Raw genomic sequence first — 57,671 nt, 5'->3', positions numbered from 1 at the left:
TGAAGAGACAGAATGTGAATTTCTGGCTCTTTTTTTAACGTTTAAATATGTAAAGCAAGGATGAAACCATGGCTTAGCATTCATATTTTTGCCCTTGTCCTCATATGATGGGGACAAAGACGGCGGGAGGATGGAGCTGTGGGAAACCAATCCAAAAAGCTGGCGGCTGTTCTGGCGGGTGTGACTGCGGTCATATTGATCGGACAAGTTGGCAGTGTACGTACATACATTACGGAGATCCGTGATGGGCCAGGTACGCAAAATGCTTTTGACATGTTTAAGGAGGCAACTGGAGAAGATGCACTGTTGTCTGCGATTCGGGATAAAGCGGCTGAAACGAAAATTGCTCCGGTGAATGCCAGAGTGGATCGGGTATGGAAAGCGATTCCTGGTTATAATGGCATTGAGATTGATGTGGAAGCGACATACCGTAAGGCGCTGAGTGGAACGTTGAATACCAAAATAGCGTATGTCTACCGTCAGATTGAGCCGGAGATTCAGCTTAAAGATTTGGGTGCACATCCGATCTATCGGGGTAATGCAAACAAACCGATGGTTTCTTTTATGATTAATGTAGCCTGGGGGAACGAGTACATTAAACCGATGCTGGATACGCTTGATGCCGAGAAAGTGAAGGCTACTTTTTTTCTGGATGGAAGTTGGTTAAGCAAAAACGTTGAACTGGCCAAAGAAATTCAGAAACGTGGGCATGAGATGTCCAACCATGCATATTCTCACCCTAATATGAGTCGATTGAGCGCAGAACGGGCCAAGCTGGAAATTAGCAAAACCCAGGATCTGCTCCATAAAACACTGGGCGTAGAGAATCGTTGGTTTGCTCCGCCTTCCGGTGACTTTAATCAAAAGACCGTTGACATTGCTTCATCCATGGGACTGCAAACCGTGTTATGGACAGTAGATACTGTGGATTGGCGTAAGCCAAGCCCGGATGCCGTTGTTGCCAAAATTGCGAAAAATACCGAGGCAGGCACGTTAATTCTAATGCACCCTACAGCTGCTTCTTCGGGAGCTCTAAAGGGCATGATTCAATCCATACGGGCCAAAGGTTTGGTGCTCGGAACAGTAAGTGAGACGCTGTCTTCGGAACGTGTAAATACCTCTGCGGTTGAGTGAACGTTGTTTTTTTGTTAATATCAAACAGTTGGAACCAAATGTCGATTTCAATTTCAAGGTTGAGATCAAGGCAATTATAGAGATGTAGGAGGGCCACCATGAAAAAAATTCAGCTGGGCAATGGCCTCAGAGTTGTCATGGAACAGATACCGACCTGCCGTTCTGTGTCTTTCGGAATATGGGTCAAGACAGGTTCGCGCAATGAGCAACCTGCAAGTAACGGAGTATCACATTTTATTGAACACATGTTGTTCAAAGGAACAGATCGTTATGATGCCAAGGCGATTGCGGAGCAGTTCGATGCGATCGGTGGTAACGTGAACGCGTTCACTTCCAAAGAATACACGTGTTATTATGCTAAAGTGTTGGATGAACATTTGCCGATTGCGGTTGATGTATTGTCTGATATGTTTTTCCGCTCCAAAATGGATGATGGTGAATTGATCAAGGAGAAAAACGTCATTCTGGAAGAAATCTCGATGTATGAAGATACGCCTGATGATATGGTTCATGATCTGATGGCCTTGGCCGCCTATGGTGAGCATCCACTCGCATACCCAATCCTGGGTACGGAAGAACGTCTCAAAGCGATGGATTCCAGTCATCTGCGTGCATATATGAAGGAGCACTACACGATTGAGAACACAGTCATTAGTATCGCGGGTAATATTGATGACAGTGTAATCGATCTGATGGAGAAACATTTTGGTGCTTTTGATGTAAATGGAGTAACGGAAGCAGTCACGATGCCAGCCTTCCAAAGCGGACAGCTCTTTCACAAAAAGAAAACGGAACAGAATCATATCTGTATTTCGTTCCCGGGCTGTAAAATCGGAGATCCCCTGCAATTCGCTATGGTTGTTCTGAATAACGCCATTGGTGGAGGCATGAGCTCTAGACTGTTCCAAGAAATTCGTGAGAAACGGGGTCTTGCGTACTCCGTGTATTCCTATCATAGCTCTCATGCGGACAGCGGACTTTTCACGATATATGCGGGTACAGCACCGAAACAGACCAAAGAAGTGCTTGATCTGACCAAAGAGGTTCTGCGCGACCTGGCCGTAAACGGCTTGTCCGAAGATGAACTTCGTAAAGGAAAAGAACAGCTGAAAGGCAGCTTGATTCTGAGCTTGGAAAGCACAGGCAGTCGCATGAATCGTCTGGGTAAAAACGAACTCATGCTGGGCAGACACCATACGCTGGATGAGATGATCACCAAAATTGAGCAAGTTACCATGGACGATATTAACGCGGTACTTGATCTGATGTTTGCTGAACCTTTTGCACTTGCTATGGTTGGCGCTTCAGATAAGACGATCGCTGGATTAAGAAGGGATGATTTTGTTGCATTACGTTCAAATACAGAAACTGCCGGGCAATGAAGATATTAAACTGCCTCAAAAAATGTCGGAGCTGGCATCCGGCTTTGATGTAGTAGCTGCACTTCAGGAAGATGTTGTGTTGCAGCCGGGTCAGCGTACGCTGATTCCTACCGGACTTGCGATGGCAATGCCAGCTGGATTGGAAGCACAGATCCGTCCTCGGAGCGGACTGGCTTTCAAACATGGAATTACCTGCCTCAACACACCGGGGACCATTGATGCGGATTATCGCGGAGAAGTTAAAGTTCTGTTGATTAATCTGGGTCAGGAACCGTTCACGATTGTACGGGGAGAGCGCATCGCACAGATCGTCTTCCAGACCGTGCCTGCGGTTGAGTTGACGGAAGTGAATGAACTTTCGGAAACGGTACGCGGTGAAGGCGGATTCGGTCATACCGGGAAATAAGCAGCGTAAATATACCCATTCTTTAGAGTCGCCCCTGACAGGGGCGGCTCTTTTTTACATTCGAGAAACGGAAGGTGGAATGCAATTATTGTTTTCACCCCCCTGTGGGCCCCTGCATACGATAAGGCATACATGTGGTGAAAGGAGTGACGTCCCGATGCTGACCGGAGTCCGGATTGTAGTCCTGGGCGGAGATGCGCGGCAGCTTGAAGTCATTCAAAAGTGCGCTGAGCTGGATGCAACGGTAAGTGTGGTGGGTTTCGATAAAATAGAGCGTTCCATTCCAGGGATTGAGCACCAGGAACTGGAGGATGAAGTGTTTGCTTCCGCAGATGTACTGGTACTGCCTGTCGTCGGTTGCGATGACCTGGGAAAAGTAAGTACTTCATTCAGTGACACACCGATCTATTTGAAAAAGGAACATATTGCAGCATTACCTGAGCATTGTATTGTGTTCACAGGTATGGCAAAGCCGTTCTTGCGCGAACTTTGTCTTGAAAATGGGCTGCGACTTGTTGAAGTACTTGATCGTGATGATATTGCACTTTACAACTCTATTCCAACAGCTGAGGGAGCCATCGCCATAGCTATTCGGGAGACGGACTTCACAATCCATGGTTCGGAATGCATTGTGCTTGGCATTGGTCGAACAGGATTCACAATGGCCAAAACACTGCAGGGACTTGGAGCAAATGTACGGGTGGGAATCAGGCGGGAAGAGGATGCTGCCCGCGCTACAATAATGGGCTGGAAGCCTTTCATGACAACGGATTTGGCCGCTCAAACCGGGGAAGTTGACTTGCTTTTTAATACGATACCGACTATGATAATCACAGCACAAATCCTGTCCAGAATGCCGCAAAAGGCTGTCATTATCGACCTCGCATCCGCTCCTGGCGGCTGTGATTTCAGGTATGCCGACAAACGCGGTATCAAAGCGCTACTTGCGCCTGGCCTCCCCGGCATTGTTGCTCCCAAAACGGCTGGCGGCATTATTGCCGACGCGTTGATCCGTTTGCTTTTGGAAGAACAGAACGCACGGGAGGTTAAATCATGAACTGGCAGGGAAAAACGGTAGGTTATGCAATTACGGGTTCTCATTGTACGTTTGAAGAGGTTATGCCGGTAATTAGCCGCTTCGTAGCTGAAGGTGCCAACGTCATTCCGATTATTTCGAATTCGGTTCTGACGACGGATACACGCTTTGGTACGGCGCAAAATTGGCAAAAACAGTTGAAAGATATAACAGGTAATGATATCATTTCTACAATTGTTGAAGCGGAGCCATTAGGGCCTTCCAAGCTGCTTGATGTGCTGGTTATTGCTCCATGCACAGGGAATACAACAAGCAAGCTGGCTAATGCGATGACCGACAGTCCAGTGCTAATGGCAGCCAAAGCGCAGATGCGCAATCAGCGTCCGCTTGTGCTCGCGATTTCCACGAATGACGGTCTGGGCTTGAATGCTGCGAATATCGCCAAATTGCTCGTGGCTAAATACTTGTATTTTGTGCCATTTGGGCAAGACGATCCAGTGAAAAAACCAAACTCGTTAGTCGCCAAAATGGAATTGATTCCAGAGGCTTGCTGGAGTGCTCTTGAGGGCAAACAGTTGCAGCCGATGATTGTGGAGCGTTCTTCACAGGCTTGATGGAACAATGATTCGGTGACAACGTTTATGCGCTTGGAGAAATGAAGAAGGGTTCGAGAGACAAAGAAAATCATGGGGGACGATATGCTGGATTGAACAGCTACTATGTCCACGTTCCTGTCTATAAGGCATTCCTGCTTGCGGGCAGTACAGGTTAAGCAAGCGGGAGAGGTCTATTGTGAATGTATGCGTCATGACCTCGATAACAACCGCGACCTTTGATTTGCGATTGTCCCAGACAATTACAAAAAAAACAAGGAGCGGCATGGAATGCCGTATAAAATGCTGAAATTATCGCATCAGAACGCTCCCTAGAGTGATCCATTTGTTGATTTGACCCGTGTCCAGTCTTCTTGCGTACACAAATGGAGGAATAAAGATGCGTATCATGGTACAGAAATTCGGAGGCACGTCTCTCTCCACTGTTCAGGCGAGAGAGCATGTGCTCCGTCACGTTAAACGTGAACTTGAAGCAGGATTGAGTCTGGTCATCGTTGTGTCTGCGATGGGACGCCGCGGCGAGCCATATGCGACTGATACGTTGCTGGACTGGGCTGCACAGAACGGAAACGCACTATCCGCACGCGAAAAGGATTTACTGCTGTGCTGTGGTGAAATCATATCTGCGACAACGTTGAGCAGTTTACTCGAACATGAAGGCATTCCAACTACAGTGCTGACCGGTGCACAAGCAGGTTTTGTGACGGACGACAATTTCGGGAATGCCCGGATATTGGATGTCCGTCCTGTTCGTGTGTTGGAGCAGCTTCAGCTCGGCCGTGTCGTTGTTGTAACCGGATTCCAGGGGCAGACAGAGAACGGAGACTTCACGACACTGGGTCGTGGGGGAAGCGATACGTCTGCTACAGCTCTGGGTGCAGCATTACGTGCTGAAATGGTGGATATCTACACAGATGTGAACGGGATACTTACCGCTGATCCGCGAATTGTTGAGGATGCACGTCCACTGACTGTTGTGAGTTATGCAGAGATCTGTAACATGGCCCACCACGGGGCCAAGGTAATCCATCCACGTGCGGTTGAGATTGCGATGCAATCCCAGATTCCAGTACGGGTAAGATCTACTTTTGCAGACACGGAAGGAACGCTGGTTACGCATCCGGAAGGATTCCAGGATGTGCAGACAGGCATTGTTGACCGTTATGTAACAGGCATCGCCTACGTGAGCAATGTAACGCAAATTACGGTGGATGTGCCTGGTGGTGCAGATCGATTGCAACTAAAAGTGTTCAAAACCATGGCTGAGAATTCAATCAGCGTTGATTTTATTAATGTTACCCCCTCGGGAGTTGTCTATACGGTTTTTGACAGTGATTCCGAGAAAGCCATACAGGTATTGCAGGAGATAGGTCTCAAGCCACAAAGCCTGTCCGGTTGTGCCAAAGTGTCCGTCATTGGCGGAGGCATTAATGGTGTACCTGGAATCATGGCTCGAATCGTGGAGTCCTTGACACTGGCAGACATTCAGATCCTGCAATCGGCAGATTCGAATACAACGATCTGGGTACTCGTAAAAAAAGAAGATATGGTTCAGGCCCTGAGGGCACTTCACGCCTCATTCGAACTTCATTTGTAAATAACTGAAGTTAGAGGAGCCAAACCTGTTTTGAAGGAGGAATCGAATTGGACTTTGGAAGATTGATTACAGCAATGGTCACTCCGTTCAATGAACAAGGAGAGATTCATTGGGAGGAAACTGCACGTCTAATCGACTATCTAATTGTAGATCAAAAGTCGGAGACGCTTGTGGTTTCTGGAACAACAGGGGAGTCTCCAACACTTAGTGATACTGAGAAAGTTCAATTATTCGAATTTGCAGTGAAACATGCGGCCGGTCGGTGCAAAATTATAGCCGGAACGGGAAGCAATAACACGGCACATTCCATCCATTTGACACAGGAAGCTGAACGTGCCGGAGTGGATGGCATATTGTTGGTTGTTCCGTATTACAACAAACCCAGCCAAGAAGGTTTGTTCAAACATTTTGAAGCGATTGCAGGATCCACCAAACTGCCAATTATGCTCTACAACGTGCCTGGACGTACAGTAACCAGCCTGTCAGCAGCGACAACGCTTCGTCTTGCACAGATTCCTAACATCGTCGCTACGAAGGAATGTGCATCTATGGAGCAGGTTACGCTGATTGCAGCAAGTGCTCCAGAAAATTTCAGAGTTTATTCCGGTGATGATGCTTCAGGCTTACCAGCGATTGCGGTTGGAGCACATGGAATTGTCAGCGTGGCCAGTCATGTCGTAGGGGCAGAAATGAAGAAAATGATTGACGCCTTCTATGGCGGAGCACCTCTTCAGGCTGCTCAGATTCATCAGCAGTTGTTCCCAGTGTTCAAAGGCCTGTTTGAGTGTCCACAGCCTCTACCAAACCCGGTAGCGGTGAAATATGCGCTCACATTGCGTGGTCTAGACGTTGGTTCCGTTCGGTTGCCCCTTATTCCACCAACGGAAGAGGAGCAGGTTTATATCAAAGGTTTGCTTAATTTGTAATCATTTTGGTTGTATATGGACTATTTTATTAATCATGGGAATATCCTTTAGATCAGTAAAAGAACCGCTCCTCTTCGTAGAGGCTGCGGTTCTTTTTTTTACGAGTAATGTGAGGTTTCTTTTCCACTGCCAAGGGGAAACCTACAGGTTAACGAGAGAGTGACTTGTTTTTTTGTTTTTAATCATGTATAATGATGTCAAGTGACTGGGTGCGGTATTTTTTTGAAATTGAAAGCGACATCGTTTCGTGGTGTAGCTTTGCGGTGAAAAAGGAAGGAACGGCTAAGAGGGAATCTCAGATCCAACTTGTTGGTCAAAGGGAATAACTTCGAAGAACTTCTTCCAAATATCGTGAATAGAGGTGTTCTTTTACATTCATCCCGATAGGTGGGTATGTGATGTATGGACTACTTTTCTTAACTTACAATAAATAATAAGGTACGACGTCCAACTACCATAGGAGGTTTAGATTCATTTGTCTAAGAAAAATAATAACGATAAACTGATGATTTTTGCTTTGGGCGGCGTAGGCGAGATTGGTAAAAATATGTATGTCATCCAATACGCCAACGACATTGTAGTCGTAGATGCTGGTCTTAAATTCCCGGAAGAAGATATGCTGGGTATTGATATTGTCATCCCTGACATTTCTTACCTGACTGAGAACCGTGACAAAGTAAGAGGAATCATCCTTACTCACGGACATGAAGATCACATTGGTGGTCTGCCATATGTTCTCAAACATCTGAATGTTCCTGTATACGGAACAAGACTTACGCTTGGACTTGTAGAAAACAAGTTGAAAGAAGCGAATCTGCTGGGTGAAACAAAACGTATTCTGATTGATGCTGATTCCGAGATCCAACTTGGATCTGTTCTGAAAGCATCGTTCTTCGCTACTAACCATAGTATTCCGGATTCTGTTGGTGTATGTGTCGAAACACCGGAAGGTGCAGTTGTTCACACAGGTGACTTCAAATTCGACCATACTCCAGTCAATGGTCAATATGCAGATCTTCAGCGTATGGCACAGATCGGAACAAATGGCGTGTTAGCACTGTTGTCCGACAGTACGAACGCTGAGAAACCTGGATTCACACCATCGGAGAAAAATGTGGGTATCGTTCTGGAAGATATCTTCCGTAAAGCTAGTCAACGTGTTGTTGTAGCGACATTTGCTTCCAACGTACACCGTATCCAACAGGTGATCAATGCAGCAGAAGTGACTGGACGTAAAGTTGCAGTTATCGGACGGAGCATGGTGAATGTGGTTGGTATTGCTTCAGAACTGGGCTATCTTGAGATTCCGGATGGCATGATCATTGAACCTGAAGAAGTAGGCAAGATGGCTGCTGATCGTGTCGTGATTCTCTGCACAGGAAGTCAAGGAGAGCCAATGTCAGCACTGACACGTATGGCTCGTTCCACACACCGTAAAGTGGACATCCTGCCAGGTGACACTGTCATTATCGCAGCAACACCGGTTCCAGGTAATGAAAAATATGTAGGCCGTACGATTGATGAACTGTTCCGTCTGGGTGCTAACGTGCATTACAGCGGTGCTAACAGTGGTGTCCACGTATCTGGTCACGGTAGCCAGGAAGAGCTGAAACTGATGCTCAACCTGATGAAACCGAAATTCTTCTTGCCAATTCACGGTGAATTCCGTATGCAGCGTCGCCACGCGGTTCTTGCTGAATCTGTAGGGGTAGAACCTGAGAACATTTTCATCACGGATATCGGTGAAGTGATTGAAATTCAAGGTGGAGCAGCACGTAGAGCAGGTAAAGTTACTGCAGGTAATGTGTTGATTGACGGCTTGGGTGTAGGCGATGTGGGTAACATTGTACTTCGTGACCGCAAATTGTTGTCACAAGATGGTATCCTTGTTGTTGTGGTAACACTGAGCAAACAGGATGGAAAAATTGTTTCCGGTCCTGACATCATCTCTCGCGGATTTGTGTATGTACGTGAATCGGAAGGACTACTGGATGAGGCCAACCGGATCGTTAGCAGCACATTGCAGAAGTTGATGAGTGAGAACGTTAACGAGTGGGCTTCACTCAAAACAAATGTTAAAGATGCACTGGGACGCTTCCTGTATGAGCAAACTCGTCGTAGACCGATGATTTTGCCAATCATTATGGAAGTTTAAAATAGGCTAAACAAAAACATATATTCAGGCACACAGTCGCCCCTTCTCTACGAGTAATATTGGACGGTTCCTCGTAGAGAAGGGGCTTTTTTGCGTTTTCAGGAAGATCTGCAATAGGATCAATATGTGAAGCAATTTGAGGTAGCGGGTATAAGGCGGTTGGAAAAATCCCCATACTAAGGAAATACATTAAATGTTTCTGGAGAAGGGGATTATTGAAATGAATGAACGTATGAATGGCAAACAGGCGTCAAGATCCAATCAACCGGAAGTCGAAGCACCGGAGATTCCGATTCAGGAGGACAAGGCCATCTCTCCCGTGACAGAGACTATTCAGCAATTTGGGCAGACACAGTCGCCTGCAGGTGAATCGAATATTTTCTGTATGACCATTATTGGACAGGTCGAAGGGCATTTGATTTTGCCACCACAAAATAAAACAACAAAGTATGAGCATATCATTCCACAGCTGGTGGCCGCAGAACAGAATCAGCGTATTGAAGGTATATTGATCATTTTGAACACGGTAGGTGGAGATGTAGAGGCGGGTCTGGCCATTGCAGAGATGATTGCTTCTCTAAGCAAACCTACGGTTACTGTGGTCATTGGAGGCGGGCATAGCATTGGAGTACCGATTGCTGTAGCTTCAACGTATTCCCTGATTGCGGGAAGTGCAACGATGACGATCCATCCGATTCGGATGAACGGCCTAGTCATTGGTGTACCTCAAACGTTTGAGTATATGGAGAAAATGCAGGAGCGGGTTGTTCGGTTCGTGACTTCGCATTCGAATATCTCTGAAGAGATGTTCAAAGAACTGATGTTTAAGACCGGTGAGTTAAATCGGGATATTGGTACAGCTGTAGGAAGCGCAGATGCAGTGAAATATGGATTGATGGATGCAGTAGGCGGGATTGGGCAGGCTATTGCTCAGTTAAATCAGCTCATAGGAGACAAGAGACAGACCCTGCAGGCGGGAGGTTATACACAATGACATTATATACAGTGATGCCCCCGGAACAACTCTGGTCGGGAATGTGGAAAGAGGGCGAAGATACAAAGGAGATCAAGATGAATGGTTTATTGATGCAGGTGAGACCTGTTAATGACAATGAAGCCATCATTGTACGTTTGCTGGATTGTCCACTTGAAGCCTATCTCAATCCTGCTAATATGCCCGGTTCGACCATCCCGCTTTCGGGTAACTTGGGATCAGCATAACGCGACGAATTCAGACAAATTGAGCAGAAAAAGAACATATGTACGGATTATATTTGTATGGTATAATATTCTTCTGGGGGTGACCTGATTTTGGCCAGAAGAAAAAAGAGGAAAAAAAAGGGCGCTGGTTTTAGTGGCGTTTTAAAATATGAAATTTACGGGATTGTGCTTATTACTCTTGCTGTCATAGCATTATCGGGTGAAGCCACCGTTGGACGTTCGCTTTCCAAGATGTTCGGACTGATGCTTGGTAAGTTTTATTTTGCGATTCCACTTGTTGGTATTTATTATGGTCTCATGGTGATGATTCACCGGAAATGGCCGAGTGGCTGGACTACACGTAAAACAGGACTGGTATTGCTGGTCTTTGCTTTAACCCTGATGAGTACCGTCTCTGCAATGCACCAGAAACTCATTCCGGTTGGTGCGCTTGAGCCTGGTGCTGTGATTACGCAGGTACATAATGATATGCAAACCGAGTTGCTAACCCCTGCTGTGCCAGGGGAGAGGGACTCCATGCTTAACAAGGACATCAGCGGTGGTTATCTCGGAGCTGGGCAATTTGCTCTCTTCCTGTGGCTGTTCGGCAGCCTCGGGGCGAGACTCATCATGATTGTCATGTTTATCATCAGTTTTATGCTGATTACAAGTCTATCTTATGTGGATCTGATTCGAATATTCCGAACCAAGATCTGGGATGCCGGGAGTTCGATGTACAAAAAGCTGGAGTCGAGGCCTTCTGCACGTTCTGCTTCAGCATCTGATGGAAGGAAGAAAGGTAACGCTCGTAAAGTGGTGCCTGTTCCTGTTGAAGATGACGAAGACGAGTATGAGGATGAATTAGAGGAACAGCATCTGCCAAAACGAAAAGCGCCAATATTCTTCCAACTTTTCGGGAAATGGGGAGCTAATCGTGAACAGGCGACATCAGGACGTGAAATGGATGAGGTCGATTCGGCAGAAACAGAACAGATTGTGTACCGCGCCGAACAAGATCACAATGTAGAGGCGTGGCAGGATGCGACCGAAGACGTAGTGAACAAATCAGCTTCATCACGTGTTCCTGTTCAGGCTAAACCTAACTCAGCGCCGATCATTCGAGACTTTTTCGAGCACGTTAGAGCAGAAGAGGCAAGCATTGAAGATGATCTGGACGATGCTTATCCGTTCCCGGATGATCTGGCCGATCCAAACGTAGTACAACAGGGCGAGCATGCCATTAAAATAACGGATGAACTGGTTGAGACAGAGTGGTCTGCATCCGATACGGGTACGAACGGATTGAATGCTGTGGATGAGATTCAGAGTGGAGAAGAAGTACCTAATGATGCAATGCAGGGAACAGATACTCCTACTCCTGAAGGGCAGGACACACAACCGGTGAAACCACCACCGCCACCTCCTAAGCCGTACAAGCTGCCGTCATTCCGTCTCCTTGCCAAGCCAAACAATGGGGGCAAGGCGGGTGACCAGAAGGATTATATGCAGACAGCACGCAAGCTGGAAGCTACACTGGAGAGTTTTGGTGTTCGCGCCAAGGTGCTTGAAGTGGTCCGGGGCCCTGCCGTTACAAGGTATGAAATTCAGCCTGATATTGGTGTTAAGGTCAGCAGGATTGTCAGCCTAACTGATGATATCGCGTTGGCTCTGGCGGCAAAGGATATTCGGATGGAAGCACCGATTCCCGGAAAGTCTGCTATTGGTATCGAAGTACCTAATGGCGAGGTATCGGTTGTAACGATGCGTGAGGTAATGGAGACGGCGACGTTCCAGGATGCAGAATCCAAAGTGACCATTGCATTTGGCCGAGATATCTCGGGACAGACAATTATTGGTAACTTGGCTCGTATGCCCCATTTGCTGGTTGCGGGTGCTACAGGTTCCGGTAAGTCGGTGTGTATTAACGGTATTATTACCAGCATATTGTACAAAGCCAAGCCGGATGAAGTGAAGTTCCTGATGGTCGATCCCAAGATGGTTGAGTTGAACGTATATAACGGAATTCCACATCTGATGGCACCAGTAGTAACGGATCCTAAACGAGCGTCACTTGCTCTCAAAAAGATTGTGGTTGAGATGGAGAAACGATATGAACTGTTCTCCAAATCAGGCACGCGTAACGTCGAGGGTTACAATAATCTGATGAAAGATAATCCTGCGGCTGTTCTGCCTTATATCGTTGTCATTGTGGATGAGCTTGCAGATCTGATGATGGTTGCAGCCGGAGATGTGGAGGATGCCATTGCAAGACTCGCTCAAATGGCTCGTGCAGCTGGAATCCATCTGATTATTGCCACACAACGTCCATCTGTTGACGTTATTACCGGGGTAATCAAGGCTAACATTCCATCGCGGATTGCCTTCGGCGTATCCTCCCAAGTCGATTCCCGAACGATTCTGGATATGGGTGGGGCTGAGAAGCTGTTGGGTCGTGGAGACATGTTGTTCATGCCTATGGGCGCGTCAAAACCGGTTCGTGTACAAGGTGCATTTATGAGCGATGAAGAAGTCGAGAATATTGTAAACTACGTACGTGGTCAAGGTGAAGCGCAGTATGATGAATCCATTGTACCTGAAGTGGATGATTCCATTCAGGCAGCAGATGAAGTACAGGATGAGTTATATGAGCAAGCTGTACAGATTATTTTGGAGGCAAAACAAGCTTCAGTCTCCCTGTTGCAGCGTCGTATGCGGGTTGGTTACACACGTGCAGCGCGATTAATTGACTCCATGGAAGCCCGGGGTGTAATCGGTCCTTACGAGGGCAGCAAACCAAGGGAAGTACTGGTTTCACTTGAACAGTATCAGCAGAATAAAATAAGCTCGTAGTGTAACATGTAACATGGTTACAACGAATCGTTTAAGCCCTCAACCTTATTGGTTGAGGGCTTTTTGCTTGCTCAGCAGACTGAAGTATTGCCATCTACTCCAAAGATCGGATGATTTGGTGCATAGGAAACAAGCAGGCTTGTCATAATAACCTTAGCGATTCTGTTAATCCCACAAGAGAAAGGTAGAGCACAGTCGATGCGAAAAATGAACCTATGGCTTTTCACTGCTATTTTGCTGATATCCGCATTGGGAATTCGTTATTTGCTTCCTGGGAATACAGCAACTGAAAGTTCAGCCGAGCGTACACCGCAGGTAGAAGAAAAGGCCTTGCCTACGTTTAGCAGTAATACAGTGAAATATGGAAGTTACGGTCAGGATGTATATGAGCTTCAAGGGCGTCTGAAGTACCTGGGATTTTACAATGGTAAAATCGACAGTAATTTTGGCAGCAGCACGCTGAAATCCGTCAAATGGTTTCAATCCGAATTTGGCATGAAGGCAGATGGTGTGGTTGGAGCTGAGACCAAGCTCAAGCTGTACAATGCGTCAACCAAATGGTCGCCAACAGAGCCGCCGCTACACAAGGAATCCTCAGGTGGGGGTGGAGGCGGCAACAATACAGCAGATAAAGAGCAAGACAATATGGGATCTGCCAATGCACTTGGTCTCTCTGAGAATGAACTCAAGATTATGGCTAACGCAGTATATGGTGAAGCCCGAGGGGAACCGTTTGAAGGTCAAGTCGCAGTAGCAGCAGTAATTCTGAATCGCGTAAATTCACCAAGTTTTCCAAGTACGCCTTCTGGTGTGATTTTTCAACCAGGTGCATTTACGGCTGTAGCGGACGGACAGATCTATCTGGAACCGAACGCACAAGCCAAAAAGGCAGTTGAGCAGGCCCTGAATGGATGGGATCCGTCTGGTGGATGTCTCTATTATTTTAACCCGAAGACAGCAACATCCAAATGGATCTGGACCCGTCCACAAGTGAAAACAATCGGACAGCATATCTTTTGTATGTGATGATGTTGGAAGCAACCAGAAGGCGTGACTTCGGTTGCTTCTTGCCTTTTGAATGGGTTAAAATGGTTGTTACGTTTAGCTTAATACGATTGCATGATAAATGACGCCGTAAAGGGGTTTTGACATTTGAATACATCAGGATTCGAACGAGGTAGCAAGAGAGAGTTTCGTATACATGTGCTTCCGACTAAACGTTTCAAAACGTTTGCTATATCGTTATATGCAGGAGTTCCCTTACGGGAAGATACAGTAACCAAAGTAGCACTGACACCTTTTGTTCTGCGACGCGGCACGGAGTCCTATCCGGAAACAACGCAATTTCGTGAGCAACTGGAGCATCTGTATGGAGCAGGTTTTGGTTTTGACGTTTATAAACGCGGGGATTACCAGATTGTACAGTTCCGAATGGATACCATTAATGATTCCTTTGTTGGAGGGGATGAGCAGTTACTGGATCGTTCATTTTCCTTCCTTGGAGAGGTTCTTACACGACCTGCACAGGAGAATGGACATTTCAGGACGTCTTATGTACAAGCAGAGCGAGAGACTGTGCGGAAAAAGCTGGAGTCCATCGTAAATGATAAAATGCGCTATGCCGCTGAACGCAGTATCGAGGAAATGTGCAAGAACGAGCCGTACCGTCTTCATCCCCTGGGTGAGCGAAAGGATCTGCCCGGGATTGAGCCTGACACACTGACTGCGTCTTATCAGGAGTGGCTGCAACAGGCGAGTATGGATCTTTACGTGGTAGGGGATACGACACTGGAGGAAGTGGAGAACCTTGTTCAGCGTCATTTCAATGTAGATCGAACGTCCTCCTCCGATTACCAGACACAGGCAGCGGTTCGAGGAGATAAGGAAGCAGAGACCGTTATTGAGCGACTGAATGTGAGTCAGGGAAAACTCAATATGGGACTCCGTACATCGATCACTTATGGAGATCCTCAGTATGCAGCAGCACTAATGTACAACGGGATTCTCGGTGGTTATCCTCATTCCAAACTGTTTGTTAATGTTCGTGAAAAAGAAAGCCTGGCGTATTACGCTTCTTCGCGATATGACGGACATAAAGGCATTGCCACGATTCAATCCGGGATTGAAATCCCTAATTATGAGAAGGCCGTCACGATCATCAAGCAGCAGCTGGAAGAAATGAAAAGCGGTACAATCAGTGATCTGGAAATGTCCCAGACCAAAGCAATGATCCGTAACCTGCTTAAGGAAATGCAGGATTCGGCTTTTGAGATGATCGCTTATGATTTCAATCGACAGTTGTCTGGCAAAGAGAGAACGGCTGAAGAACTGCTGGCTCAGGTAGGACATATTAGCAAGGAAGATGTTCGTGAGGCGGCAGAACAGTTCCGTCTGGATACGATTTATTTCTTGCGGGACGAGAAGGAGGAATAGTCGGTGGAGAGCATTCGGTATGAACATTTGCAGGAGACACTATATTACGAAGTAATGGATAACGGACTGCATGTCTATATTTTGCCTAAACCGGGATTCCAGAAAACGTATGCTACGTTTGCAACCAAGTATGGATCGGTGGATAATCATTTTCAGGTTGAGGGACAGGAAGCAGTCAAGGTTCCGGATGGAATTGCCCATTTTCTGGAGCATAAAATGTTTGAAGAACCAACAGGCGATATCTTTGCAACATTTGCGTCTCACGGTGCCTCAGCTAACGCATTTACGAGCTTCGATCAGACGGTTTATTTGTTTTCAGCGACCGAATATGTGAATGAAAATATACAAACATTAGTTGACTTTGTGCAAAATCCTTACTTCACGGATCAAAATGTGGAAAAGGAAAAAGGCATTATCGGACAGGAAATTGACATGTATGCTGATAATCCGGATTGGCGTGTTTATTTTGGATTGATTGAGGCAATGTATCAGAAACATCCGGTGCATATCGATATTGCAGGAACGGTGGAATCCATTCGTACGATTACCAAAGAGATGTTGTATGAGTGTTATAACACCTTCTATCACCCGAGTAATATGCTCTTATTCGTGGTAGGTGGTGTAGATCCACAGGAAGTCATTGATATGGTCCGTTCGAACCAGGAACAGAAAGATTATAAGCCACAGGGGAGTATTCAACGTTTCTTTGAGCCGGAGCCTGAGCAGGTAGGAGAAGCCAGAAGGGAAGCAAAACTGGCTGTTTCACTGCCCAAATGTCTGTTTGGGTTCAAGGAGACGGACGTTGGACTTACAGGGGAACAATTGTTACGGCGGGATATGACAACACAGCTGATGATGGATCTTTTGTTTGGCTCAAGCACACGATTATTTCAGAAGCTCTACGATGAAGATCTGATCTCGGACAGCTTTGGACATGAGTATAACAGTTCGCCGCAATACGCGTTTTCAGCTATTGGTGGTGACACGAAAGATCCGGATCAACTGCTGGCACGTATACGTGAAGAAGTGGATGCCATTGTAGAAAAGGGGTTCGAATCCACGGATTTTGAACGTGCACGCAAAAAGAAAATAGGCGGATATTTGCGTATGCTCAATTCTCCGGAGAACATTGCACATGAATTTACACGTCAGCAATTCCGTGGCGGTGATTTCTTCAATATGCTTCCGCTTTATGAATCGATTACACTGGAAGATGTAAATCTCAGACTGAGAGAGCATATTCGCTGGGATCAACTGGCTGTATCGCTAGTCGTGAGTCCTTGATATGGAGAGGGGAACAGGACAATTGAAGGCAATTGGGGAAATGACTGTACTGGTGACTGGAGCAAGCGGTGGCATCGGAGCCGCTATCGCAGAACGTTTCGCCAGAGTGGGAATGAATGTTGTTATACACTATATGAAATCGCATGAAGCAGCGAATGAAGCCGCCAGACGGTGCATGGAACAGGGCAATGGAAAAATCATGACCGTGTCTGCGGATCTTCGCAGCCGGGAACAGATTGAACGTATGCGTGAGAAGCTGGAGTCACACAATCTCATGCCAGATATCCTCGTGAACAATGCAGGCATCTCGCACTATGGGATGTTGTCTGATGTTACAGAGGAGATCTGGGATGAAGTGATGGCCATTAATCTCAAAGGCACGTTTATGTGTACACAGGAAATGATGCCTCACATGATCTCCCAAAGGTATGGTCGAATCATTAATGTATCGTCGATCTGGGGGCTGTCCGGTGCCTCTTGCGAAGTGTTGTATTCTACAACCAAGGGCGGGGTGAATGCATTCACCAAGGCACTTGCAAAAGAACTCGCACCTTCTGGAGTAACCGTAAATGCTGTTGCTCCTGGCGCCGTTCAGACATCCATGTTGAACCATCTGGATCAGAGTGAACTGAAGATGCTGGAAGAGGAAATTCCGGCAGGAAGACTTGCTCAACCTGATGAAATCTCATCACTGGTTTATTTTCTGGCCCTCCCTGAATCGGGTTATATCAACGGGCAGATTATTAGTCCAAACGGCGGTTGGTTAACGTAAAAAAGCAAGAAAACTTGACTGGCTGTGAACAAAACAGGTGAAGGTTGCTGAGAAGCAGCCGTCTTCCGGATTATTTTCAAAATGCTCGTATATAAAATGCCTCGAAAGCACATATTACAACTGTTGATTTTAAATCTCATGCGTCATCTAAGGAGGATTTATCATGTCAACAGAAAAAACAGTGCTCTCCAGTTTTGACACATGGAAGAAGTTCCTGGGTGACCGCGTACTGCAAGCAGAGAAGATGGGAATGAGTGAAGAAACCATCAACAAACTTGCGTATGAAATCGGCGACTTCCTTGATGAGAAAGTCGATCCGGCGAACCATTCCAACCGGGCATTGAAAGAGTTATGGGATGTCGGCGATGCAGATGAGCGTCGTACGATTGCGTGCCTGATGGTCAAATTGGCCAAACAAAACGCATAAGATTACAGATGAAGAGCTCCCGCAAGGGGGCTTTTCTCTAATGATTACAAACGGATTACAGAGCTGTTCTTGTAATTCATTTTCATTTTATATATCATTAACGTGACCCATTTTTAGAAGATGTCTCAGATTGTTGTCCAGTGGACACGTTCTGTTGCTGTCGAATAATGTGGAATAATGCATTACGGGGTGTTGAAATGGAATCTAAACAATGGTACATGGAATATAAAATACATAAGAACAGACCCGGTTTGTTAGGTGATATCGCCTCTATGCTGGGGATGCTTGAAGTGAATATATTGACCATTAACGGTGTTGAAGGCAAAACTCGAGGCATGCTGCTTGAATCGGATGATGATGAAAAAATCCGTTTGCTTGGTGAAATGCTTGGCAAAGTAAACAGCATCACCGTATCGGCTTTGCGTCAACCTAAATTGGTGGATATTTTGGCGGTGCGTCATGGCAGATACATTGACCGTGACTCGGATGATCGCAAGACATTTCGTTTCACACGAGATGAACTTGGGTTACTTGTGGACTTTTTGGGTGAAGTATTTAAGAGGGAAGGCAATCAGGTCATCGGTTTGCGCGGAATGCCTCGTGTTGGTAAAACGGAGTCTATTATTGCGGGCAGCGTATGTGCAATGAAGCGATGGACGTTTGTTTCCTCCACACTTCTTCGTCAGACGATAAGGAGTCAAATGTCCGAAGACGAATTGAACCCGAACAATGTCTTCATCATTGACGGAATTGTAAGTACGATTCGTTCCAGCGAGCGGCATTACAATTTGTTGCAGGATATTATGTCGATGCAAAGTACCAAAGTTATTGAACATCCGGATATTTTTGTGCAGGAATCCGAATATGATTTTAATGATTTTGATATTATTATTGAACTTCGCAACAATCCGAATGAAGAAATTATTTATGATACGTTTACGGCTAGCTACACCGACGAATTGTAAGGAACCGTACGGAATCATGAAATAGATTAGCAACAACTCAAGAGATAAACATAAGGAGGAGATGGCATGTCTGAACTGGGTCAGCAGTTAAGGGAGGCCCGGCTGCAAAAAGGGATGAGTCTTGACGATGTACAGGAAATGACAAAAATTCGCAAGAGGTATCTGGAGGCCATAGAAGCAGGAGACTATAAAGTGCTGCCGGGTAGCTTCTATGTGCGTGCTTTCATCAAAACCTATGCGGAGACCGTGGGACTGAATCCTGATGAGCTGCTGGAGGGACACAAAAAAGACGTACCCGCAGAAGAGACGGAAGCAACAATGGAACCGGTTATTCAGAAGCGTTCCAGCCGTCCGGTTGAGCGTAGTAATCGGTGGATGTCTGTCGCGCTGATGTGGACATTCCCTGTTTTGATCGTAGTACTGTTGTATGTATACGTGGTGTATAACAATGGTGATGAATCAGACAATCCGGGGCTTGATTCAGTCAAAATTACAGACAGTCAACAACAGCCTGAGGATAAACCGGATCCACCTGCCGACAACGGACAGGCATCTAATCCGCCTGCGACAGATTCAGGTACTGACGGTACAGGTGAGGGCGACGCTGGCGGTAATGGTGGCGGTACAGACACTGAAGGACAGACGGACGGTCAAACTGATGGTCAAACCGACGGACAAACGGGAGAAAATCAGGAAGAACCGACAGACAATTCACCGTCTAATGTGACTGTTGCAGAAGATGGGAAATCAGGAAATATTACGAACTTTAAAGTTAACGGTAGTGCAGGGCAACCTGTAACGGTTACGATCAAAGCAACAGGTCATAGCTGGCTGGAAGTGTACAAAGGCGAAAACTCCAGTGGAGAGAAGTTGGAGTATGGTAACACAGCCGAAGGTGACAGCTATACCTTTGAGTTGGATAGTACAGGAATGTATATTAAGTCCGGTTACGCTGCAGCGACCACGATTGAGGTTGGCGGGCAAGTTGTAACGGATGGCAAGGCGACCAATCGGATCCGTCTGAAGCTTGGTGAAGACAGTAGTAACACTACTTCTTCCACAGGTGTTGAAAATGGATCAACGGACGGTACAGGGGGTACCACGGGTAGCGAATAACCAGGTCAACTGCAGGAGACAATAATCGTGTCTTAACTTGCAGTTAACTTTTGGTGAAGTGAGGTGGATGGCTGTGACAGTCAGCTGGATCGTAACAGGTTTAGGGATCATTGTCAGCCTCCTGGGTTATTACCTGACACCAAGTGCTTGGGGTTACGGAATATTGGGTTTTGGACTTGCACATGTACTTTTGGGTGTGCTCGATATGTTCAGACAGCCCAACCGCAGCCGCTATTAGTTGGAAGCTGGATCAGCAAGCATTTTTGGCAGCCACTACAAGTGGCTGCCAAAAATGCTTTTTTCTTTGTGTAAAACAGCTTGAAATTAGACTTTTGCTTAAGGTATCCTCTATAATGTTACAGAACATACGATTAACTGAAAGGGTGACTGGTTTGAGCTCAGAAAATTCATTTGATATCGTGTCCAAAATGGACTTACAAGAACTGACAAATGCCGTTACACAAACCGAGAAAGAAATTGGCACTCGTTATGACTTCAAGGGCAGCAAGAGCAGCCTGAAACTGGATAAGGATGCGTTAACGATCGTATCTGATGATGAGACCAAACTCAAGGCTGTCATTGACGTGCTGCAATCCAAAATGGCGAAGCGGGGTCTACCATTGAAAAACATCGATTACGCAAAGGTAGAGCCAGCGTCTTCTGGTACAGTCCGCCAGCGTTTGAATTTTAAACAGGGGATTGATCAGGACATCGCCAAGAAAATCAATATTCTTATTCGGGACTCCAAGATGAAAGTGAAGAGTCAGATTCAGGGAGACCAGCTGCGGGTAACTGGTAAGAGTAAAAATGATTTGCAAGCTGTCATGCAGCTGCTAAATGGTGCTAACCTACCTCTGGATTTGCAATATACAAATTTTAAGTAATATGGTCATTTTGTAGCTAAAGTGTTTTTTGACACGGTATTGGGCGTATATTATACTAAGTGTGCATTGCTGGCAGTCAAGCATCAAGTCCAGTCCTCATCGTTTGCTGACTTTGTGAAAAGCAGTACATCTTCTGGAAGTCACCGGAACGTTTAAAGCGGTTTTGCTTTTGAGCGGTTGACTTTATTTTTTGCGTTTCTACATAGTGGGATCATGTTAATCTGGATTGACATTGAAACTGTACATTTCATGTTCCGGATGATGATAACGGGATTATGATGATTGTTTGGAGTAATGGAGGATATGAGGGAGGGCGTCTTGTGAATTTACCCAACCGGATTACGCTTGCACGAATTTGCTTAATCCCTTTTTTGATGGTGTTCCTGCTCGTGGATTTTCCATTTTATCCAGAGCCGTTGCAGCTTGGAAGCTTTTCGCTTCCGTATAATCAACTGATTGCTGCTGTTATTTTTATCATCGCCGCAAGCACAGATGGAATTGACGGATACCTTGCGCGGAAAAATAACATGGTTACCAATCTGGGGAAACTGCTCGATCCACTCGCAGACAAGCTGCTGGTTACTGCAGTATTGATCTCGCTTGTGGAGATGGGCAAGCTGGATTCCTGGATTGCAGTTGTTATTATTAGTCGTGAATTTGCAGTTACCGGCTTGCGTCAAATTGCATTGCTTGATGGTTCGGTTGTTGCCGCCAGTGCTTGGGGCAAGCTGAAGACTGTAGTGCAGATTGTGGCGATTGTGCTGTTGCTGTTGAACAATTTCCCGTTTTCATACACGGGTATTCACGTCGATATTATTGCGGTATGGGCAGCAGCGCTTATTACCATCTGGTCGGGTATCGATTACTTTATCAAAAACAAAAATTTGCTTCATTTAACAAAAGCATAATGGTTTGTTCTTAAATGGGTAATCATGAAGGAAGCATTGGGTCAGGGGCAATAGGAAATTATCCTATTGCCCTTTGATCACTCACCACGTGTATAGGAGGATGCTCAATGAAGGCAGAAATCATTGCAGTTGGCACAGAGCTGCTGCTTGGACAAATCGTCAATACCAATGCCAGATACCTATCCCGTGAATTGGCTGCGATGGGGATCGATGTATATTTCCAAACGGTGGTTGGGGATAACCTGAACCGACTTAGTGAAGCTATTCGCATTGCGCAGAGCCGTGCAGACGTTATTTTATTTTCCGGTGGCATCGGACCTACCCAAGATGATCTGACCAAGGATGCGCTCGCAGCTGTTCTTAACCGAAAACTGCATACAGATCGAATGGCAATGGACAAAATTGAGAGCTTTTTCAGAGATCGTAATGTGGACATGACAGAGAATAACCGACGTCAGGCGATCGTTATTGATGGCGGAACACCTCTGGCCAATGAAACGGGCCTTGCGGCAGGAAATGCGATTTCTGACAATGACAAATATTATGTTGTGATGCCTGGACCACCTAAAGAGCTGATTCCAATGTTTGAACAGGAAGTCAAACCTTGGCTGTTCCAGCATGTACTCACAGAAGAGATGCCGATCTATTCCCGAATGCTCAAATTCGCAGGTATTGGTGAATCTGCTTTGGAAGATCGACTATTGGATCTGATTGACGCGCAGACAGACCCTACGATTGCTCCTTACGCGAGCGAAGGCGAAGTTACGGTACGTGTATCCACAAAGGCTGCGAGTGAGGGAGAGGCGAAGCTGAAGCTGGATGCGATGGAGGTTCAGATTCGGGAGCGTTTGACAGAACATCTCTACGCGAATGAGGATGTGCCTATAGAGTACACGATTGTAACCATGATGTCTGACATGGGGCTGACGCTCAGCGCTGCTGAGAGCTGTACAGGAGGGCTTGTCATGCAAAGTCTGACCTCTGTACCCGGAAGTGCGTCAATGCTCAAAGGTGGAATTGTTTGTTACTCCAATGAAATTAAAGAAAAGCTGCTGAATGTGCCTCATGATTATCTGGAAGGTGAAGATGCACCAGGGGCGGTAAGTCCTGAGGTTGCAAAAGTGCTTGCTGAGCAGATCCGCATGATTGGCGATGCTGATTTTGGCTTGGCTGTTACCGGTGTAGCTGGACCGGGATATTCGGAACGCAAACCACCCGGACTTGTCTTCATCGCTCTTGCTGAACGTGGAAAAGAAACGGAAATTCATGAGCTGCGTATTAATGGTAATCGCGAGACGGTTCGCATTCGTTCAGCCAAAGCGATTCTCTATCGTTTATGGCAAAAACTTGTGGCGATGGATTGATTAGTTAATAGCTTCGATTGCATTTACAGTTCCAAGCAAGTATAATTAAGGAAGACGGAAGAACCGTAGAATTAGGCTTTACAGCCTTGTTTACGGTTCTTTTTTCTGTTTAATGGAAAGTTTCCTTGAGGAAGAGGCGCCTCGGCCTTTACAAAAAAAACGAATGTATGTTCGAAAAAAAGCTTGGCAAACGTGTTAAAACAAGGTATCATTATCTTATAAACAGTAAAGGGTGTGAGCTTATTGTCAGACCGTCGTGCCGCGCTTGATATGGCGCTCCGTCAAATAGAGAAGCAATTTGGTAAAGGATCCATCATGAAACTGGGTGAGTCCACGCATATGAATGTGGAAATTATTCCCAGTGGTTCCTTGGCTTTGGATATTGCATTAGGAACAGGCGGCTTGCCTAAAGGCCGTATTGTTGAAATATATGGACCTGAATCCTCAGGTAAAACAACTGTCGCATTGCATGCGATTGCTGAAGTACAACGCGTTGGTGGACAAGCAGCATTTATCGATGCCGAGCATGCTCTTGATCCTCAATATGCAAGCAAATTGGGTGTTAACATTGACGAATTGCTTCTATCTCAGCCAGATACGGGTGAGCAAGGGCTGGAAATTGCAGAAGCTCTTGTGCGCAGTGGTGCAGTAGATATCGTTGTTATTGACTCTGTAGCCGCATTGGTACCAAAAGCAGAGATTGAAGGCGAAATGGGTGATTCACACGTAGGTTTGCAAGCGCGTTTGATGTCTCAGGCGCTGCGTAAATTGTCTGGTGCAATCAGCAAATCCAAAACAATCGCAATCTTCATCAACCAGCTTCGTGAGAAAGTCGGCGTTATGTTTGGTAACCCGGAAACAACACCTGGTGGTCGTGCTCTGAAGTTTTATTCCACAGTACGTCTGGATGTGCGTCGTATTGAGAGTATCAAATCAGGCAATGACATGATTGGTAACCGTACTCGTATTAAAGTCGTGAAAAACAAAGTAGCACCTCCGTTTAAACAAGCGGAAGTGGATATCATGTATGGTGAGGGTATCTCGAGAGAAGGCAGTATCATTGACATTGGTACAGAGCTGGACATCGTTAATAAAAGTGGTGCATGGTACTCATACGAAGGCGAACGTTTAGGACAAGGCCGTGAGAACGCAAAGCAGTTCATGAAAGAGCATAAAGATATTGCTGAAATCATTGAACAAAAAATTCGTGTAGCAAGTAACTTGACTACTGCAGTTCCTGCGCCAACTAGTGAAGAGCAACAAAAAGAAGCAGCAGAAGAACAAGAATTGTTTGAAATCAACGAGTAATCTCTCAAGTCCTCCCTTGTAGGGAGGATCCTGAGGGTGTTGCCCTCTGGATTCCGTAAACTTATCTGATTGAGCTTGGATCAATCTGGATAATGGATTGTAGTGGGTGTACTCGTGCTGCCTAACAGCCCCTGTCCCAATGGACAGGGGCTGTTAGCACGCTAACTGTGGAGTAAAGGCCGGGCTGAGTTCCCGGTCTTTTGTATTATTAGTGTTCTTTGTCTTCTTTGTCTTATGTGAAGATGTGCTTGGCGTAGTCAGAATGAAAATGTTATGAAAGGGGAGACCTGAATGGATCAACATGACGAGGACTTATATGAAGAAGCAGAACAGGACGGCCTATCCCAATTTCCGGACAACGAAGAACTTATTATTACACGTGTAGAACGAACGAAGAGCAGGCAAGCTCGCTATCGAATCACTTTTGGTATCCACTCCATTACGGTTCTTGAAGATGTGATGATTAAATACAGGATGACTCAAGGCAATACGTTTATGAAGAAGGATCTGGAAGAAATCATTGTAGCTGATGAGCGACAGCGGACGTATGCACAGTCTCTGCGCTTTTTGGAGCATAAGCCGCGAACACGCCATGAATTAAGTCAGAAACTTCGTCAAAAAGAGTTTGCTGCACCATTAATTGAAGAGACGCTGGATCGACTTGAGCGGGAGAAGTTAGTGGATGACGATCTATTTGCGAAGGAATGGACAAGACAGCGTATGGAGGGCAAGCGGAAGGGAAAACTGTGGATAAGGCAAGAGCTGCGTCAAAAGGGCATTGCCAATGATCTAATTGCTGAAGCACTGGAAGGTGTTAGTACGGATGCGGAATTTGAGACTGCTCTGAGTGCCGGACGCAAAAAATGGAATCAGGTCAAAGGGGACGTCAAAGCAAAGAAAAATAAAACGCTTCCCTTCCTAATGAGACGTGGTTTTTCAATGGATATGGTGCGCCGGGTCGTGAATTGTTTAATTGAAGAAGATGAGGCTGGGGACCCTGAAGATGACGAAGCGTTGTTATGGGATTAGCAGACTAGAGTCTCTATACTGCATTCTCTTGACAATTTCTTTCGTCAAATACTAAAATGGACATGAGTCTGTAAGAAATGGACAACCCTTTTTCCTTCCAAAAAAGCGGTTTCGGTTTCTTAAGATTTATACCATTCTTAATTATGGGTTCGCTGGAAACAGTGAATAGTACGTGGAAACATGTACATGTGAAATGAAAATCGGCGGGGGATCGCCGTGAGTATTCGTTATTCCCAAACATATGTAAGGTTTGAAAACTGCAAATTGACCCAAGGAATGCCTTGGAGGAACCAACGAGGAGGTGAACAGTATGAATCCTGCAATCACGATCGCTCTCGTTGTGGCCGCGCTAATCATTGGGTTCGGAGTAGGATATTTTATTCGCAAATCTCTTGCAGAGGCTAAAATCTCTAGTGCGGAACAAGCTGCCGTACAAATCGTGGAGAACGCGAAGAAAGAGGCAGAGGCACTGAAGAAAGAAACGGTGCTGGAAGCGAAGGATGAAATCCATCGCATTCGTGCTGAAGCTGAAAAAGACACTCGTGAACGTCGGAATGAAATTCAACGACAAGAAAGACGATTGTTGCAAAAAGAAGAGTCGCTGGATAAAAAATTGGAATCACTCGAACGTAAAGAAGAGCAAGTGGCTAACAAAGAGAAACGAATTGATGAGACTCAGCAGCAGATCGAAATGATTTACAAAAACCAGGTGACAGAGTTGGAACGTATATCCAACCTCACCATGGAAGACGCACGCAGTATCATACTGTCCAACGTAGAACAGGAAGTTCGTCATGAGACGGCTCAAATGATCAAGGACATTGAACAACAAGCGAAGGAAGAAGCGGACAAAAAGTCCCGCGAGATTATCACACTCGCCATCCAACGTTGTGCGGCTGACCACGTAGCGGAAACAACGGTATCTGTTGTTACTCTGCCAAATGAAGAAATGAAAGGCCGGATTATCGGTCGTGAAGGACGTAACATCCGTGCGCTTGAAACCCTTACAGGGATTGACCTCATTATCGATGATACGCCAGAAGCTGTTATTCTGTCGGGCTTTGACCCGATTCGCCGTGAGATCGCCCGTACTGCCCTGGAGAAACTGGTGGCTGATGGACGGATTCACCCGGCAAGGATTGAAGAGATGGTTGAGAAATCCCGCAAAGAAGTGGATGAGCGCATCCGTGAATACGGTGAGCAAGCTACCTTTGAAGTGGGCGTGCATGGTCTGCATCCGGATCTGATCAAAATTTTGGGCCGGTTGAAGTTCCGTACAAGTTACGGTCAAAACGTCTTGAAACATTCCATGGAAGTCGCTTATCTGGCTGGACTGATGGCTGGCGAACTCGGAGAAGACGTAACTCTGGCAAGACGTGCAGGTCTATTGCATGACATCGGTAAAGCGCTGGATCACGAAGTGGAAGGATCACACGTCGAAATTGGCGTGGAACTAGCGAAGAAATACAAAGAACATCCGGTTGTAATCAACAGTATCGCGTCCCATCACGGAGATTGCGAAGCGACTTCGGTCATTGCCATGTTGGTTGGCGCAGCAGATGCGCTCTCCGCAGCAAGACCAGGCGCACGCCGCGAAACGCTGGAAACGTATATCAAACGACTGGAGAAGCTGGAAGAAATCTCAGAGTCCTTCGAAGGTGTCGAGAAATCGTACGCCATTCAGGCCGGACGCGAAGTTCGCGTTATGGTACAGCCTGAGAAGATCGATGATGCTGAAGCCTTCCGCTTAGCCCGTGACATCACGAAGATGATTGAGAATGAACTCGACTATCCGGGTCACATCAAAGTCACCGTCATCCGGGAAACCCGTGCGGTTGAATACGCAAAATAGAGCATTACGGAAAAGTGGCCGCAGTAGTGGGCCACTTTTCCTGTTGATAGCCTGTTAAAAGGCAACTACACATCATGGAGCATGAGATAGAGTCCTGCAAAGGTTCAACATTTGAAGTAAGAGGACTTTGCAGGAATTGAGGAGGCAGTAATCAATGAAAGTTTTGTTTATTGGTGACATTGTAGGTAACGTGGGACGTAAGGCATTAAAGGAAAATTTACCGTACCTGAAATCGAAGTATAAGCCACATGTGGTGATTGTGAATGGTGAAAATGCGGCAGCAGGTCGCGGCATTACCGGTGCAATCGCAAATGAGTTTTTCAACTGGGGTGTACATGGTATTACACTTGGTAATCATACTTGGGACAATAAGGATATTTTTGATTTTATAGATGATGAGCCCCGCATGATTCGTCCAGCGAACTTTCCACCAGGCACACCAGGACGAGGATACACGGTTGTCAAAGGCGAAGGGAAAGAGCTGGCGATTGTCAATCTTCAAGGAAGAACGTTCCTGCCTGCTCTGGATTGTCCATTCCGTGTAGCTGATGAAATTGTAGATGAGCTGCGCCAAGACCATAAATGTATTTTGGTCGATATGCATGCTGAAGCGACGTCAGAAAAGATTGCCATGGGATGGCATTTGGATGGACGTGCGTCTCTCGTTGTAGGAACACATACGCATGTACAGAGTAATGATGATCGGATTTTGCCTGGAGGAACAGCTTACTTGACGGATGCAGGCATGGTAGGGCCTCGTGACGGCATTTTGGGCATGGAGCGTGAGGCCGTACTGCGTAAGTTCTACACTCAGCTACCTGTACGTTTTGTTGTGGATGATGGCAAATGGCACTTCCATGGTGTGTTTGTTGAAATTGATGAAGCCACAGGTGCGGCAACACGCATCGAAAAAATTCGTCTGATGGAGGACGAGTGGCGCATGGAATAGGGGCATTGTCCCAATTTGCAGGGAAACCCGTCTAAAAAGAAGGAATTTTTTTGCCTCCCGCGAATAACATCTAGTAAGTGGAAACAAACTTTCAACATTCCCAGGGAGGTACTTACCATGGATGTATTAAAAGTTTCAGCAAAGTCCAATCCTAATTCTGTAGCCGGCGCTCTTGCAGGGGTTCTTCGTGAACGTGGAAATGCTGAACTGCAGGCAATTGGAGCGGGAGCACTGAACCAAGCCATTAAAGCGGTAGCGATAGCCCGGGGATTTGTAGCACCAAGCGGAGTTGACCTGATTTGTATTCCAGCTTTTACAGACATTGTGATCGACGGCGAGGACCGAACGGCCATTAAGCTGATTGTGGAGCCCAGATAATACATGCAGTATGCATTGAACCTGTTTACGATGTAGACAGGTTTTTTTGCGTTTTTTTTGCAATAACATATGGAGGAGGGTTTAAGATGTCCATGTCTGATTGGCGTGTAGCTGATTTTCACTGTGATGCACTGAGCAAAATTTTGATGCAGCCTGCTCTTTCATTCCAAGATGCCCCACAACTGGATGTGAACTTGCAACGTTTGAAAGAGGGAAATGTAGGATTGCAGGCGTTCGCCATCTATTTACCCGAAGTACTTGGCAGAGGCAAATTTGAACATGTGATGGGGCAGTTGGAAATTTATCGTAGACGTGTAGAGAGAAGTCAGGAGCAACCTGGCGGCACGCAGACGTTGTTATGGCGGGAACAGGTGGCTCTGGTGGGGCAAACAGAGGGTCAGTGGGGATTAATCACTCTGGAGGGTGTGGATGGCCTGGAGGGCAACCTGTTCTATCTGGAGTTATGTTATCAGATGGGCGTTCGAATTATTGGACTAACGTGGAATTATGCCAATTGGGCGGCTGACGGAGTCATGGAGAAGCGTGGAGCAGGTCTGACGGAGAAGGGGAAAGAACTGGTGCGCCAGTGTAATGAAATCGGAATGCTGCTGGATGTGTCACATCTGACGGAGAAAGGATTCTGGGAACTGGCTGACTTGAGTAAACGTCCTTTTATCGCCTCCCACTCCAACAGCTATAGCGTATGTTCCCATGTGCGTAATCTGAAAGATGATCAGATTCAGGCTATCATTGCCCGGGAAGGGCGGATTGGACTGACGTTTGTACCCTGGTTTGTCAAGCAGGAGGGTGAGGTACGTATAGAAGATCTGTTGCCTCATATTGAGGAGATCTGCTCTCTGGGCGGGCAACATCACCTGATGATGGGGTCCGATTTTGATGGAATTTCAACGTATATTCAGAGACTTGAACATTCAGGACATTATCCGAGACTGACAGAAATCTTGCTCAAACATTATGATGAACATCTGGTTCGTGGCTGGTTGTGGGGGAATGCAATGAGTTATCTGGGGGAACACTTGCCAGAGAGCAATCCAAAGATAAAGGGGGCTTCCATGAAATAGTGAACTGGTGTGTGCGTTGATGTGTTGAATTGAAACTAATTTTCCAAATAAAGGACTGGAATGATGGTGAAATAAGTGTATTTCATGAATTTTCACCAGTTCGTTTTCATTTCACTCCAAAAAGGGGTATAATACCATTGGATTGTTAAGAGCCTGAGTACAGGCCATAGATAAACAAGGAGTGAAATTTACAATGAGTAAAACAGTACCTGTGGGCGTATCTGCCCGTCACATTCATGTATCCCAAGAACACGTTGAAATTTTGTTTGGCAAAGGTTATGAACTGACTGAATTTAAACCTCTGTCCCAGCCTGGCCAATACGCTGCTAACGAAACTGTAGCGGTAATTGGTTCGAAAGGACAGTTTGATAAAGTGCGTATCCTTGGACCTGTTCGCCCTGAAACGCAACTGGAGATCTCCATGACAGATTCATTTGCGATTGGTGTTAAAGCACCTGTACGTGAATCTGGAAGCATTGAAGGTACACCGGGAATCACAATTAAAGGCCCTGCTGGCGAAGTAACGATCGATAAAGGTGTTATCGTTGCTGCTCGTCATATTCACTTCCATACTTCTGATGCTGCTAAATGGGGTATTGAGGACAAACAAATGCTGAAAGTTCGCCTGGGCGGAGATCGCGGTCTTGTACTGGAAAATGTACTGGCTCGTGTATCCGATTCTTTCGCACTGGACATGCATATTGATACAGATGAAGCTAACGCTGCTGGCGCTCGTAATGGCGACACTGCTGAAATCATCGATTAATTACATGTAATAGCTTCAGCCGCCAATTAGGGCGGTCTGAATAACGTTTAAACCTGAGCACAGCCAACAAGAGCCGGTTAATTCCAGCCCTGATGGCAAGGCTCAGGTTTTTGTATTTTCTGATTGTTCTTCTGAGCATGGCATGTTTCGGATTAGACGAAGGGACATGCGGTTTGGATGTGGAACTACAGCCCAATTCATGCTATAATTTGCTGTAATGCTCTTTTAGTGTTCCAAGCAAGAAATTCACGTGGAACAGGGATGAATGAACGATTTTTTATTAATAGAGGCTGTAAGGAGTGACCGAAGGAAATGGCTAAAGACTCAAAAAAGGATTACTCCCAATATTTTGATTTCTCCGATGCCAAAGTAATTTCGCAAGATGAATTCAGCAAAAAGATAAGAATCCGGGGCCGTGAGATTAACATCAAATCGGAACCCAATCATCGTCAGGAGAAACAGCGGGGCAAGGAAGACGTCCAGGTGCTTTACGAAAATGCCGTTCCCGATGAACTGAAAAACATAGGGAAAGGCAAACATTATATTGTTTATACGTATGGATGTCAGATGAACGAGCATGACTCGGAAACCATCAAAGGACTGCTTGAGTCTATGGGATATCAGGCTACAGAGAATCGCAAAGAAGCTGATATTATTCTGCTCAATACGTGTGCCATACGGGAAAATGCGGAAGATAAAGTATTTGGTGAGCTTGGTCACCTGAAAACGCTAAAACTTGAACGTCCGGGATTGTTACTTGGCGTATGCGGTTGTATGTCCCAAGAAGAAGGCGTCGTCAACCGAATCATGCAGAAGCATGGCTTTGTGGATATGATCTTTGGTACACATAATGTACATCGACTGCCACATCTAATCCAGGAAGCGTTGTTCAGCAAAGAAATGGTTGTTGAGGTGTGGTCCAAGGAAGGCGACATTATTGAGAACCTGCCGAAGAAACGTGAGGGTATGCGCGGCTGGGTGAACATTATGTATGGCTGCGACAAGTTCTGTACATATTGCATCGTTCCGTTTACGCGGGGCAAAGAACGCAGCCGTCGTCCTGAAGATGTCATTGCCGAAGTTCGGGATTTGGCCCGACAAGGCTTTAAGGAGATCACGCTGCTTGGTCAAAATGTGAATGCGTACGGCAAGGACTTCACCGACCTGAACTACAGCTTTGGTGACTTAATGGATGCCATTCGTCAAATTGATATTCCGCGAGTACGGTTTACAACCAGTCACCCACGTGACTTTGATGACCGCTTGATTGAAGTGCTGGCCAAGGGTGGAAATCTGGTGGAGCACATTCATCTTCCGGTGCAATCTGGCAGTTCGGAAGTGCTCAAACGTATGAGCCGCAAGTATAGCCGGGAACACTATCTGAAACTGGCTGACAAAATTAAAAAGGCCATCCCGGATGTTGTGTTGACAACGGATATTATTGTTGGTTTTCCGGGGGAAACGGAAGAACAGTTTGAAGATACACTTTCCCTTGTCCGTGAAGTAGGGTATGATTTTGCCTATACCTTTATTTATTCCCCACGGGAAGGTACACCGGCTGCGGTGATGGAAGACAACGTACCGATGGAAGTGAAGAAGGAACGTTTGAAGCGCTTGAACGAAACGATCAACGAATACAGCCATCGAAGCAATGAAGAGCAACGCGGCAAAATCGTTGAAGTACTCGTTGAAGGCGAGAGCAAACGGAATTCTGAAGTTCTGGCAGGACGTACCCGCAGCAACAAGCTGGTGCATTTTGAAGGACCCAAAGAATTGATCGGTACTTTCGTACAAGTGGAAATCACCGATCCAATGACTTTTTATATTCGGGGCAACCTGCTCTCCGAGCCGGTAGCTGCCAATCAGTAATACACACACCAATAAGATGAATGATTTTTGCACTTAGTGGGGTTGCAGCCGAGCGTAGCGAAGGTGACGGAATCGATTCTGTAGAAGCGAAGCGTTCGCCTTTGTCTCCGAATTTTAACCTTGAACAATTTTCAATCGAAAAAATCCGGAGACAACAGCGATCAAAAGAACGATCCGACACCGCAGCGGTCACTCAGCAGTCGAATGAGCTTAGTGCAACATCCAGTATTCATCTTATATCATCTCATAGAATGGAGCGATTTCAGTGGCGCAGGAAGAAGTGCAGTACAACCATTATGGAATGCCAACCTACGATACGCGCAATCTGGTCATACGCGACGACATTATGGGAAAAGCCAAAGAATTGGCTGATATGCTCGGAACGAGTGAGGAAGTTAGACAGTTTCAACAGGCTGAAACCAAAATTCGTGATCATGAGCGCATCCAGCAGTTGATTGCAACGATCAAGAAAAAACAAAAAGAGATTGTTGCTTTTGAAAGCTTCAAAAATGTAGAGATGGTCAGCAAAATTGAACAGGAAATTGACGATCTGCAAAGCGAACTGGACAGTATTCCATTGGTTACGGAATTCCAGCAGAGCCAGAGCGACATCAACTACTTGCTTCAACTCGTAATCTCGGTAATCCGGGATACGGTTTCTGAAAAAGTAAACGTGGAGGCTGGAACGGATTCACCTCCGACCAGTTGCGGTTAAATGACGGAAGGGTGCGGACGCTGTCCGCGCCTTTTTTGACATTACATAACCGTTAACGTGGAGTGGCTATCGCCAAGTACTCGGAATATAATTCCAAGCAAAGCTCCACGCTGTGGGGTTATTTTGTGTGGCATAGCTGATTTTTAATGATAAAGGCACATGACATCAAGAGAGCTTGATACGTACAGTAAATAAAGGAGAAATGAATAATGAGTATTTTGGACAAAATGGTGGAAGACGGAGACGGACGATTCTGGGGATTTCTCGGCTGTCGATATATTAAAGGAGACGGCAAAGAAGTACAGATCGCGTTGACAGCAGGCGAACATCATACCAACTCCATGGGGATTATTCATGGGGGTGTATTAACTTCACTGATGGATCAGGCGATGGGTATGGTTGCAACAGCAGCAATGGAAGTGGACGGCTGTGTGACAACGAATCTGAACGTACATTTTCTCGCACCAATGAAACAAGGGGAATTAACGGTGACAGCTACGGTACTGCATCAAGCAGGACGCAGTGTGACGACTCAATCGGAGGTTCGTGATGCATCGGGCACGTTGGGATGTATGGCTACGGCGACATTCCGCATAGTACGCCCTAGAACATAACGTACGAATGCTGCGGTTGACAAAAGATATTATTATGTCATAATGAAATTATCAAAATGAAAATAGTCGGTGGTGCCCATGAGCGAAAATTACGAACACTTCAATGCAGAGAGCGACGAACAAGCAGCACGTGCTTATAGTTCCAAAAAATATCGTACCCCCGATGGTGTTCCTGCGGATATCGTTATGTTCACCTTGACCAAGCGGGAGCGCAAGACGGTGACGAAGACACTTCCCATTCGGGAACTGAAAGTGATGCTAATCAAGCGCAAAGGCTGGCCTTTTGCAGGCAGATGGGCATTACCCGGTGGATTTTGTCAGGAGAATGAATCCATCTACGGTGCAGCTAAGCGTGAGCTGATGGAAGAGACAGGTGTAGACGGTGGACATCTGGAGTACTTGAATGTATACAGTCAGCCGGGTCGTGACCCAAGGGGCTGGATTATCTCTCACGCATTTTTCGCACTTGTAGAAGAATGGATGTTGGATCAACGTCAAGCCGCAGATGATGCTGAGGATGTTGGATTGTTCACTATCCAGGAGGCGCTGCAAGAACTGGAGCTGGCCTTTGATCACAGAACAATCATTGAAGATGCTTATCGACGTATTCAACAGCAGATGCTGGAAACGACGATTGCTCGTCAATTCCTGCCACGTGATTTTACATTAAGTGAATTATATCAGGTTATTCAAAGTGTTGTACCGGATTTTGAAGAACCAAACTTCATTCGCAAGATTACGTCTACCCGCAGCCGTAAAGGCATTGTGGAAGAAGTACGGGATGAAGAGGGGAACCTGGTGAGTTCCAACCAGTACTCGCAGCGTCCGGCGCAGCTATATCGTTTTACAGAACTCGTACCACGACTTTCCATCTATACGTAATAAGGTGTAGGTGCGTCAATTGGATTGAATCAGAATCAACCATTTCTGGGTAAGGGAGTGTTGACGATGAAAGCACTGATTGTCATTGATTTTACGAAGGATTTTGTGACAGGTTCTTTGCCTGTAGGTCAGCCGGCAGTTGAGATTGAAGAGACGATTGCAGCTGTAACCGAGGCCTATTGTAAGAACAAACATGAGGTAATCATGGCTGTGGATCTGCACGAAGAAAATGATCCGTATCACCCGGAGACTGTACTTTTCCCACCTCATAACATTAGAAATACGGAGGGAAGACAGTTATATGGTCGTCTTGCCCAAGTGATGGAAGAACGGAAAACAGATATACAGTGGATGGATAAGACGAGATATAGTGCATTCTGTGGGACCGATCTGGAACTCAGACTGCGTGCACGTGGTATTACGGATATTGCACTGATTGGGGTATGCACGGATATTTGCATATTGCATACCGCAGTGGACGCTTACAATAAAGGTTTTCATATTACAATATATGAAGATGCTGTTGCCAGCTTCAATCCGGCAGGGCATGAGTGGGCACTTGGACATTTTCGTTCCAGCCTTGGTGCTTCGGTGGTTAAGGCGAGCGAGACAGTCTTGGCTTAATTTGCTCCATAGTCATGTTTGGTTGACTTCATGTTAGGAACCGGATGAATGTGGTGAATGGTGTATAGAGTTTTACGGGAGACTTGTTTGTTTAATACGGATGAACAGAATCATGAAGAATAAGTCTCCATATGTTAACCCGTGTCCACAGATGAAATCTGGGGGCACGAGCGGAAGTCAGAGAGGATGAGACAAATGCAGACAACTAGCCTGGCTTTACATACGGATAAATATCAGATCAATATGATGTACGCCCATTGGGTGAATGGTACTCACAAGCGGAAGGCGGTATTTGAAGCCTATTTCCGTAAGCTTCCTTTTGGCAACGGATATGCGGTATTTGCCGGATTGGAACGTATTGTGAACTATATTAGCCAGCTTCGGTTCACGATGGACGACATCAAATTTTTATCCAAACAAGAGGAAAATTACGATCCGGTCTTTCTGGAAGAATTGCTCCAGTTTTCATTTCAGGGGACGATTCATTCCATGAAGGAGGGGGCAATTGTTTTCCCTGACGAACCGCTCATTCGGGTAGAAGGCTCCATTATGGAGACACAATTGGTAGAGACGGCGATACTTAACTTCATGAATTATCAGACGTTGATTGCAACCAAGGCTTCACGGATCAAACAGGTAGCACAACAGGATACGTTGCTCGAATTCGGCACACGGCGTGCACAGGAAGCGGATGCTGCCATCTGGGGGGCACGTGCCTCGTATGTAGCAGGTTTCCATGCAACGTCTAATATGCTGGCCGGAGAGCGCTTTGGGATCCCAACAGCAGGTACACATGCCCATTCCTGGGTACAGAGCTTTATGAGCGAGCAGGAGGCGTTTGACGTGTATGCCAAAGTGTTGCCTGATCAGGTTACGCTGCTGGTTGATACCTTTGACACATTGAACAGTGGAGTACCTCACGCCATCAAGACAGCCAAGAAGTTGGAGAGCCAAGGCAAAAAGATGAATGCCATTCGTCTCGACAGTGGTGACCTAGCGTACTTGTCGATTCAGGCACGTCAGATGTTGGATGAGGCTGGGCTGGATTATGTGAAAATTGTAGCATCCAATGATTTGGATGAAAATACGATTTTCAACCTGAAGGCTCAAGGAGCACGGATAGATACATGGGGTGTTGGTACACAGTTGATTACGGCTTCTGACCAGCCATCTTTGGGTGGAGTGTACAAATTGGTGGAGCGTGAAGTGGACGGTGCCATGCTGCCTACGATCAAAATATCTGCCAATCCTGAAAAGGTGTCCACTCCAGGTAAAAAGGAAGTGTTCCGGATCATTGATCCGAAACATGGCAAAGCGATTGCAGATTATATCTGCTATCCAGATGAAGAGCAGCCGCTACAGGGCGGACCGCTCAAGCTGTTCAACCCGCTACACCCTTACCTGAAAAAGACGGTTACCCGCTACGAAGCGGTTAATATGCTGGAGCCAATCTTTGTGAATGGACGTAAAGTGTATGAACTGCCTAATCTGGATGAGATTCGGGCGTACCACCGGGAACAGATGAACCTCTTCTGGCCGGAATACCAACGGAAACTCAACCCGGAGATCTACCGTGTGAACATCAGCCCTGCGGCATGGAATATGAAGCAGAAGCTCATTGCGGAACATGTGAAATCCACAGAGGAATAATTCACACATACAATATGCAGAGAGGCATAACCAGTGAGGAATACTGGTTATGCCTTTTTGAAGATCTTAGGATTATACGTTTTCAGCGGAGTTGAACGATTCGATGATCGCAAGAAAAACCTCAGCTAAATGCGGTCTGTCTTCTATGAAAGTACGTCGATAGACTTTTTTCTTATATGATCCCGATGGGTTGGACCAGTGATGTAAGAAATCTCATGGACAGACTGCCAAGGTAGCAGGCTATACTGGAAATGGTCATGCCCAATTCAAGAGGTTGTAGGGGAAAACAGTAATTATTTCTCGGGAAAGCGCAGGAGACGCCAAATTCCGCATCTATTGATTCAATCCCGTAGCTGTAGGGGATGAAAGTAAGAGGAGGTGCAGACATGAGATGGATATTAGGACTGGTCTGGATCGCTTTTATTGCCTATGCATTGTTGTTGGCACCGGGGCAGTCACTTGGAAGTGATCCGGTATTCAAAGAACTGATCACAATGCAAAGCAAAGAGCCTTGGTTACTTACTGTGTTTTCGTGGTTGGGTATTTTCCCGGCAGTTTATGCCTGTATGCTGTTAAGAACATCTGTGAAAGAACGAGGTGGCCGTGTACCGGCTTGGCCTTTTGTCATACTTTCTTTCGGACTGGGTGCTTTTGCCCTGCTTCCCTATTATGCGTGGTCATCGTCCGCAAATAGAGCTTCGGGTTACGCAAGCTTGCACTTTGGTCGTCAGCGGGAGTCGGGAATTGGACGGGTAGCAGCCCATAAGTTGACGCATGTAGTCCTTCTGCTGTTGACGCTGGGTACGGCATTCTATGCCGTGACGCAAGGTCATCCGGATGTATATATGGACGCGTTCAAGCAATCTGCCTTTGTACATATCATGACGATTGATTTTGTACTGCTGACCTTGCTTACCGTGATTGCGATATACAGGGATGCCAAAGGCAGTCGACGTTCACCAGCTTGGGCCGCGGCAGGCATCATCCCTATTGTGGGTCCGCTAATCTATCTGTTGACGCTCAGGAGAGACAGAGCTTGATCATCAACATGGGGAAGAATTCATAGGTAAAAGGTAGCCGTTAAGCCTGAATACGAACAATTCATGTGCTTAATGGAAAAATATATAAAATCCAAAGAAGGAGTGACTATCGATGAAAAACCATTTTAACGCATATGTTGTCCGTAAAGTAGAACAGGGCGGAGTGAAAGCGGATATAGAGCAACTGAAGAAGGAAGATCTGCCAAATGGAGATGTAACGGTACAGGTGCAATATTCCAGTGTCAATTATAAAGACGGACTCGCGACTCTTGAAAAGGGTGGTGTCGTTCGTGAGTACCCGATGGTACCGGGAATTGATCTGGCCGGAACGGTAGAGGAATCGGTCAGTGGACGTTTTGCACCAGGAGATCGGGTGATCAGTACAGGATTTGAACCTGGCGTATCCCATTACGGAGGGTACAGCGAGTATGCTCGTCTGCGCAGTGAATGGCTGGTGCCTCTGCCACCGGGTCTCAGTGAAAAAGAAGCCATGGCAATTGGAACCGCAGGATTTACGGCTGCACTTTCGGTAGATGCGCTGTTACAGGCTGGAGTGACACCGGAGATGGGCAAGGTTCTGGTTACGGGTGCAACGGGTGGCGTTGGCAGTATGGCAGTTGCCATTCTGGCGAAACTTGGCTTTGAAGTAACAGCCAGCACAGGCAAGAAGGAGCAGGAGGAGTCATTGCTCCGAAACTTGGGCGCCTCAGAGGTCATTACTCGTGAAGAAGCTGATGCTCCAGCTAAAGGAGCCATGGGGAAACAGCTATGGGCGGGTGTTGTTGATCCAACAGGAGGACCTGCTCTCGCGGAGCGATTGAAACAGATTCAATATGGAGGTGCAGTAGCGGTATCCGGGTTGACCGGAGGTACAGCTTTTGAATCTACGGTACTTCCGTTTATTCTGCGTGGTATCCAGCTTATTGGTATAGACTCTGTATATTGTCCGATGGAACGTCGGGAACGGCTGTGGGAACTGCTCGGTGGAGAATGGAAACCGGAGCGTGCGCTGGAACTGGGAATCCGCGAAATTTCTCTAGATCAGTTGCCGCATACGCTTGAGACGATACTCCAAGGTGGTGCGGTAGGTCGGACTGTGGTCAATACAATATCAGATCTGCCATCCGCATAAGTTTCCAAGTCCTAAGACATGCTAATTCTACCTGATTGGGTCACAGTACATGTGACTGGAAAGGAAGGATTGGCATGTGTTTTGATAGAAAAGGACGAAGTCTGGTTCGAAGAACAATGAAGTCGGTACTTGTATGTGGCGTGTTGATCACAAGTGTCTGGTCCCTGGTGGCTTGTTCGGCATCATCCATTGAGCAGGAGCGGAAGGTCTACACCCGTGAAGCGACAGATGAAGGAAATGTGCGGGCACAGAGTCAAGGACACGGATTAAACGGTGAATTGGTGAGTGAGATCAGTAAGAGTTTTGAAGCAAAAGGTATTCAGCTGATGAATAATATGTCTGCCGATGACGGGCATGGTGGGATCTCTTATATGTATTTGTTGAATGGAAGTGGCAGACACATCGTGAAAGTCCATATTTTCAGTGATGCAGCTACCCGGGCTGCGAGCATGAAACAAATGTATAGTGAGAATCGTGATGAGGCTGTCTTGGAGAATGCGCTTGGCCGGACAACGATTCGCAGCAAAGGATACGTCTCACTTGTTTATACAGCTTCGGGTGGGGAAAAGGACAAGTATGAACAGGATGTTATGCAGGTGTTCCAACATGTGCTGGGGCAAATAAGGTAAGTTGAGCGAGATCCCCTTCGTACTTTATTATACAGCTGAAAATAAACCCGAAAAACCCGTCTGATCTTTCAGACGGGTTTATATATTTCACGCATCACATGCCGCAGCTCGGGCAAAATGAGTTTTTCCATTGCCAATTTGACAGCTCCTTTGGAGCCCGGCATGGAGAAGACGGCTGTGCGTCCAATCGTTCCGGCGACGGCTCTGCTCAGGATGGCAGCGGAACCGATATCCTCGGTGTAACTGAGAAAACGGAAGATCTCACCAAAGCCCGGAAGTTCCTTGTCGAGTAGCGAGGATACCGCTTCGTAGGTTGTATCTCGGGGTGCAATCCCTGTTCCCCCGCTGAGCAGCACGGCTTCGATATCATCACGAACAGCTGCATCTTGCAGGATGCTTCGAATGTTCTCCGTTTCATCTGGTGTGATGATGTATTCAACAATCTGATAACCCGCTTCATTCAGAAGCTGATGCATGAGCTGGCCACTGGCATCGGTGTCTTTGGTGCGTGTGTCCGATACTGTAACAATCATGCACGATACCGTGGTCGGAGCTTCCTGGCGATGTTGTTCCACTGAATTAGTCATGAAACTTCCTCCTTCAATCAACATGTCCTCATAGCATAGACCATCCGTTAGCATCAGGCAATGTACTGGGGAAGAATTGAACATGATTGCATAACGAATGCGGGATGGTGTACACTCGCTAGATATAGATAGACTAGGTTACAAGAAGGACAATCAGAGAGGTGTATACGCATGAATGAAACGATTTTAAAAGAACAATCCATACCTGTATATATACTGTCAGGTTTTTTGGGGAGTGGCAAAACAACACTGCTTGTTCAGTTGATCGAACATTGGCAACAGCAGGGTTTGCGTCCCGCAGTGGTCATGAATGAGTTAGGCGAAGTTAATCTGGATGGTCAGATTGTGGATTCCACCGTTCCAATGACAGAGATGTTAGGTGGCTGCATCTGTTGTACCGTACGTGGTGACTTGGGATTGCAGCTTGCTGATCTCGTTCAAGAGGAATCACCGGATGTGATCATCATTGAAGCAACCGGTGCGGCGAATCCAATGGAGATTCTGGACGCGGTAACGGAGACCTCACTCTACATGCGACTGGAACTGAAAAGTCTCATTACCGTTGTGGATGCAGCACATCTATCTGGTCTATATCAGGAGCAGAAGGGGCAGACCTTCAAACTAATGCAGGAGCAGATTCGTTGTGCGTCTGTGCTTCTCTTAAACAAAACGGATCGGGTGAGTGCACAGGAACTGCAAGATCTGGAGCAGCTTTTGGCAAAATGGAATGGCTTCGCACCTGTAATCCCTACGGTCAAATGTGAGGTGGAGATGGATCTGTTGCTTCGCAGCGGGGCAGACGTACACGTGCGTGATTCAGCTTCTGAAGCAGGTAAGCCGGCTCACCAAGAGCATCATGTGCATACGGAAACCTGTGGTACACATGGCTGCAATCATGGACATGAACATCAGGCGGTTCAAGGCGATGCTACGAATACTGACGCATCTCATAACCATAGTCATGACCACAGTCACGAGCATGCTGCTCCTCATGCCTCACACGAACATGTCATGGTATACACGCATTATTTCAGTAAACCGGTGAACAGCGAGGCGTTTGAACAATTTGTATCCGCATTGCCACGTGATGTGTATCGAGCAAAAGGCATTTTATCGTTTAGTGACACGGCGAGCCGCTTCTGGTTCCAGTATGCCTACCGTGAATCGGACTACATGAAGATCACACCTCAGGGAAATGTCCCTAATGTTGCTGTGTTTATAGGTGAACATTTTGACCAAACTGTCATTCGTGACCAATTACTGGAATTGGAAGCGATAAAGTAAGTTAGATGATTCAATAATCCTCCCAACTGGGTATTAAGAAGCATAGCAAACTTTGCCTGGGAGGTAACTTTAAATGACACAACAACAATATCAACAATGTATCGATGCTTGCCTGGAGTGCATGAATGCTTGCAACGTATGTTACATATCGAGTCTGAAAGAATATGATCTGGCGATGCTGCGTGATTGTATCCGTTTGAATCGGGAATGTGCGGAGATCTGCAGTTTTGCTGCACAAGCGATGACACGTGGAAGTGATTTCATTGCTGAAATATGCGAATTGTGTGTGAAAGCTTGTGAAGCTTGCGCCGCAGAGTGTGGCAAACATCACCATGATCACTGCCAAGCATGTGCAGAGGCTTGCCGCAGATGTGCAGAAGCTTGCCGATTGATGGCAGCAGTAGCGTAAATATTATTTCACTGGAATATATAATTAAAACCGATAATGACCGTTGTCCCCTAAGGGAAGGCAGTGAACACAGGCATCTGAGACGATGTGCCTATGTGTTGCCTTTCAGTAGGGGATTTTTAATGCAGGTTGCCAAGTCTGATCGTGGTATGTATAATGATGGCAATGAATTGAAACGAAGAATATCAATGATCGGGAGAGTAGCCAGATCCATACATGACAGCGAGCCGGGAGAGGTGGAAGCCGGTATGACATGACCTGAGTGAACCGCACCCGTGAGATGGTTATCCGAAAAGATGTACGTATCCCGATTGGGGATAGGCCATGTCTGTCTGAGGGTAATCCGGCTTGCGACCGTTATACGCATCGAGCGGAACAGGTTCTACTGGTATGCATGTTCATGCATATTAGGAGTAGCTGTTCACCTAGAGTGGTACCGCGGGAACTGTTAATTCAGCTCTCGTCTCTTATTTAGAGACGAGAGCTTTTTTGTGTTTATTTTCAGCCAATTATGAATTATAAGGAGTGTTCGACATGTTGATGAAGCAGGCTGCGGCCGATATTGCCCCTTTAACGGGATTGAATGAACAAGAGGTTCTGAGATTACTGGAAGTCCCACCACAGGCGGAGATGGGTGATGCAGCATTCCCTTGTTTTGCATTAGCGAAGTCATTAAAGAAAGCACCGACAGTCATTGCAACTGAGCTCGCAACGGGATTACAGGCATCTGGAATTGAAGCGACTCCCGCCGGGCCGTATGTAAATATCCGTTTCAATCGGGAGAAGCTCGCGCCGAATCTGCTGAAAGAACTGGGGAATGCGGCATTTGGTAAACTTCAGCTTGGTCAAGGTTCGCGTGTTGTGATTGATATGTCTTCCCCTAACATCGCAAAACCCTTCGGAATCGGACATTTGCGTTCTACTGTAATTGGTGCAGCACTGTATCGGTTGTATATCGAAGCGGGTTATACCTCTGTAAGTGTGAATCACTTGGGAGACTGGGGAACCCAGTTTGGCAAGCAGATCGCAGCGTATAAACGGTGGGGCAATGATGAAGCGCTGCAGGCAGACCCGATCCGTACTTCTCTGGAGCTGTATGTGCGCTTCCACGATGAGGCGGAGAACGATCCTTCACTGGAGATTGAGGCACGCGAGTGGTTCCGCAAGCTGGAGCAAGGAGATGATGAAGCACAGCGGTTATGGGCGTTCTTTGTGGAAGTGAGCATGAAGGAATTCAACCGGATGTATGAACGTCTGAATGTACAGTTCGACCATACACTGGGAGAGAGCTTTTACAATGACAAGATGGGCGCAGTGGTTGAAGAACTCAAGGCAAAAGGTTTACTTGAAGAGAGTGATGGAGCACTCGTGGTACGTCTGGAGGACGAGAACATGCCCCCGTGCCTGATTATCAAAAAAGATGGAACAACAATCTATCCTACTCGGGATTTGGCTACGGCAGTCTATCGTCATGAGGTGATGAAGGCAGATCGGTTGTTATACGTGGTCGGAGGCGAGCAGAAGTTACATTTCCGGCAGGTATTTGCGGTCCTATCCCGGATGGGTCATGAATGGTCTGCGAAGTGTGAACATATCCCGTTTGGCTTAATGCGTTTTGAGGGACGGAAAATGTCTACCCGCCGCGGTAAAGTTGTCTTTTTGCAGGAAGTGTTGGATGAGGCAGTTGCTCGTGCTTTGCAGATTATTCAGGAGAAAAACCCGAATCTGGAGAACCCTCAGAACGTGGCTGAGGCTGTTGGTGTCGGTGCCATTATCTTCGGTGATCTGCGGAATAATCGGCTTAACGATGTGGACTTCTCACTGGAAGATGCGGTGAGTTTTGAAGGGGAGACCGGACCTTATGTGCAATACACCCATGCTCGGATTCAAAGTGTGCTTGCCAAGGCAGAAGAGGCGACCCGTATGGAAAATGAAAACCCTTTGACTAAACCCAACCTTGCGGAAGGCGAGAATAACACAGAAACGACTTCATCCCTTATCGGAGATACCTCATGGGCATTGCTGAAACTGCTGGGTGAATATCCCGAGTATCTGGAAAAAGCAATTCATCGGAATGAGCCTTCGGTTATTGCCAAATACACAATAGATGTCGCTCAGGCGTTCAACCGCTTCTATCACGCCGAACGGATTGCGGATGCGTCATCTGATGTAAGATCCTTCCGGGTGGCATTGGCCAAACGGACTGCCGAACGCCTCGCGTACAGTTTACAGTTGCTAGGTGTGCAAGCTCCAGAACGGATGTGATCCCAATGACATGGAGTACACGTGGTCTTTTCAAGAAGTCGGATCAAGCTGCACCAGACTCTTCAGGTCGAGGTATGTTGCTTCAACAAGTGAGCAAGCGATTAGGTAATGCTCAAGTACTTGATGAAATTAATCTGGAAGTGAAGCAGGGCGAATGTACTGTACTTGTGGGCAGAAACGGCTCGGGCAAAAGCACGTTGCTACGTATGTTGGCAGGTATTTTGTTACCCGATACAGGATCGATCCAGCGCACAATGAAGGGTTCTGATGGGTATGCAGTAGATGGCATGCCACGTTTACCCTTTACCTCTGGAGAGTACTTGTGGGACATGGGTCGGATTCGGGGCATTCGCCCCGAAATACTGCGTGAGCGGATTAGAGAACTTAGTGAACTTTTATATCTGGATACCGCGATCGATCAGAAGTTACCCTTATTATCCAAGGGCACATTGCAAAAAGTAAATTTGATTCAGGCCCTGTTACCTGGACCGGGTGGTCTTTTGTTGCTGGATGAACCGTTGTCAGGCTTGGATATTCCAGCTCAAGAGGGCATTGTATCCTTATTGGGGCAATGGAAGGATGAAGGGACATCCATCGTTACAGCTTGTCATGAACCGTTGCTTATTGAACGTTTGGCAGACCAGGTGATTGTGTTGAAGAAAGGCCGCGTGCTCCGCTACTGGAGTCGTGAAGATATACTACAAGCTGGCGGACCCGTTGTACGAATTCAAAGTCTGACGAAAGCTGGTGAGGATCTGGCTAACGATCTATCTATTGTACAACAACCAGGAGTACTGTCTTTAGTTCGTAATACAAGCTTGGAGAAATCCAATTCTTGGTTGTGGGATTGGAAAGTGGTTCAGAAATCAACAGATGATGTTCTCAGAATGATTCTGGCATCTGGAGGTTCGGTTGTGTCTGTACAACAGGAAGAAAGTCAATTACATATGGAAAGTCTGCTGGAAGGACAACATCCAGCTGTACATGCGAGTCATAGAGGTGTCACAGAATCTGTGGACTTAAGCTCTTCCATGGATGATGCGGGGGGAGAAGTCAAATGATCTATCTGACCCGATATTTGTTAAGGCATCACATTCGCTCACAGAAATATTTTGCACCGGTTATCTTTTATATCATCGCCATGCTGCTGATCTATTCCTACAAACCCAACCCTATTGCGGACAGTTACAGTGTCACGGCAATGCTGTTATTTCTGGCAGCTGCTTGGCTCGGAGTAATGGTGATGAATACCGAACCTGCAAAGCAGTATCAATTACTTGTCCTTCATGCAGGAAGCAGGCGTAAGGTGGTAACAAGTCAACTCATCTGTGCCTGGATAATGCAATTCATGCTCACCGCAATCACTGTGCTGTATCCCGTGTTTGCGGGAATGTTCGAAAGACAACCCACAGGTGAGGAGTGGATGATGACCTGGTTAGGACATCTGGGGTTATCACTGCTGGGATTGGGCATCAGTGTATTTTTTCAAAAATCGTACATTCCCTTGCTTAGTCGAAGTATGCCTGCTCTCATTATTGTATTATTACTTTCGTTTATTCAAGGTTCCTTAAGTGAACGTTTGCCTGAATCGTTAGAATGGCTTGGCCGCATTCTTCCGCCAGCCTTTTATCTGGTTCGTGAGATGATGTTATTTGATGAATCGAAGATGGACTCTTTTGTTTCGGTTACGCTATGGACTGTGTTCTATGCATCGGTGTTACTAATCATCCATGTGTGGCTGTCCGGAAGAAGAGATCTGCGGAGTTAGAAGACGCGCTTCCCGATAACTTGAATGTTACTCTTGGTTTGGTTAGGATAGAGGGACATGGAATGGTTAACATTGTACGGTTGAAGGGGGCGCTCGCATATGCAAAATACAGATATCCAGAATGGTGACATGCTGGACAGCGAACACTCCAGGGAATTGTTTGCCTATTACGGATTGGCAGTGTACTACGGACAGGCGCTTGAACAGCAGCTGGTCAATCTGATTTTATTAATGAAAATGTCTCAGGGCAAAGCCGTGTCTGAAGAGGATTTGGAAGATCTGTACGAACGAAAGATGAGCAGTTCACTGGGGCAGCTCATTCACGAAGTGCGCCATCATTTTACATTCTCTGAGGAAGAGACTCGCCAATTGAATGAGTTATGGCAGCAACGTAACCGTATCGTACATCATTATTTCAAAGAACGAATTCACGAGACATTCAGTCCGGAAGGACGATCACGCATGATTAAGGAATTGGAGGATTTCAAAGACCGTGCACAGGAGTTGGAGATCCGTCTTCAGCAATATACGGGTGCATGGATTGCAGAGCTTGGTCTGGATGCCGAATCCGCAGCAGCTCTGCAAACGCTGGAGCGTATGCACACCGAGAGTATGCAAGCAAGGGCTTTGGAAGAGGATGAATGACAAGCAAACGGATAACGAAACGCTGGATATTAATGACGGTTCTGGCTGTAGTATTGGTTGGAATCCTGTGGACTGTGGTTACGGCAGTACGTATATCAGTATACACGGATGAGGATTCATCCAGGATATCGGATGCAGCGATCATTCTGGGCGCAGCCGTGGCGGGGGATAACCCTTCACCTGTATTTCGCGAACGTATTGAACACGGGATTGAATTATACCGTCAGGGTACAGTTCGTAATCTGCTTTTCACAGGCGGGTCAGCTGATGATGGAGAACATACGGAAGCTGAAGTGGGTCAGAAGTATGCCATCGCACATGGAGTAGATCCTGCGGACATTCGCATAGAGACCAAATCCAGAATTACCGAGGAGAATCTGGTCAATTCAATTCCAATTGGTGAACAGGCCGGTTATCAAACCTATACGATTGTGAGTGATCCGTTACATATGAAACGGGCCATGAAGCTGGCTGCCGGACTGGGTATGGATGCCGTACCATCTCCGACACGAACTACGGCGTATCGAACCTGGCGCAGCAAGTTTCCTTTTCTAGCAAGAGAGACCGTTATGTACATGGGATATACGATCAAAGGATGGATAGACAATCCGCAGCAGCCATGAGGTTGTACGCGGATTGTTTTTTTGTCTGGACAAAATAAACAGTAACCGAACATGCCTCCAGATGAAAATACAAAAAACCGATCTACACCGTAAACCCTGAGGTAGCTGTGTAGATCGGTTTTTGTGTTGCCGTCGAGTACATCATTTTGAGTGGTTACTTAAGTAGCGTACTGTTTTACTCTGTTATGCAGTGCCTCCGGCAAGGGAGGTTGAGGTTGGAATGATCTCACCCGACGGATTCTCGCTGGTTGCACTTGCTGCTGCTTGCGCACCTTGCTGGAGCTGATACATTTTATAATAGCGGCCTTTAAGCTCCATCAGTTCATCATGTGCACCTTGCTCAACGATACGCCCACGATGCAGAACCAGAATTTGATCTGCCGAACGAATGGTGGACAGGCGGTGAGCAATGATGAAGGTCGTACGTCCTTTTTTGAGGACCTCGAGTGCGTTCTGAATTAGTGCTTCCGTTTCTGTATCAATATTGGCAGTCGCTTCATCCAGTATGAGGATGGCTGGATCAAACGCCAGTGCACGAGCAAAGGAGATCAACTGACGCTGTCCAGCAGACAATGTACTTCCTTTTTCGATGACAGGTTCGTCAAAGCCTTGAGGCAAATGAGCCAGTATGCGTTCGGCCCCTACATCACGCAGCGCCTGTTCAATTCGTTCACGGGAGATCTTCTCATCGCCGAGACTGACGTTGGAAGCAATGGTGCCTGTGAACAGATAGGGGTCCTGAAGTACAATCCCCATATGCTCCCGAATCCACTGTTTAGGCAGATCCTTGACGTTCTGACCGTCGATCGTGATCTTGCCTTTTTGCGGGTCGTAGAACCGGAACAGCAGGTTGATGATGGAGCTTTTACCCGAACCGGTGTGGCCGACCAGAGCCACCGTCTGACCTTGGGATGCTTTAAACGAGATATTGTTGAGTACATAATCCTTTTTATAGGCAAAGGATACATCATCGAAGACAACATTCCCTTTGTATCTTGGCATCGAGCCATCGGTTACAGCTTCTCCCTTTTCATCCATCAGCTCAAAAACGCGACCAGCAGATACGAGGGAGGAGTCCAGGTTGGCGAGTTGATTCACCATACCGGTGATTGGCTGGAACAAGCGACCCAGAACATCAACGAAGGCATACAGAACACCCAGAGAGATAATACTTGTGCCATCCAGCACACTGGAACCGAAGTACCACAGGACCACCGCAAAGGCGATATTCCGTAATACGTTAACCAGGTTGTGTGAGGTGAAGGTATTCAGGTTCAGCATTTTGTTCTGGTGTTTCATATAGTCATCATTCAGATCTTCGAATTCCTGTTTGGTTTGTTTCTGATGGCGGAATACGCGGATAATGGACATCCCCTGAATGGACTCGTTAATGATTGCATTGATCTCACTCAGTCGGGATCGAATGATCGTGTTGTAACGAGTGGCGAATTTGCGATAGAGCACAATCCATGTAATGAGCATCGGCACAACGAATAATGAGATTAGACCCAGGCGAACATCAAGCAGGAAGAGTGCGACATACACACCTGTAATCGTGATGATTCCTGAGAAAAAGTTCGAAAGAACAGCAACGAACAGATCCTTGACGGCTTCTGTATCGTTTGTGACCCGAGATACAACTTTACCTGCGGGCAGGTTATCAAAAAAGTGCACCGGCAGTCGCTGAATATGGGCATACACATCGTTACGCAGTCTTTGAATGACCTTGTTGGCCGAGGATTGCAGCCAGAATGTTTTACCAAACTCCATAATGACCGAGATCACGAGGAAGATCATGTAATACACAATTAATTGATAGATGCTGGGCATCTCCGGTTTGTAAAAAGCAAACAGTTCACCAGCGGACAGGGGGGTTGCCGGATATTGGCCTGTTACCTCACCTGCGCGTGTAACCGTGAGGGTTCCATCCGTATATGTGCGGTCCCCGTCAGGTGCGCTTACCGGTTCGTTTACAAAATAAAAACTTCTGCCGGCTTGTAATACCCGCACTTCGGAACCTTTGTTTTCATCCGGTTCGAACAAACCTTCGCGTTTGTAGTTCTTGCCGTTGTAGACTGCGGCTTCATCTGAAGCTGTTGTCTCATAGAAAGGCTGCTCAATCGCGAGCAAGTGATTGTCGATCATGGATTTGGCGATGAACGGACCGGCAAGCTCGGCCGCAACACCAATGGTAAGCATAATTAATGCAGCGATAAATGTTCCTTTGGCTTTCAAGGCGTAATCAAGCAGCCTTTTGCCTGTATTAGACTTCAATGAATTGACCTCCTACGTGGACAGATTGGACTCGACCTGTTGCCGTTCATACTGTTCACGGTACCAGCCGTTCATGGCTAACAGTTCCTGGTGAGTGCCTTCTTCCGTAATTTTCCCGTGCTCCAGTACGATGATTCGGTCAGCGTGTTCAATAGCAGACAGGCGATGAGTCGAGATCAACGTGGTTTTGCCCGAGCGTTTGTTGCGTATATTTTCAATAATTTTGGCTTCAGTACGTGCATCGACCGCAGATAAGGCATCATCGAGGATCAGAATATCAGGATTAGCAATAAAGGCACGCGCCAGCGATACCCGTTGTTTCTGTCCACCGGACAGAGAGATTCCTTTTTCACCAACAAGTGTATCCAGTCCATCGGACAAAGTTCCCAGATCCCCGTCAAAAGCGGCGGTACGAATGGCTTCCATGATGACTTCATCACTGGCCCCGGGTTTACCGAATTGAATATTTTGACGAACAGATTTGGAGAAAAGAACCTGTTCCTGTGGTACGTACCCGATCCAGCTGTGCAAGTCATCTTTGGCGATATCCTGAATCGGATGACCTGAGATGCTTAATGTGCCCGAACCAGCAGGGTATTCATGAAGCAGTTGTTTGAGCAAAGTAGACTTACCGCTGCCCGTACGACCCACAACACCCAATGTTTGCCCCCGTCGCAGCGAAAAGCTGATATGACTGAGATTATCGACTGTGGAGCTGGGGTAACGGAATGTAACATCCTGCATCGCAATTTCTTCCGGGTTCGTAACGTGAGCAGGTTGCTCCACATCTTGTACGGCAGGTTCTACCGATAAAGTCTCGTTGACCCGATCAAGCGAAGCGCTACCACGTTGCATCAGGTTAATCAATTCACCGATAGCAAACATGGGCCAGATCATCATCCCCAGGTACATATTGAATGATACGAGATCCCCCAGGGTAATTTCATTATGAAATACAAGATATATGCCGTAGGCAAGTGCAATCACATAACTGAGTCCAACGAAGAGGCGGATGGTGGGTTCAAATAGGGCATCCATTCTGGCAACAGCCAGGTTTTTGCGATACACATCCTCGGTCACGTCGGCGAACCGTTGCTCGTCGAGACGTTCTTGCACATAGGCACGCACAACACGGATCCCGGCGATGGATTCCAGCACCTGGTCATTCATATCTCCGAATGCATCCTGTGCCAGGGTGTAACGTTGATGTACAGCTTTACCATAGATCATCATGGCAATGGCGATAAAAGGTAATGGCAGGATTGCCGCCAAGGTCAGTTTCCAACTGACCAGGAAACCCATGGCGAACAATACGGTGGCCAGAAAGGCTGTAGAGTCTGTTAAGGTCAGCATGCCGAAGCCTGCTGTAGTAGCAATGGAACGAAGATCATTGGTGGCCCGAGCCATCAAATCTCCTGTTCTGTTTTTCTCAAAAAAGGGAGGAGTCATCCTTAACAAGTGGTCCATAAAGCGTGAACGAAGCAGCCGCTCCACCAGATTGGCACCACCGAACAGTTTGTGCATCCAAACGTATGTAACCAGATAGATAATGATGACCGTTCCTAAAATAAGCAAGATATAACGCGTAAGTGAGGTGCCGGTAATGGAACCGCGCACAATCTCGTCGATGGCATTACCAAGAAGACGAGGAGGCAGCAGTTCGGCAATGCCCACCAGAATAAGCAAGATGACACCGATTAGGTATCGTTTGCGTTCCAGCCGGAAGAACCAGGCCAGGTTTTTAAGTACAGAGAACAAGTGTTATCCCTTCCTTTCGATGTCCGAGAAATGCAGATTCCGTTCATGTATGCCGAAATGTACCCACAAAAAAAGACATACCGCACGCAGGCGGTATGTCTTCATATAATCATACGGCAGCATGGCTCAGAGAACAGAGCCGTCACCATATATAAGTTCGATTGTGAGTATACATCACAGAGGTTCTAATGAAAGAACGCCTTGTCATGCCGACTTATGAACGGAATAATGATTTCGGGTGTGTTCCGGTATTTAGTTGTGTGCTGAATTGACCAATCATATGTTTGTTAAACACCGTAATCACCCTTTCTTTTTTTGGAAATAAATACAATGTAGACCTCGTATGTTTGCATCTTAACACCGGCTTTTACAATCTGTCAAACATTTTTCACAACTTATTTTGTCTTTATGTGGTCACTCGGGTTTGTATTCAAGTCCCTGTCGAGATATGATGGAACATATATATACAGAAGGAGCTGACACCAAATGAGTACCATACATGTATCCGATCAAGCTGCTCGCTGGTACAAGGAAGAACTGAATTTGAACGAGGGAGACAGCATTCGATTTTTTGCCCGTTATAGCTCTGGCGGAGGTCTTCATCCTGGATTTTCGCTTGGTATTGCTGTGGAGAAACCAAGACATCCTGCGGATCAAACCGAAGTGTCGGGGATTCAATTCTTTATGGAAGATCACGATTATTGGTATCTGAAAGGGCACCAACTGCATGTGGATATCGTTGATGAAGGTCAGGATATCGAATATCGTTACACGGAAGTCTAATACTTGAAGTATTCTGCTAAGCAATAGATGGATTACAGGTCGCCACCGGCTTCCGAGTAGGAGGAGGGGATAAGCAGTGAATCTGCCAGCACGAGATTTGGCCCAGTATATCGCAAAACGCTCTCATATTGTTGTAAAAGCGGCGGTGCGGGCTGAGAACGAACAAGGTGAATTACTGCTGATTCAGCATGTGGAACACGGTCAATGGCGGTTGCCATCTGGTGAGATGCGCCCTGGGGAAGCCATAGAAGATGCTGCGCATCGGGAGTTATGGGAAGAGACAGGTTGGACTGCTGATATTATGACACTGGAAGGTCTCTATTCGGGGCCTGACCTTCGGTATCTGCATTCAAGCGGAGATGAAGAGTATTATGTCATTGCCCTGTTCCGGACAGTGATCATTCAGGATGACCTTGTCGAGTCGCGTGTAAATAGTGATGCAGGTCTGAAGTTTTTTGCGCTGGAATCGTTACCACCTCTGAATCAGATTAGCCGAATCCTGTTAGCGCGGGATATTGCAGAATAAAATAAGTGTTGATACAAAAAAAATGACCTTGGCATGCACGATAAAGTGGATGCCAAGGTCATTTTTTTAAAATCCGATTCAGGTGCTCAGAGTATGAATTACACCTGATCCAGTGGTTCATCATCCATCGCAAAATCAAAATCATCAATATCGAATACCTGCACAGGTGATTCAGACTCAATAATACGTGCAATCAGTTCAACCTGATCGGTGAGAATCGGGATACTCAGACGCTGAGATGTCAGCAGCAGTTCTGTCTCAATGGGATCGAAATACTCCCCGTACTGTGCCGTATCTATTGCGTTGATAATGGCAATGGATACTTGGTCACCAAATAAAATGGAGGGGCTTTTGGCCCATGGAACAAGTAACGCACGCTCTATTTTTTTCTTATTCAGCGGTTCCTCGAAATAAGAAATCATTTCATTGATTTTGGATTTCACATGCTGATCATCTGCCGGGTTATCCATCATGGGATCAGGGCTGGTCTGAAATTCATATAGCTCAAGGATGGTGGTATAAGGAACGATATATTCTACAGGCGCGGGCGGCGCTAACAATTGACCGTAAATGGCCACCATCACGGCTTCTGTAATAAACTGACGTGACATGGTTCCTGAATCCTCCTGCGCCATTAATAGTTGCAAAGTGAATCTATACGTTTATGCAACAGCATAACCACAATAGAACGTGTTCAAAAAGGACGGTTTTCAGTACCGAGAAGATGGGATGAAGCTAGAAATGGAGTAGCGGAGCGTAGGGAAAACTACGTGAGCAACCAAAATGTTTCCTTCGGAAACATACTTCGTAAGCCTCCCGCTTATTTCGGCTGAATTCCATATTCGATGCTGATGATGCCTCTAGGCATCCTTCGTAATCAAAAGCGGACTTTTTGAACAACCTCTAATATGGATTATTCTGCTGTAGATTCGTGTACATAATTTGCATGAATAGAAGTATATCACACAACGGTGGGAAATACAGCCAATCTGCATAGCATGTCAGGTCACCACCTTCACAACTTGAATCAGGATTTGCCCAGTAGCAATGATAAAATTCCCGCCGCAATCAATGGACCCACAGGTACACCCTTGAACAGGGCAACCCCAAGTACCGTTCCGATTAACAGCCCTGCAACGACAGTTGGCTGTGTACCCATCAGCGTAGCGCCACGTCCTCCGAGATATGCCACCAGTAATCCTACGCCGATAGCGAGTAGTGATTTCCAGTGCAGGAAAGACTCGCCGATCGTCTGCAAACTCATCTTGCCACTGGCAAGAGGTGCCATCACGCCAATGGTCAGAATAATAATGCCCAGTGTAAGTCCGTATTTTTCAAGCCATGGAAATGCCTGATTCAGGTTCAGGACTCGTAGCAACAACAGAAATACCATCGCTACGGTCACAGGTGTGTTGCTGCTGATAATCCCGAGAGCTGCAAATACGAGCAACAGCAGGGAAGTCATATCCATTGTTTTCATTTCCCTTCAGTCTGTCCACGTTGTTTGCTAACGATATGTTCCGCAATGTAACGTCCATGCCAGCGCCCGGATTCAATAAAGACTTCATTGGCATTACGACCCGAAGCAATGACTCCGCCCACATATACACCAGGTACGCTGCTTTCCATCGTTTGTGCATCATATAGAGGTTTATCCATATCATCAGACATCTCCACACCTACCGACGTGAGTAGTTGACGATCTGGACGGAAACCGGTCATGGCCAGTACGAAGTCATTATCCAGTTCCCGAGTGGAACCATCGGTGTGTATCAGACGAATCGAATCATCCAGTATTTCATTCACGCGTGATTCCAAGTGGAGTGTGATACGCCCTTTTGTCACCATGCTCTCGAATAGCGGACGTACCCATGGTTTAATATGCTGGGACAGACCACTGCCGCGATAAACCATATCAATATACGCTCCGACCCGAACCAGTTCCATGGCCGCATCCACGGCTGAGTTGCTTCCGCCAATAATGGCGACACGTGTACGGGTATAAGGGTGGGCTTCCCGGAAGTAGTGGGTTACTTTATCTTTATCTTCTCCAGGAATGCCCAGATAGTTAGGATGGTCAAAATAACCGGTAGCTACAACTACATTGCGTCCAACATGTACGATGGCCTCCCCGCGGCGATTGAGCGTATGTACCTCAAACGTACCATCATCCTTGCGTTTAATTTCACGGGCTTCCTCATAGTTATGAACACGCAGACCAAAATGTTCGGCTACCCTGCGATAATAGGCAAGTGCTTCATAACGAAACGGTTTATCATTAGGTGTGCTGAACGGAACGTTCCCGATCTCAAGCAGCTCGGCTGTGCTGAAAAACTGCATATGGGTTGGATACAGATAAATAGATTGAACGATATTGTATTTCTCAACGATCACAGCGGACAGTCCCAGCCGCTCACATTCAATGGCAGCAGACAGACCGCATGGGCCTCCGCCGATAATAATGACATCTTCCATGTTCTTAATCCTCCTTATTTCAAGCAATATAATCCTACCGTAAATAACGAGCCAATGCCAGTTCAAGCGTGAGCTTAAATTAGACAAGCTTACTTGAATCCAAAGAAGTTGACGTGGAGAGGGGAAAAGACTAATATCAAATTAGATATATATCTAAATGAAAGCGAGATGAACGATGATGCAGCTGGAGAAAATTGTGGCTTATCATAAAGCGTTGGCTGATCCGACCCGGCTTCGCATGCTGCTGTTGTTGGCACAGGGGGAACTGCATGGACAGGCACTTGCCGAGCGGCTGAATCTGTCACAACCAACCGTGACACATCATGCATCCAAGCTGAGAGAGGCAGCGCTGATCAAGGAACGACGGGAGAAAAATACAGTGTATTTCACACTCAATCCTTCGTTTATCCGCGAGAATGCACAGGCTTCGGTTGATTTTATCTTTAAGCGAGAGGAGGTTACGGATATGAGTGATGTGAACGAAACATTGAAAGCGTCAGTCATGAGAAATTTTTTCTCCAAAGATGGACGACTGCGTCAGATTCCGGCTCAATACAAGAAAAAACTGATTGTACTTGGTCATCTGGTCGAGCAGCTCGAATTTGGTCGGAAGTATACGGAGAAAGAAATCAATACATTTATAAAGCAATACCATGAAGACTTTGCCACGATTCGGCGGGAATTTATCATGCATCAGTTCATGTATCGGGAAGAGGAGATCTATGAATTGAATCCGAAGGAAATGTGGACACGCTGGGATCAGGTCAAATAGAGTAGGCTGGTGGTAAAAAAGTTTGGGCTTGACAACTGTAAAGCTCGGTGTGTAACATAATGGATAATTCTACAAGGGAGGCGATTGTTTATGACAAACTTAAATGCAGTATACGTTAATTTGAATATGAACAGCGTCTCCGGAACGGATCAAAGCATGTAATTTTGCGTTAGCTGGATAGCAGTATCCATTGTAACGTGAAGTATCGCATGCTCAGATGAAGCCACGGGTGACGCACCCGTGGCTTTTTTGTTTGCCGATAAAAGGGTGTTCCTGAATGGTTTATATCGGAGGGTTAAGTATTCTATCCGGTAGATCTACAAGAAGGGATGATCTTTGATTCGGCTAACTACTTATTGCCGCGGGTGTATTTTTACTCGTGGTTTTTTGTTTTAATCTAACCGGAGATAATTGTTCACTCGGCTTGAACGAGGTAAACAAACTTGTTTTGGGAGGAATTTTTATTTTAGATAACCATATTGAGAAGTACGGCTGGTCTGCAAAGTGGCAGGAACTGTGGCAAGAGACAGGGATGGAAGAGCAGGAGAAAAAGCCAGCCAGAATTATCGCAGACCATGGACATCTGCTACGTTTGATTACAGAAGAGGGCGAATGCTGGGGAAGAATTTCGGGCCGAATGCGTCATGATAGTCTGGAGACCAGCTTGGCACCGGCGGTTGGAGATTGGGTAGCAATTACAGGTCAGGCAGGTGAAGAAGCAATTATTCACGGTCTGGTGCCACGTCGGAGCAGGGTATCGAGACAGGCGGCAGGTCCGGTGACCAAGGAACAATTAATCGCCGCAAACGTAGATACACTGTTAATCGTGGCTGCACTTAATCATGATTTCAACCTTAGACGACTCGAAAGATACGTGATGATGGCTTGGAATGGTGGCGTAAGGCCAGTCATTGTCTTGAGCAAAAGTGATCTGTGCAACAATGTGGAAGAACAGATCCGAAGTGTAGAAGGGATTGCTCCAGGCGTTGAAGTGCTTGCGATATCTGCAGTGGAGGGTCGAGGCAAATCCTTACTGGAACGATATTTGCAGCCAGGGCTGACAGTTGCGCTCACAGGATCTTCTGGCAGTGGCAAGTCTACGCTGGTGAACTGGATGATGGGTGAAGATGTACAGCTTACACAATCCGTCCGTGAGGGAGACAGCCGTGGGAGACATACGACAACACACCGGGAGATGTTTGTACTTCCACAGGGAGCCGTATTGATCGATACTCCAGGAATGCGTGAGCTTAATCTTTGGGATGAAGGCAATGATGGGCTGTCGCATGCGTTTGGAGAAATTGAAGAGCTTGCCGCCGTGTGCAGATTTCTGGATTGCAGTCATACACGGGAAGCTGGGTGTGCAGTGAAAGAGGCCATAGAGGATGGTTCATTGGATGAAAAAAGACTGAATAATTATCTGAAAATGCAGAAGGAATTGCAATATCAGCAACGCAAGGAAGAAGTGGCATCCAGAAGGCGTACCGCCTCCAGCAAACCGGCCAATAGTCGCAAACCCAAGTACTCCCG

At 46.5% G+C, this 57,671-nt stretch carries 56 protein-coding genes (1 of these 56 running past the window's edge); 50 read left to right on the top strand and 6 right to left on the bottom strand.

Annotation, left to right across the window (positions count from 1 at the left end; translation table 11 throughout):
* Positions 1–138 precede the first annotated feature (138 nt).
* The 38 genes from FE296_RS32230 to FE296_RS32050 all read left to right on the top strand — a co-directional run bounded on the left by FE296_RS32230 (position 139) and on the right by FE296_RS32050 (position 39,972).
* Complete coding sequence (locus FE296_RS32230) at positions 139–1,134, top strand: polysaccharide deacetylase family protein (RefSeq protein WP_124114091.1); 996 nt, start codon at positions 139–141, stop codon at positions 1,132–1,134.
* Positions 1,135–1,232: 98 nt separating this feature from the next.
* On the top strand, positions 1,233–2,516 hold the full coding sequence (locus FE296_RS32225) for a M16 family metallopeptidase (RefSeq protein WP_062833834.1): 1,284 nt from the start codon (positions 1,233–1,235) through the stop codon (positions 2,514–2,516).
* Positions 2,476–2,922 (top strand): dUTP diphosphatase, encoded by a 447-nt coding sequence (dut, locus tag FE296_RS32220; protein ID WP_017689132.1) that lies wholly within the window; start codon positions 2,476–2,478, stop codon positions 2,920–2,922. Before FE296_RS32225 ends, dut begins: the two co-directional genes overlap by 41 nt.
* A 157-nt stretch (positions 2,923–3,079) precedes the next feature.
* Positions 3,080–3,979: a dipicolinate synthase subunit DpsA gene (gene dpsA, locus FE296_RS32215; protein WP_124114092.1), complete on the top strand. Its 900-nt coding sequence runs from the start codon at positions 3,080–3,082 to the stop codon at positions 3,977–3,979.
* A complete protein-coding gene (locus FE296_RS32210; protein ID WP_062833836.1) occupies positions 3,976–4,572 on the top strand; it encodes a dipicolinate synthase subunit B in 597 nt (198 codons plus the stop codon). Before dpsA ends, FE296_RS32210 begins: the two co-directional genes overlap by 4 nt.
* A 379-nt stretch (positions 4,573–4,951) precedes the next feature.
* On the top strand, positions 4,952–6,169 hold the full coding sequence (dapG, locus tag FE296_RS32205; protein ID WP_017689129.1) for an aspartate kinase: 1,218 nt from the start codon (positions 4,952–4,954) through the stop codon (positions 6,167–6,169).
* Between the two features lie 47 nt (positions 6,170–6,216).
* A complete protein-coding gene (dapA, locus tag FE296_RS32200) occupies positions 6,217–7,095 on the top strand; it encodes a 4-hydroxy-tetrahydrodipicolinate synthase (RefSeq protein ID WP_124114093.1) in 879 nt (292 codons plus the stop codon).
* 475 nt (positions 7,096–7,570) lie between these two features.
* Positions 7,571–9,250, top strand: a complete 1,680-nt coding sequence (locus FE296_RS32195; protein WP_076208870.1) for a ribonuclease J — start codon at positions 7,571–7,573, stop codon at positions 9,248–9,250.
* A 220-nt stretch (positions 9,251–9,470) separates the two neighbouring features.
* Positions 9,471–10,244, top strand: a complete 774-nt coding sequence (locus FE296_RS32190) for a ClpP family protease (protein WP_223869123.1) — start codon at positions 9,471–9,473, stop codon at positions 10,242–10,244.
* Positions 10,241–10,471 carry a YlzJ-like family protein gene (locus tag FE296_RS32185; protein WP_150367660.1) on the top strand — a complete coding sequence of 77 codons (231 nt, stop codon included), beginning with the start codon at positions 10,241–10,243 and terminating at the stop codon, positions 10,469–10,471. The genes FE296_RS32190 and FE296_RS32185 overlap by 4 nt, the downstream gene beginning before the upstream one ends.
* Before the next feature lie 90 nt (positions 10,472–10,561).
* Positions 10,562–13,300 carry an FtsK/SpoIIIE family DNA translocase gene (locus FE296_RS32180; RefSeq protein ID WP_150367659.1) on the top strand — a complete coding sequence of 913 codons (2,739 nt, stop codon included), beginning with the start codon at positions 10,562–10,564 and terminating at the stop codon, positions 13,298–13,300.
* 198 nt (positions 13,301–13,498) lie between these two features.
* The gene (gene sleB, locus FE296_RS32175) at positions 13,499–14,326 is read left to right on the top strand and encodes a spore cortex-lytic enzyme (protein WP_124114095.1); all 828 of its coding nucleotides are present in this window, start codon (positions 13,499–13,501) and stop codon (positions 14,324–14,326) included.
* Positions 14,327–14,452: 126 nt separating this feature from the next.
* Positions 14,453–15,733 carry an EF-P 5-aminopentanol modification-associated protein YfmF gene (yfmF, locus tag FE296_RS32170; RefSeq protein ID WP_150367658.1) on the top strand — a complete coding sequence of 427 codons (1,281 nt, stop codon included), beginning with the start codon at positions 14,453–14,455 and terminating at the stop codon, positions 15,731–15,733.
* A 3-nt stretch (positions 15,734–15,736) separates the two neighbouring features.
* Positions 15,737–17,017 carry an EF-P 5-aminopentanol modification-associated protein YfmH gene (gene yfmH / locus FE296_RS32165; RefSeq protein ID WP_150367657.1) on the top strand — a complete coding sequence of 427 codons (1,281 nt, stop codon included), beginning with the start codon at positions 15,737–15,739 and terminating at the stop codon, positions 17,015–17,017.
* Position 17,018: 1 nt separating this feature from the next.
* Positions 17,019–17,789: an elongation factor P 5-aminopentanone reductase gene (gene ymfI / locus FE296_RS32160; RefSeq protein ID WP_150367656.1), complete on the top strand. Its 771-nt coding sequence runs from the start codon at positions 17,019–17,021 to the stop codon at positions 17,787–17,789.
* 163 nt (positions 17,790–17,952) lie between these two features.
* Positions 17,953–18,216, top strand: a complete 264-nt coding sequence (locus tag FE296_RS32155) for a DUF3243 domain-containing protein (protein ID WP_017689119.1) — start codon at positions 17,953–17,955, stop codon at positions 18,214–18,216.
* Between the two features lie 197 nt (positions 18,217–18,413).
* A complete protein-coding gene (locus FE296_RS32150; RefSeq protein WP_150367655.1) occupies positions 18,414–19,181 on the top strand; it encodes a DUF3388 domain-containing protein in 768 nt (255 codons plus the stop codon).
* 66 nt (positions 19,182–19,247) lie between these two features.
* Positions 19,248–20,297, top strand: a complete 1,050-nt coding sequence (locus FE296_RS32145) for a helix-turn-helix domain-containing protein (RefSeq protein ID WP_150367654.1) — start codon at positions 19,248–19,250, stop codon at positions 20,295–20,297.
* 37 nt (positions 20,298–20,334) lie between these two features.
* A complete protein-coding gene (locus tag FE296_RS33120; protein ID WP_133384340.1) occupies positions 20,335–20,535 on the top strand; it encodes a hypothetical protein in 201 nt (66 codons plus the stop codon).
* A gap of 154 nt (positions 20,536–20,689) precedes the next feature.
* On the top strand, positions 20,690–21,181 hold the full coding sequence (locus FE296_RS32140) for a YajQ family cyclic di-GMP-binding protein (RefSeq protein ID WP_017689115.1): 492 nt from the start codon (positions 20,690–20,692) through the stop codon (positions 21,179–21,181).
* A gap of 320 nt (positions 21,182–21,501) precedes the next feature.
* Positions 21,502–22,089: a CDP-diacylglycerol--glycerol-3-phosphate 3-phosphatidyltransferase gene (pgsA, locus tag FE296_RS32135; RefSeq protein WP_062833849.1), complete on the top strand. Its 588-nt coding sequence runs from the start codon at positions 21,502–21,504 to the stop codon at positions 22,087–22,089.
* Between the two features lie 107 nt (positions 22,090–22,196).
* Positions 22,197–23,453, top strand: coding sequence for a competence/damage-inducible protein A (locus FE296_RS32130; protein WP_036670416.1), 1,257 nt, complete (start codon positions 22,197–22,199; stop codon positions 23,451–23,453).
* Positions 23,454–23,696: 243 nt separating this feature from the next.
* Complete coding sequence (gene recA / locus FE296_RS32125) at positions 23,697–24,761, top strand: recombinase RecA (protein ID WP_053783851.1); 1,065 nt, start codon at positions 23,697–23,699, stop codon at positions 24,759–24,761.
* Positions 24,762–25,052: 291 nt separating this feature from the next.
* Positions 25,053–25,790 carry a regulatory protein RecX gene (locus FE296_RS32120; protein ID WP_150367653.1) on the top strand — a complete coding sequence of 246 codons (738 nt, stop codon included), beginning with the start codon at positions 25,053–25,055 and terminating at the stop codon, positions 25,788–25,790.
* Between the two features lie 310 nt (positions 25,791–26,100).
* Positions 26,101–27,642, top strand: coding sequence for a ribonuclease Y (gene rny, locus FE296_RS32115; RefSeq protein ID WP_036609258.1), 1,542 nt, complete (start codon positions 26,101–26,103; stop codon positions 27,640–27,642).
* Positions 27,643–27,796: 154 nt separating this feature from the next.
* Complete coding sequence (locus tag FE296_RS32110) at positions 27,797–28,591, top strand: TIGR00282 family metallophosphoesterase (RefSeq protein WP_017689109.1); 795 nt, start codon at positions 27,797–27,799, stop codon at positions 28,589–28,591.
* 117 nt (positions 28,592–28,708) lie between these two features.
* A complete protein-coding gene (locus tag FE296_RS32105; RefSeq protein ID WP_007430104.1) occupies positions 28,709–28,969 on the top strand; it encodes a stage V sporulation protein S in 261 nt (86 codons plus the stop codon).
* An 86-nt stretch (positions 28,970–29,055) separates the two neighbouring features.
* The gene (locus FE296_RS32100) at positions 29,056–30,051 is read left to right on the top strand and encodes a dipeptidase (RefSeq protein WP_223869122.1); all 996 of its coding nucleotides are present in this window, start codon (positions 29,056–29,058) and stop codon (positions 30,049–30,051) included.
* A 193-nt stretch (positions 30,052–30,244) separates the two neighbouring features.
* On the top strand, positions 30,245–30,817 hold the full coding sequence (pduL, locus tag FE296_RS32095; RefSeq protein WP_017689107.1) for a phosphate propanoyltransferase: 573 nt from the start codon (positions 30,245–30,247) through the stop codon (positions 30,815–30,817).
* Positions 30,818–31,129: 312 nt separating this feature from the next.
* On the top strand, positions 31,130–32,686 hold the full coding sequence (gene miaB, locus FE296_RS32090) for a tRNA (N6-isopentenyl adenosine(37)-C2)-methylthiotransferase MiaB (protein ID WP_124114101.1): 1,557 nt from the start codon (positions 31,130–31,132) through the stop codon (positions 32,684–32,686).
* A gap of 301 nt (positions 32,687–32,987) precedes the next feature.
* The gene (locus tag FE296_RS32085) at positions 32,988–33,401 is read left to right on the top strand and encodes a YlbF/YmcA family competence regulator (protein ID WP_272907590.1); all 414 of its coding nucleotides are present in this window, start codon (positions 32,988–32,990) and stop codon (positions 33,399–33,401) included.
* Between the two features lie 209 nt (positions 33,402–33,610).
* A complete protein-coding gene (locus FE296_RS32080; protein WP_150367652.1) occupies positions 33,611–34,015 on the top strand; it encodes a PaaI family thioesterase in 405 nt (134 codons plus the stop codon).
* A gap of 78 nt (positions 34,016–34,093) precedes the next feature.
* A complete protein-coding gene (locus FE296_RS32075; protein ID WP_062833857.1) occupies positions 34,094–34,897 on the top strand; it encodes an NUDIX hydrolase in 804 nt (267 codons plus the stop codon).
* A 66-nt stretch (positions 34,898–34,963) separates the two neighbouring features.
* A complete protein-coding gene (locus FE296_RS32070) occupies positions 34,964–35,521 on the top strand; it encodes a cysteine hydrolase family protein (RefSeq protein ID WP_124115517.1) in 558 nt (185 codons plus the stop codon).
* 195 nt (positions 35,522–35,716) lie between these two features.
* The gene (locus FE296_RS32065; protein WP_091017227.1) at positions 35,717–37,171 is read left to right on the top strand and encodes a nicotinate phosphoribosyltransferase; all 1,455 of its coding nucleotides are present in this window, start codon (positions 35,717–35,719) and stop codon (positions 37,169–37,171) included.
* A gap of 386 nt (positions 37,172–37,557) precedes the next feature.
* Entirely contained in the window at positions 37,558–38,211 is a 654-nt protein-coding gene (locus FE296_RS32060; protein WP_124114102.1) for a hypothetical protein, read from the top strand.
* Positions 38,212–38,323: 112 nt separating this feature from the next.
* Positions 38,324–39,343 (top strand): oxidoreductase, encoded by a 1,020-nt coding sequence (locus FE296_RS32055; protein ID WP_150367651.1) that lies wholly within the window; start codon positions 38,324–38,326, stop codon positions 39,341–39,343.
* A gap of 74 nt (positions 39,344–39,417) precedes the next feature.
* Entirely contained in the window at positions 39,418–39,972 is a 555-nt protein-coding gene (locus FE296_RS32050; protein ID WP_124114104.1) for a hypothetical protein, read from the top strand.
* 68 nt (positions 39,973–40,040) lie between these two features.
* Here the strand turns inward: FE296_RS32050 and FE296_RS32045 are convergent, their stop codons facing one another.
* Complete coding sequence (locus FE296_RS32045) at positions 40,041–40,559, bottom strand: MogA/MoaB family molybdenum cofactor biosynthesis protein (protein WP_124114105.1); 519 nt, start codon at positions 40,557–40,559, stop codon at positions 40,041–40,043.
* Positions 40,560–40,730: 171 nt separating this feature from the next.
* Between FE296_RS32045 and FE296_RS32040 the strand changes: the two genes are divergently transcribed.
* The 8 genes from FE296_RS32040 (at position 40,731) to FE296_RS32010 (ending at position 47,553) form a co-directional block, all read left to right on the top strand.
* Positions 40,731–41,843, top strand: a complete 1,113-nt coding sequence (locus FE296_RS32040) for a CobW family GTP-binding protein (RefSeq protein WP_124114106.1) — start codon at positions 40,731–40,733, stop codon at positions 41,841–41,843.
* A 73-nt stretch (positions 41,844–41,916) separates the two neighbouring features.
* Complete coding sequence (locus FE296_RS32035; RefSeq protein WP_036609230.1) at positions 41,917–42,252, top strand: four-helix bundle copper-binding protein; 336 nt, start codon at positions 41,917–41,919, stop codon at positions 42,250–42,252.
* A 122-nt stretch (positions 42,253–42,374) separates the two neighbouring features.
* Positions 42,375–42,509, top strand: coding sequence for a hypothetical protein (locus FE296_RS33880; protein ID WP_256704105.1), 135 nt, complete (start codon positions 42,375–42,377; stop codon positions 42,507–42,509).
* A 277-nt stretch (positions 42,510–42,786) separates the two neighbouring features.
* Positions 42,787–44,517, top strand: coding sequence for an arginine--tRNA ligase (argS, locus tag FE296_RS32030; RefSeq protein WP_150367650.1), 1,731 nt, complete (start codon positions 42,787–42,789; stop codon positions 44,515–44,517).
* A gap of 5 nt (positions 44,518–44,522) precedes the next feature.
* Positions 44,523–45,578: an ATP-binding cassette domain-containing protein gene (locus tag FE296_RS32025; protein WP_150367649.1), complete on the top strand. Its 1,056-nt coding sequence runs from the start codon at positions 44,523–44,525 to the stop codon at positions 45,576–45,578.
* Positions 45,575–46,285, top strand: coding sequence for a hypothetical protein (locus FE296_RS32020; protein ID WP_124114109.1), 711 nt, complete (start codon positions 45,575–45,577; stop codon positions 46,283–46,285). The genes FE296_RS32025 and FE296_RS32020 overlap by 4 nt, the downstream gene beginning before the upstream one ends.
* A 99-nt stretch (positions 46,286–46,384) precedes the next feature.
* Positions 46,385–46,930: a hypothetical protein gene (locus FE296_RS32015; RefSeq protein WP_053061520.1), complete on the top strand. Its 546-nt coding sequence runs from the start codon at positions 46,385–46,387 to the stop codon at positions 46,928–46,930.
* A complete protein-coding gene (locus tag FE296_RS32010) occupies positions 46,927–47,553 on the top strand; it encodes a YdcF family protein (RefSeq protein WP_223869121.1) in 627 nt (208 codons plus the stop codon). The genes FE296_RS32015 and FE296_RS32010 overlap by 4 nt, the downstream gene beginning before the upstream one ends.
* 183 nt (positions 47,554–47,736) lie before the next feature.
* Here the strand turns inward: FE296_RS32010 and FE296_RS32005 are convergent, their stop codons facing one another.
* Positions 47,737–49,827, bottom strand: coding sequence for an ABC transporter ATP-binding protein (locus FE296_RS32005; protein WP_150367648.1), 2,091 nt, complete (start codon positions 49,825–49,827; stop codon positions 47,737–47,739).
* A gap of 12 nt (positions 49,828–49,839) precedes the next feature.
* Positions 49,840–51,585 (bottom strand): ABC transporter ATP-binding protein, encoded by a 1,746-nt coding sequence (locus FE296_RS32000; RefSeq protein ID WP_150367647.1) that lies wholly within the window; start codon positions 51,583–51,585, stop codon positions 49,840–49,842.
* A gap of 486 nt (positions 51,586–52,071) precedes the next feature.
* On the opposite strand from FE296_RS32000, the gene FE296_RS31995 reads away from it, so the two are divergent.
* Positions 52,072–52,368 (top strand): HesB/YadR/YfhF family protein, encoded by a 297-nt coding sequence (locus tag FE296_RS31995; RefSeq protein ID WP_036609218.1) that lies wholly within the window; start codon positions 52,072–52,074, stop codon positions 52,366–52,368.
* A 76-nt stretch (positions 52,369–52,444) separates the two neighbouring features.
* A complete protein-coding gene (locus FE296_RS31990; protein WP_124114113.1) occupies positions 52,445–52,894 on the top strand; it encodes an NUDIX domain-containing protein in 450 nt (149 codons plus the stop codon).
* 98 nt (positions 52,895–52,992) lie between these two features.
* On the opposite strand, the gene FE296_RS31985 is transcribed toward FE296_RS31990, so the two are convergent.
* The 3 genes from FE296_RS31985 to FE296_RS31975 all read right to left on the bottom strand — a co-directional run bounded on the left by FE296_RS31985 (position 52,993) and on the right by FE296_RS31975 (position 55,369).
* A complete protein-coding gene (locus FE296_RS31985; protein WP_036609214.1) occupies positions 52,993–53,505 on the bottom strand; it encodes a hypothetical protein in 513 nt (170 codons plus the stop codon).
* A gap of 416 nt (positions 53,506–53,921) precedes the next feature.
* Positions 53,922–54,365, bottom strand: coding sequence for a DUF441 domain-containing protein (locus tag FE296_RS31980; protein WP_036609212.1), 444 nt, complete (start codon positions 54,363–54,365; stop codon positions 53,922–53,924).
* Between the two features lie 5 nt (positions 54,366–54,370).
* The gene (locus FE296_RS31975; RefSeq protein WP_150367646.1) at positions 54,371–55,369 is read right to left on the bottom strand and encodes a YpdA family putative bacillithiol disulfide reductase; all 999 of its coding nucleotides are present in this window, start codon (positions 55,367–55,369) and stop codon (positions 54,371–54,373) included.
* A 178-nt stretch (positions 55,370–55,547) separates the two neighbouring features.
* Here FE296_RS31975 and FE296_RS31970 point away from each other — a divergent pair, with 178 nt between their 5' ends.
* Together FE296_RS31970 and rsgA are read left to right on the top strand one after the other, a co-directional pair.
* A complete protein-coding gene (locus FE296_RS31970) occupies positions 55,548–56,141 on the top strand; it encodes a DUF2087 domain-containing protein (protein ID WP_091034982.1) in 594 nt (197 codons plus the stop codon).
* A 448-nt stretch (positions 56,142–56,589) separates the two neighbouring features.
* Positions 56,590–57,671: the 5' portion of a ribosome small subunit-dependent GTPase A gene (gene rsgA / locus FE296_RS31965; RefSeq protein WP_150367645.1), read on the top strand. 28 nt of this gene lie beyond the right edge of the window; 1,082 of the gene's 1,110 nt are visible here — the first part of the coding sequence; it begins with the start codon at positions 56,590–56,592; its stop codon lies beyond the right edge, outside the window.

The organism is Paenibacillus sp. UASWS1643 (assembly GCF_008693195.1).
Lineage (GTDB): Bacteria > Bacillota > Bacilli > Paenibacillales > Paenibacillaceae > Paenibacillus > Paenibacillus amylolyticus_B.
This window is presented reverse-complemented; position numbering and strand designations above follow the sequence as displayed.

Coding starts and splice junctions, on each gene's coding strand:
- FE296_RS31980 (WP_036609212.1), bottom strand. CDS start 54,365: ATGGATATGACTTCCCTGCTGTTGCTCGTATTTGCAGCTCTCGGGATT.
- FE296_RS32020 (WP_124114109.1), top strand. CDS start 45,575: ATGATCTATCTGACCCGATATTTGTTAAGGCATCACATTCGCTCACAG.
- rny (WP_036609258.1), top strand. CDS start 26,101: ATGAATCCTGCAATCACGATCGCTCTCGTTGTGGCCGCGCTAATCATT.
- FE296_RS32045 (WP_124114105.1), bottom strand. CDS start 40,559: ATGACTAATTCAGTGGAACAACATCGCCAGGAAGCTCCGACCACGGTA.
- ymfI (WP_150367656.1), top strand. CDS start 17,019: ATGGAGAGGGGAACAGGACAATTGAAGGCAATTGGGGAAATGACTGTA.
- FE296_RS32155 (WP_017689119.1), top strand. CDS start 17,953: ATGTCAACAGAAAAAACAGTGCTCTCCAGTTTTGACACATGGAAGAAG.
- FE296_RS32225 (WP_062833834.1), top strand. CDS start 1,233: ATGAAAAAAATTCAGCTGGGCAATGGCCTCAGAGTTGTCATGGAACAG.
- FE296_RS32015 (WP_053061520.1), top strand. CDS start 46,385: ATGCAAAATACAGATATCCAGAATGGTGACATGCTGGACAGCGAACAC.
- FE296_RS32010 (WP_223869121.1), top strand. CDS start 46,927: ATGACAAGCAAACGGATAACGAAACGCTGGATATTAATGACGGTTCTG.
- dpsA (WP_124114092.1), top strand. CDS start 3,080: ATGCTGACCGGAGTCCGGATTGTAGTCCTGGGCGGAGATGCGCGGCAG.
- sleB (WP_124114095.1), top strand. CDS start 13,499: ATGCGAAAAATGAACCTATGGCTTTTCACTGCTATTTTGCTGATATCC.
- miaB (WP_124114101.1), top strand. CDS start 31,130: ATGGCTAAAGACTCAAAAAAGGATTACTCCCAATATTTTGATTTCTCC.
- FE296_RS31985 (WP_036609214.1), bottom strand. CDS start 53,505: ATGTCACGTCAGTTTATTACAGAAGCCGTGATGGTGGCCATTTACGGT.
- pduL (WP_017689107.1), top strand. CDS start 30,245: ATGAGTAAAACAGTACCTGTGGGCGTATCTGCCCGTCACATTCATGTA.
- FE296_RS32070 (WP_124115517.1), top strand. CDS start 34,964: ATGAAAGCACTGATTGTCATTGATTTTACGAAGGATTTTGTGACAGGT.
- dapG (WP_017689129.1), top strand. CDS start 4,952: ATGCGTATCATGGTACAGAAATTCGGAGGCACGTCTCTCTCCACTGTT.
- FE296_RS32060 (WP_124114102.1), top strand. CDS start 37,558: ATGAGATGGATATTAGGACTGGTCTGGATCGCTTTTATTGCCTATGCA.
- FE296_RS31975 (WP_150367646.1), bottom strand. CDS start 55,369: ATGGAAGATGTCATTATTATCGGCGGAGGCCCATGCGGTCTGTCTGCT.
- FE296_RS32100 (WP_223869122.1), top strand. CDS start 29,056: ATGTCCATGTCTGATTGGCGTGTAGCTGATTTTCACTGTGATGCACTG.
- FE296_RS32065 (WP_091017227.1), top strand. CDS start 35,717: ATGCAGACAACTAGCCTGGCTTTACATACGGATAAATATCAGATCAAT.
- FE296_RS32120 (WP_150367653.1), top strand. CDS start 25,053: ATGGATCAACATGACGAGGACTTATATGAAGAAGCAGAACAGGACGGC.
- FE296_RS32035 (WP_036609230.1), top strand. CDS start 41,917: ATGACACAACAACAATATCAACAATGTATCGATGCTTGCCTGGAGTGC.
- FE296_RS31995 (WP_036609218.1), top strand. CDS start 52,072: ATGAGTACCATACATGTATCCGATCAAGCTGCTCGCTGGTACAAGGAA.
- FE296_RS32210 (WP_062833836.1), top strand. CDS start 3,976: ATGAACTGGCAGGGAAAAACGGTAGGTTATGCAATTACGGGTTCTCAT.
- FE296_RS32075 (WP_062833857.1), top strand. CDS start 34,094: ATGAGCGAAAATTACGAACACTTCAATGCAGAGAGCGACGAACAAGCA.
- FE296_RS32145 (WP_150367654.1), top strand. CDS start 19,248: ATGTCTGAACTGGGTCAGCAGTTAAGGGAGGCCCGGCTGCAAAAAGGG.
- FE296_RS32130 (WP_036670416.1), top strand. CDS start 22,197: ATGAAGGCAGAAATCATTGCAGTTGGCACAGAGCTGCTGCTTGGACAA.
- FE296_RS32190 (WP_223869123.1), top strand. CDS start 9,471: ATGAATGAACGTATGAATGGCAAACAGGCGTCAAGATCCAATCAACCG.
- FE296_RS32185 (WP_150367660.1), top strand. CDS start 10,241: ATGACATTATATACAGTGATGCCCCCGGAACAACTCTGGTCGGGAATG.
- FE296_RS32040 (WP_124114106.1), top strand. CDS start 40,731: ATGAATGAAACGATTTTAAAAGAACAATCCATACCTGTATATATACTG.
- FE296_RS32105 (WP_007430104.1), top strand. CDS start 28,709: ATGGATGTATTAAAAGTTTCAGCAAAGTCCAATCCTAATTCTGTAGCC.
- FE296_RS32110 (WP_017689109.1), top strand. CDS start 27,797: ATGAAAGTTTTGTTTATTGGTGACATTGTAGGTAACGTGGGACGTAAG.
- FE296_RS32025 (WP_150367649.1), top strand. CDS start 44,523: ATGACATGGAGTACACGTGGTCTTTTCAAGAAGTCGGATCAAGCTGCA.
- FE296_RS32080 (WP_150367652.1), top strand. CDS start 33,611: ATGAGTATTTTGGACAAAATGGTGGAAGACGGAGACGGACGATTCTGG.
- argS (WP_150367650.1), top strand. CDS start 42,787: ATGTTGATGAAGCAGGCTGCGGCCGATATTGCCCCTTTAACGGGATTG.
- FE296_RS32150 (WP_150367655.1), top strand. CDS start 18,414: ATGGAATCTAAACAATGGTACATGGAATATAAAATACATAAGAACAGA.
- FE296_RS32050 (WP_124114104.1), top strand. CDS start 39,418: ATGTGTTTTGATAGAAAAGGACGAAGTCTGGTTCGAAGAACAATGAAG.
- FE296_RS32085 (WP_272907590.1), top strand. CDS start 32,988: ATGCCAACCTACGATACGCGCAATCTGGTCATACGCGACGACATTATG.
- FE296_RS32055 (WP_150367651.1), top strand. CDS start 38,324: ATGAAAAACCATTTTAACGCATATGTTGTCCGTAAAGTAGAACAGGGC.
- FE296_RS31970 (WP_091034982.1), top strand. CDS start 55,548: ATGCAGCTGGAGAAAATTGTGGCTTATCATAAAGCGTTGGCTGATCCG.
- FE296_RS33880 (WP_256704105.1), top strand. CDS start 42,375: ATGCAGGTTGCCAAGTCTGATCGTGGTATGTATAATGATGGCAATGAA.